Below are 57,671 nucleotides of genomic sequence, written 5' to 3'. Positions count from 1 at the left end.
CGAGCATTCACAGTGGCTTCAGAACATTTTTCCGATTTACGTCGTCCGACAATTCGCCGGGCCGGACTGGGCTCCAGCAACTATCGCCTTTGAAGCTCGCTACACGCCGACTCCGGCGTGCCAGTCATTCTGGCCAAATTCTCGATTCTTGTCGGGCCAAGAAGCATCATGGATCGACGTGCCTATTTCGTTCCTGGCCCTCCCCAATAGGGCGAACGAAAATCTTCCTTGTCCGAAGGACGAGAAGATCGAATTTGCCAATTATGACATCATCGAAACACTTAAGCTAATGCTGCCATCCTACCTGGACGAAGGACTTCCGATGCTCGCTGAAATCGCCGAAATGGCAGGCGTTAGTACGCGTAGCCTTCAACGCAACCTGTCGCGTGCCGGCATTACATATTCGGGCCTGCTGGATACCGTTCGATTTGAGAACGCTAGAACGCTCTTGCGAAACACGGACTTCAAGATCATCGAGGTTGCGTTCGCTTCAGGCTACACGGATCCCGCCCACTTTACCCGCGCCTTCCGCAGGATCGCCGGTGTTACGCCGCGGCAGTTTCGCGAGCAAAGGAGAACGTGAGAACGTCATCGCTCCCTCGATGCTGTGCGTTTCGAGCAACCTGTCCTTCCTGTGGGCTGCCGCCCTATCGCGAGCTTCGACAACGATCGATGGGCCGACAAACCAATATCGATCGGCCCCGTCTCACCATCCAATGATGATCATCTCTAGCGAAGGGGTTGGCCTTGGACGCGTGCCCGCGTAGCAGCGAAGGCTTTTCGGCTTTCAGATCAATCCTGATGGCAGGAGCGCGCGCGCTGTTGTTCCTCCCTGCCGGGACAGCCCTTGGCGCAGAGGACGACGCAATCAAACCGGCAGTGCCGACGATCTATCTCGACCTCAGGACGATCTACGCACAGGTACCGGCAGGATCGCTCGCGTTCGGCTTTGGACGTCCAACGCTGTTCAATACGCAGACGCTTGCGACCTCGGGCGGCCCGGCATTTCCGGCAGGCCTGCCAGCAGCAAAGTCCCTCAACATGGATTTTCCGCTGACGGTCGATGTCACCGAAAGCGTCTCGCTCTATGCCGGCGTCTCCGGCAGTTCGACGAACTTCGGAAACGCCGGCTTTTCGTCCTTTCAAATCACGAGCTGGAACATCGGCTTCCAAGCCGACCTTTATGAGCAGAACGGCGGGACCTTTCCTACCGTGACGCTGCAATCGACCGTCACACAGTCGATTCCCAATGGTCCGCTGGGCACAACCTCCTTCAACAACATTCTCGAATTTGACTATGCGCTCGATTCCGATGAGACCAGAGGCTTCCTCAGCGGCATCCAATACACGCGAACCGACGTCGACAGTACGCTGGGAAGGATCAACCCGAACACGATTGCCTATGTCGGCGGCTACTATCAATGGCCGAACAACTGGAAGTTTACCGGCCGCGTGGGCGTGCAATCCTTCGAAGGCGCGCAACTTCTGAACCTCGCGTCGATTCAGCCCTTTGCACAACCGATCGTGCGGCTCGATCTCGACCGCATGGATGATAATGATAACCGACTGTTTGGCATCACAGCCGAAATCATGTGGGTGCCGAACCCCGCCTATCAACTGACGTTCAGAACGCCTCTGTATGCCGTCAAAAACTAGCTGGCGCACGAGCAAGCAAGCACCGAGACCATCCGACGCGGGTGCGAGCGACCCGCTCCCGGCCGTGCTCCGACGACGGGTAGATCTACCCCGGGTCAGCTTGACCGTGTCCTCTGCGGCCATCACCGGGTCGGCCATCGGCCCGCCGGGATGCGGCACCAATCGGTGCAGTGACACGGCCAAACAGTCATGGCGTCGGCCGTCACCTCGAAAACCGAAGCGCGCCGGTGGCAACCGATCGTCCGGCTATCGCTGATCGTCGAACGGCTTGACCGAGTGGGCCGGCGCGCGCGCCGGCTGGATCGTCAGCCGATAGGCGATCAGGTTGGTGCCATCGAATGCCTCGAGCAAGTAGTCGCAAACGGGACAGTGATACTCACCCTTGGCGCCAGGTTCGGACCATAGCTCCAACCGCCGGAAACCTGCGCCACAGCACGCGCACGTTACATCCGCTTTCCGCACGTGGATCCTCTTGGCAGGGTTCCGCAGGACGTAAAAACACCAGGTGAACTCGGCAAAGAAACGATGGCTGTCGCCTGACTGAGGCGAAAGCAAATGTCATGGAACTCAGGTTCGCATTCTAGGCAAGATGCTTCGGCAGCAAAGTGCAGATTGTGCCTGGAGTGATTGATGACAGCTGCCTGACCTTTTTCGAACGCGCGCCCTGCTGCATTCCGTTGATCTACGTCAAGCTCGCGCGCCGAAATTGTCGCAGCTTCACGGCTCGCAAAATCGTCCGTGAGGGAGGACACGCCATGCTTCGTTGTATCCTCGCCGCTCTGGCGGCTCTGGTTCTCGTTGCAGTCTGCCTGATTCCTGATGACGCCTATGCTCGCCGTGGAGGTGGCGGCGGCTTCCGCGGTGGCGGAGGCGGTTTTCACGGCGGCGGAATGCGTGGCGGTGGCATGCATGTAGGTGGTGGAAGGGTTCATGGTGGAGGATATCGCGTTGCCGGCCGTCCAGGTGGCCGACCGATTGCAGGGCGTCCGGGCTATCCCGGTCGACCGATTGCGGGGCGCCCTGGCCGCCCGGTCGCCGGCTATCCCGGTTACGGCAGAGGCTACTATCGGCCAGGCTGGGGCTATGGTGCTGCTGCCGTCGGCGCAGCGGCCGCGGCCGGCGCGTATGGCGCCTATGGCTACTACGGCAACCAAGGCTGCTACTACAATGAATACGGGCAAATGATCTGCCCGCAGAACCAGTATCAGTATTGATCCGGCTGAGCAGCAGTCGATGGACATGCGGTTGCACCGCACGGGCTCGCTGTCGAGCTTCGGTCAGGCATCAGCATGTCCATGTTGAATGGATCGACCGCAAAGGAACGCCACGATCGCCATCGTGGCGGTCCCTTGAATTTGCGCTCCCGAGGAGACGACTAGATGGAGTACGACGCCTTCACCGACGCGAGCCTCAAGATGATGTACGAGGCTGTTCGCGGCGCGCTCGAAGCCGACGATGAGTTCGCGGCAAACGGTGAAGAGCCAAAATTCCGGGTCCGGTCGACAGCCGAATGGAAGCGGCATGCCAGCAATCTTGAGGCCGAGATTCTGAAACGGGGGCTCCAGATCGACATCATCGACTGGACGAAGGGCCAGGGCGAGCTGTCGCTCTAAACCTATCAGGGCTCCGCGGTGCCGGCACGATCACGCTCGCTCTTGGTCAAACCGGGCCGTGCGATCCCGGTGGCACCATGTACAGGGTCATGGCGAAAATCGCATAGATGAGCACGAGCAAGGCACCGACAAACCATGCCGACCGCCCGCTGTTGGTGATGAAGCAGGACGTTACGGAGGCGATCATGACCATCGTCACGGCCCCCGGCCAGAACTGCAAATCCATCGGCTTCGGACCGACGACGTAGCTCAGAAGCACCAGCGCAGGCGCGACAAACAAGGCGATTTGAGACGCGCTGCCGAGCGCGATGCTGACGCTCATATCGAGACGGTTCTTGCGTGCCGCGGAAAACGCGACCGCCATTTCTGCCGCGGCGCCGACCAGCGCGACGATGATGAAACCGACGAACGCCGGGCTCAATCCCAGCGTCTCGCCCGCTTTCTGCACCGAGCTCACGAATATTTCGCTGACCAGTGCGACCAGCACCGTGACCACGAGAAGGGTGCCTATTGCAAGTCCGATCGGCCAGCCGGCGCCGCCGGTTTCGCCATGCTCCTCGCTTGCAAACAGCTCCTTGTGTGTCTTGAGCGAGAACAGCAAGCCGAGTCCATAGACACATATCAGCAGCACAGCGAGGCCCGTACTGAGAGCCAGCGCCATCGCTTCGCCGCGCGCCGGATCGAGGTCGGCAACAGCCGAGGGCGCAAGCAACGCAATCGTTGCCATCAGCAGCAGCGCTGCGTACATCCTTCCGCCGGCCCGATTATATTCCTGAACGTGATGGCGGAGCCCACCGAGCAGGAATGATGCGCCGAGCATGAAGAGTGAATTGGTGACGATGGCACCGGCGATCGATGCCTTGACCAGCATGTACTCTCCGGCATGCAGCGCGGCGATCGCGATGATCAGCTCGGTCAGATTGCCCAAAGTTGCGTTGAGCAGGCCTCCGACTGCGTCGCCGGTCTTCTCTGCGACGCTCTCCGTCGCATGGCTGAGAAGGGCGGCCAACGGCACGATGGCCAGAACAGCGAGCACAAACAGGGTGGTGTGTGCGGAGGGAGCTGCTGTCTCGACCGCCAGCACGATCGGTACGAAGACCAGCATCCAGAGCAGTGGATTATGTCGAATTTCCTTGAGCAGAAGGTGCATGGTACCGCCCGGTCGAAACGAGGTCGAAAGCAGTTTCTGAACACCGCAGGCAGCGTAACCTTGATCTAGCTCAACAATCCGGCGCAACCGTCGCGCCAGTCACGGCCTTAGCCTTTCCCGAACGGTCAGAAGCGCGTCCATATTTGCCGGCTCCCTCCCCCTTTTGACCTAGATCAACCCGTGGCCGACCAGATTGCGGTTGTTCTCGCGGACATCCTTGATGAGCAGCTCAGGAGCTTACAATGACGAGGAACGCAGCTGTCGCAGCGATTGCATTTTTGGTGACGACCTCGTCTCTCGCTTTCGCAGCAGAGACATCCACGACGGTCGGAGCTGCGCAACCCAGCGCCGCCGACCTGAAGAGCCTGACGGATATGCGTGTCGGCATCGTCAAGGCCGCCTTGCAGCTGACACCCGATCAGGAGAAATACTGGCCGGCCATCGAGGATGCGATCCGTGCGCGAGCGAAAAACCGGCAGGCTCGGTTGGAGCGGATTGCCGAACTCCAGGAGAACGGACCGATGGAGGCCCTTGGTGGAAGCAATCCGGTCGAGATGATGCAACGCAGGGCAGACCGGCTGATTCAGCGCGGGACCGATCTCAAGAAACTCTCCGATGCCTGGGAGCCGCTCTACAAGACATTGAGCGATGATCAGAAGCGAAGGATGGCATTCGTGTCGTTCGCCGTCATGCGCGGCGTGCGAAACGCGATCGAGCAGCGTGGCGGTCCGGACGACGAGGACGAATAGGGCCAACCGGACCGCACGCGAACAGCCCCTTGCAGGTTTGTGCGTGAAATGATTGGACGCTCGAAAGGGCGAGCGTCGCGCGTATCCGCCAACGAAAACGCCGTACTGCAACCGTCCATTTATGTTGCGGGCGATTCCAGGTTGCGGCGCGCACAGGCGCTTCGCCGGAAAGCACCGCGTTCATCAACCCGGTCATTCCGGCGGCGGAAAGCGGTCGAAGGTCGGCAGCTCATGCGCATCCTCCATCCAGCGCAGCCGCTCCGCGACCTGGATATGCATCGTGGCCGGCACCCGATCGGGGTCGTCATAGGTGCCGCTCTGGATGTCGATGAACCCGGGCAGCATGTTGCCATTGGTATAGAAGAGTCCGCTGCCGCAGCTCGCGCAGAAATGCCGCCGGCCATGCTCCGAGGATCGGTAGATCCTGGGCTGCCCCTTGGTCACCTTGACCATACCCTCGGGAACCATCACCCAGCCGACCATCGGCGCGCCGGCGTGGCGCCGGCAATCGGTGCAGTGACACAGCGCATGGACGACCGGTTCGCCCGTCACCTCGTAACGGATCTCGCCGCAGTGACAGCCGCCGGTGACGTCAGCCATGTTTTCCTCCGCTCGATCAGTGGTTTGCCGAGTCGATAACGCTGCGAGCAGCAACGCTTCAATTGCGCATCTTGCCCTTGCGTCGAGCTGTCGCGCGGTCCCCTGCGCCCCCGATCATTCGGGTCTCACGAAATCGTCATCCTGCCCTCGGCCCCGCCAAAGCCCCGGGAATAAAGCCCCGGCCCCGCCGATCATCTTCCCGGAAACCCAATCCCTGGGCCCACGGGAGACCTGCCATGAGCGGACACGATCACGACCATCGCGATAAGGAAAAAGGCGTCAGCCGACGCAAGGTGCTGGAATGCATGACCTGGGCCGGCACCGGCGTGCTGTGGACCGTCACCGGCGGCGTGCCGCATTCGCTCGGCATCGTCGGCTCGGCCGCCGCTGCGGAAGCGGCGCCCGGCATGACCTTCATGCAGATCAGCGACAGCCATGTCGGCTTCGACAAGCCGGCCAACCCGAACGCCATCGGCACGCTGGAAGAGGCCATCAACAAGGTCCGGGCGATGCAGGTCAAGCCGTCCTTCATGATCCACACCGGCGACATCACGCATCTGTCGAAAGCGTCCGAATTCGATGACGCCGATCGCATCATCTCGCAGGCCAAGCTCGACGTGCACTACGTGCCGGGCGAGCACGATTTCATCGACGAGGAGGTCAAGCTCTACAAGGAGCGCTACGGCCGCGGCACCAAGGGTCCGGGCTACTATTCCTTCGACGCCGGCGGCGTGCATTTCATCGGCCTCGTCAACGTCGTCGACCTCAAGGGCGGCGGCCTCGGCAATCTCGGCAACGAGCAGCTCGAATGGCTGGAGAACGACCTCAAGGGCCGTTCGAAGTCGACGCCGATCGTGTTGTTCGCCCACATCCCGCTGTGGACGGTCTATCCGCAATGGGGCTGGGGCACCGAGGACGGCGCCCGCGCGCTGGAATACGTCAAGGGGTTCGGCTCGGTCACGGTGCTCAACGGCCACATCCATCAGGTGATGCAGAAGGTCGAGGGCAACGTCACCTTCCACACCGCGCGTTCGACCGCCTTCCCGCAGCCGGCGCCGGGCTCCGCCCCCTCGCCCGGCCCGATGAAGGTGGAGGATGCCAAGCTGCGCAGCATGCTCGGCGTCGCCAGCATCAACTTCAAGCAGAACAGCCAGCCGCTGGCGATCATCGACACGCCGCTGCAAGGCTAAGGGACAAGACCGATGAGTTCGATCAATCGACGCGACTTCGGGATTGCCGTGGTCGCGACCATGCTGCTGCCGGTCACGGCGGCCCGCGCCGAGGATACCGCGGTCCATATCGACAACTTCTCGTTCACCCCGCCCCAGCTTGACGTGAAGGTCGGCACCACCGTGACCTGGACCAACCGCGACGACATCCCGCACACCGTGGTGTGTGCGGGCAAGTTCCGCTCCAAGACCATGGATACCGACGGCACCTTCTCGTTCACCTTCACGGAGCCCGGCGAGTACAAGTATTTCTGCTCGCTGCATCCGCACATGACAGGCAGTGTCAAGGTTGGGTAACGTGACAACCCATACAATCACAACCATGCCCGGCCGGTGGCCCTCTGCCCCCGGCCGGACACGAGCCGTCTCTCGACATGCCGGGCAGAACACGATGGTTGTCAACGCGTCGCAAGACGATCCCGAAAAGGCGCGGCGCTTCCGCGAGGCCGCGCTGCCGTATCTTGACGACGCCTATACGCTGGCCCGCTATCTGCTGCGCGACGCCGCCGACGCCGAGGATGCGGTGCAGGAATGCTATCTGCGCGCCTACAAGCATTTCGACAGCTACCGCGGACCTGCGATGAAGCCGTGGCTGTTCGCGATCCTGCGCAATGTCTGCCGCGCAGAATATGCAAGGCGCAAGACCGCTCCAACCGCGGTCGAGGAGTTGCCCGAAGGCGGCGAGCAGACCCCGCTGTGGAATGAAGCCCCGGAGACCCCGGAAAAGCAGCTGCTGCGCCGCTTCGACGGCGAGACCGTGCGCAAGCTGGTCGCGGCGCTTGCCGAGCCGTTCCGCGAGACCTTCGTGCTCAGGGAAATCCAGAATCTTTCATACCGCGAGATCGCCGATGTCGCCGCCGTGCCGGTCGGCACCGTGATGTCCCGCCTCGCGCGCGCCCGCGCCATGCTGCGATCGGCCTGGCTTGCGGAACAGGAGCAAGCGAAATGACCTGCGAGGAAGCCGAAGTGCTGATCCACGCGCTGATCGACGGCGAACTCGACGCCGGCCATGCGCGCGAAGTGGAAGCCCATGTCGAGGGGTGCGCGCATTGTGCCGCGCTCATGAAGGAGTACCAGGAGATCCGCCAGGCGATCGCCGAGAGCGATTTGCGCTACAAGGCGCCGCTCGAGCTGCGCCGCAAGATCGAGAAGTCGCTGCCGCAACCACAAGCGCAGGCGGCGCCGACCCGGCGCTCGGTGCTGCGCGGCTTCGCGCTGGGCTCCGCGGTGTCGGCGATGGCAGCGACCGGCCTTGTCGCGATCGTGCTGCGCAACGATGACGAGCAGCGCATCGAGAACGAGGTGGTGTCGGCGCATCTGCGTTCGCTGCAGGCCGGCCACCTCACCGACGTGATCTCGACGGATCAGCACACGGTCAAGCCCTGGTTCAACGGCAAGCTCGACGTCTCGCCGCCGGTGATCGATCTCACCGCGCAGGGCTTCACGCTGATCGGCGGCCGGCTCGACTACGTCAACGCCCGCGAGATCGGCGCCGTGGTCTACAAGCGGCGCCAGCACGTCATCAACCTGTTCGTGGCGCAGACCGCGAACACCGACCGCAAGGCGGCGAAGATTTCGACGCTGCAGGGCTTCAACATCCGCCGCTGGAGCGACCGCGGCCTGAACTACTGGGCGGTCAGCGATCTCGGCGCCGACGAGCTGAGCGAGTTCGGCGACAAGTTCGAGGGCGCGATGCGCGCGAACAAGGAGGGGTGAGTCTTGTAGCCCGGATGCAGCGCAGCGTAATCCGGGGACGGTCTTACCCGCTTTGATAACCCGGATTTCGCTTCGCTTCATCCGGGCTACATCGTGAGGCCTACGCCGACTTGCGCACCGCGTTGTCGACCAGCGTCTTGCCGAGCGACCAGATCGCGCCGGGCACCTTGTGGCTGCCGGCGATCACGTCGTCGAACGACTTCTCGATCCAGGTGCAGTCCTCTTCGGTGATCGTGAGCGGCGGCAGCAGCTTGATGGTGTGGAGGCCGTGGCCGGCGACCTGGGTCAGGATCTTGTGATCCTTGAACAGCGGCACCGTGATCAGCTGGCAGAACAGGCCCTTGTTGGCGGTCTCCAGCAGATTCCACGACGCCTTGAGCCGCAGCGATTTCGGCGGACCGAACTCGACGCCGATCATCAGGCCCTTGCCGCGCACTTCCTTCATCAGTTCATAGCCGGGCACCATGCGCGTCAGCGCTAGACGGAGCTCGGCGCCGCGTTTGGCGGCGTTCTCGACGAGCTTCTCGGCCTTGATGACGTCGAGCGTGGCGATGCCGGCGGCCATCGCAAGATCGTTCTTGGCGAAGGTCGAGCCGTGCACGACCGCGCGATCCATCTGGTTGAAGATCTTGTCGAAGATGTTCTTGCGCGTCAGCAGCGCGCCGATCGGCACGTGACCGCCGGACAGCGCCTTCGCCAGCAGCACCATGTCGGGCTCGATGCCCCAATGCTCGATCGCGAGGAATTTTCCGGTGCGGCCGATGCCGGTCTGGATCTCGTCGGCGATGAACAGCGTGCCGTATTTGCGGCACAGCGCCAGCGCGCCGGGCAGGAACTCGTCGGTGGGCATGTTGACGCCCTTGCCCTGGATCGGTTCGACGATGAAGGCGCCGACCTGGCGCGACGACAGCGCCTTCTCCAGCGCCTCGAGATCGTTGAAGGGAATCGGGGTGCAGCCCGGCAGCAGCGGCTCGAATCCGCCGCGGAAATTCGAATCATCCGTCAGCGACAGCGCGCCGTAGGACAGGCCGTGGAACGAATGCCCGCAATAGACGATACCGGGGCGACCGGTCGCGCCGCGCGCGAACTTGATCGCAGCTTCGACGGTTTCGGCGCCGGAATTGGCGAAAAACACCTTGTCCAGATATGGAACATGTTCCAGAAGCCGTTCCGCGAGCACGCCGGCGAGCGTCGAGACATCGAGCTGCACGAGATTGGGCAGATCGGCGTCGAGCACGCTCTTCAGCGCCTGGCGCAGGGCCGGATGATTGCGGCCAATCGCAAAAACGCCAAATCCGCTCAATAGATCAAGGTAACGAGCCCCATGACGATCGAAGAGGTATTGGCCTTGCCCCTTCTGGAAGCCGACGTCGTAGCCGATGGTCTTGAGAACGCGAACGAGCTGCTCGTTGAGGTGACGCGTGTGCATGGCACCGCGCTGCCCCTCGCGCTCCACAAAAATCTCGGAAACGTCTAAATTGGAACTTACCATTCGTTACATACGTCGGTTGATGGCCATCTCGTCAACTTAAAACGCTCGCTAGCGGCGTTTTGACCCCCGCTCGGATCGTCCAGTTAAGCACAGGTTTGGACCATGTTGCACTGCCCAAGAACTTTCGCGCGTACAATAGCCTTTTCAGGTTTATTTTTGGCCACCGTATTATCACCGGCACTTGCAGCGGACCCGACCGGCGACTGGAAGGTCGCTGACGGTGTCGCCACCATCCGCGTCGCCCAGTGTAATGGCAACATGTGGGGTGCGGTGTCCTGGGAAAAAACCCCGGGCGGCAAGGATAAGAACAATCCTGATTCTGCAAAGCAGAGCAGGCCGACGCTCGGCATGCCGATCCTGATCGACATGAAGAAGAAGGCCGGCGCCGATGCGTGGGAAGGTCAGGTCTACAACGCCAAGGACGGCCAGCTCTACAGCTCGACCATCAAGCCCGTCGGCACCGATCAGCTCGAGATCCAGGGCTGCGTGCTCGGCTTCCTGTGTGGCGGCGAGACCTGGACCCGCGTCGGTCCGCCGATTCCGGTGAGCGCCGCCGGCAACCCGGCGGCGAAGGGCACCCAGCCCAAGTCAACAGCACCGCAGAAAACCACCGGCGCCGTGGCGCCGGCCACCAAGCCGGGTCAAAAGCAGGTCCCGGGCAACGCCAATGCGCAGGCTGACGCCGTGGGCGATATCTGCCTGCTTCCGGACATCGCGCGACCGACGCATTAGCGGAAGCCTGCGGGGAACACCGTCCGCTGACATCGCGGCTCGGCGGCGCCTGCCGCCAAGCCGGTCCGACAGCGAACCGCCAGCGCGTCAGGTGACGTCGTTGGCGATATCCTCCTCCTTGACCTCGCGCGGCTTGCCCATCAGCGCCGGCTGGAACAGCAACACCGCCGCGAGCGTGGTGACGAGCGAGAGCGCCAGCAGCTTGCCCATGCTCGCGGTGCCGGGATGGCTGGACAGCCACAGGCTGCCGAACGCGGTCGCCGTGGTCAGCGCGCTGAAAAAGATCGCGCGTGTCAGGCTCGACTGCAGCAGATTCGTCCTGCCCTGGCGCCACGCCGTGACATAGTAGATCTTGAACGCCACACCGACGCCGAGCAGCAGCGGCAGCGCGACGATGTTGGCGAAGTTGAGCGGCAGCCCGATCAAGACGCAGATCTCAAGCGTGACGATGCCGGCGACCAGAAGCGGCACCAGCGTCATCAGCACGTCGACGACGCGGCGCAGCGTGAGCCACAGCAGCAGACCGATCGTGACCAGCGCCAGGATGCCGGCGTGGATGAACGCCTTCACGATGACGTCGCCCGACTTCAGGATCGAGACCGGCCCGCCGATCGCGGTCGGCTCGGCGGCGAGCACGGCGTCGGCAAAGCGGCGGAGATTGTCGTTGTCGTTCGGATCGCCCTTCGGCTCCACCTCGACACGCATCAGGCCGTCCTTGGTCTTCCAGCTGTCGACGAGTTCCGGCGGCAGACTCTGCAGCGTGACGGTCTGGGCCTGCAGCGTATTGCGGAGCTGATCGAACACGATCTTCATCGGCGCGACGAAGACGTCCTGCGCCTTGTCGCGGGTCGCCTGGTTCGAACCGGCGAGCTTCTGCAGGGCGTCGGCGAGCCGGCGCGCGGCCACCGCGCCCGGCCCCTTGCCGTCGCCCGCGGTCTTGCGCAGGCTGTCGACCGAGCTCTTCAGCGACTCGACATTCTCCTGATCCGACGGCGCCGGATCGACCGAATCCGGATTGAGCGCGGGACCGAGCGTCTTGGCCGCCTGCGCGATCAGCTTCAGCTTGGCCGGCTGGTCGTCGGGCACGAAGCTGTCGAGCGACATCACGCGCGACACCTCCGGCAGCTTCTCGAGCTTGGCCTCGATCTTCTTGGCGTCGGCTTCCGAGCGCGTCATCACGTTGATGGCGTTGGCGCCGGTGTTCGGATCCTTCCGCAGGTCGAGGAAGGTCGCGATCGATTCCACCTTGGAATTGCGCAGATTGATCGGGTTGAAGTCGAACTTCATGTAGTGGAGCAGCGGCAGGCCCGCGACCGTGACCAGCAGCGTGCCGACGATGATCGGAACGCGATGCTTCTCCAGGAAGAGATCGAGCGGCGCCAGGAAGGCGTAGCCGACCGGCTCCTTCTCGCCGGGCGGATTGAGCAGATCGAGCAGCGCCGGCAGCACGGTGATGCTGGTGACGAACGCCACCAGCATGCCGGCGCCGGCGATCTTGCCGAGCTCCGAGATGCCCTTGTAGTCAGTCGGCAGGAAGCAGAGGAAACCGGCGGCGGTTGCCATCGCAGCGAGCGACAGCGGCACCGCGGAGCGGCGCGCCGCGTTTTCCAGCGCCAGCGTCAGATTGTCGTTCTTGAAGCGCTCGGAGCGGTAGCGAACGCTGAACTGGATGCCGAAGTCGACCCCGAGGCCGATGAACAGCACGGCGAAGGCGATCGAGAGCAGGTTCAGCGAGCCGACCATCATCAGGCCGACCGCCGTGGTGATGGCAAGCCCGATGAACAGGTTCACGAACACGGCGAAGATGATCTTGCTGGAATGCAGCGCCATCCAGAGGATGACCAGCACGATCACCACGGTGCCGATGCCGTTGGTGATCGCGCCGTCCTGCACGGTAGCGTATTCCTCGTTGGCGATCGGCACGGGTCCGGTCAGGCGAACGCGCGCGTGATATTCGGTCGGAAATTTCAGATCGGCCGCCGCCTGGCGGATCGCGTCGGTCGCGCCCTTGCCCGGCTCCAGCGCCGAATAGTCGATGATCGGCTTGATCTCGATGAAGGCGCGCTTGTCCGAATCGGTCAGCGGCTTGTCGCTGGTGAGCTCGCGCCAGGAGAAGGTCGCGTTGCCCTTGGCGAGGACGGTCTCGACCGTCTCGGAGATCAGGTTGAAGGGCGGCGCCGTATTGTCGAGCTTGACCTGCCCGCGCTTGACGCCGGCAAGGCCGGTCTCGAGCGCGCCGGTCAATCCGCGAATCGAGGGATCGCCGGCCATGATCTCGATCAACGGTGCGGCCGCTTCGAGCTGGCCCGCGACCTTGCCGACCTCTTCGGTCGGCAGGAACAAGAGGCCGTTCTTCTCGAAGAATTCGCCGGAGCCGAGCGCGGTGATCGCTTCGAAGTTCTTCTTGTCGGCCTGCAGCTTCGCGGTGAGCGCCTTCGCGGCCGAGCTGGTCAGCTCGGGCGTCGCTGCCTCGACCACCGCCAGGATCAGCCGCTCGCGATCAAACGCTTCCTCGAACTGGTTGTCGCGCTTGCGCCAATCCAGATCCGGCGAGATCAGCTTGTTGATGTCGGTGTTGATCGAGAAGTTGCGGGCCGTGTAGAAGCCGGCGCCGATCGACAGCAACACAGAGATAATCACAACCGGAAGGGCAAAACGCGTACAGGTCCTAACAACGGAGACGACAATATTTGTCAGCACTTCGTTTCTTTCTAATCTCGGGGAAGCATGGCCGAAAACGCCCGCTCTGTAGCGGAGTTCCCGGGACCGATCTAATGTTGTTTTGGTTATCTTCCTCGACGGGACGGCGAGGAGGTTCCAAAGCACAGGAACGGCCACGAATGGCCGGTATAAACCGCATGAGTGGGCGATAAAGTGACGAACAAGTGAGGGAGACGGACGGTCGCAGGAGGCAAAACCAACACTATATTACCTCCAATGCCCCCTCCTTCGTGATCCAGCCCCACTCGAAACGCTACCTTTTTGCCACAAATCCCTGTATTTCCATGCGCTTGGGGCACAGATCCCTTCCAGGAACTGTGATGGCGCGGACGTTGCAACTGACGTTGCGAGGTCCGACGTGTGGAGTGCGTTGCCGAAAAGGCCGCAGGGCATTGAACGAGATTGGTGCAATTTGCGTAACGGACGTCCGATGGAAGTGTTTCTTGCTCAGCCGCGCGGCTTTTGCGCGGGCGTCGTGCGCGCGATCGAGATCGTCGAACGCGCGCTCGAGAAGTATGGCCCGCCGGTCTATGTCCGCCACGAGATCGTGCATAACAAACACGTCGTCGAGAGCCTGAAGAAGAAGGGCGCGATCTTCGTCGAGGACCTCTCCGAAGTGCCGGCCAAGGCGGTGACCGTCTTCAGCGCCCATGGCGTTGCCAGGAGCGTCGAGGAGGAGGCGGAAGCCCGCGACCTGCCGGTACTCAATGCCACCTGCCCGCTCGTCACCAAGGTCCACAACCAGGGCAAGCGTTACATCTCGAAGGGCCGCGCCCTGATCCTGATCGGGCACGCCGGCCACCCCGAGGTCGAGGGAACCATGGGACAGGTTCCGGGGCCGGTTCTGCTGGTCCAGAGCGTCCAGGATGTGGCGGAACTGAGGCTGCCGAGCGATGCGCCGGTCGCCTACATCACCCAAACCACCCTGTCCGTGGACGACACCAGGGACATTATCGCGGCCCTTGAGGCAAAATTTACAGATATTCAAGGCCCGGACATCAGGGATATCTGCTATGCGACACAGAACCGCCAATCTGCGGTAAGGGACCTGAGCAAACTGGTGGACGTCATTTTGGTGGTGGGGGCCGCCAACAGTTCCAACTCGAACAGGCTTCGTGAAATCGGCACCGAGGTCGGCGTCGCGAGTTATCTCATTGCCGATGGGAGCGAACTCAATCCGGATTGGCTCAAGGATGCGAAGGCCGTCGGCATTACGGCGGGCGCTTCTGCGCCCGAAGTTTTGGTCGACGATGTGATCGAGGCCCTGCGCCGCATCGGACCTCTGTCGGTCTCGGTCGTTCCGGGCCGAGAAGAGAATATCGAATTCCGGCTGCCAGCCGAACTGACTGCGGGCTGATCTGAACCCACATCCCTTTGATAAGTGCAGAAAGAAATCGTCTAATGGCTATACCGTTCTTCAAGGAAATGCGTATCGGCGGTTATCTGATCAAGCAGAAGCTGCTTGGCCGCAAACGCTATCCGCTCGTGCTGATGCTGGAACCCTTGTTCCGTTGCAACCTCGCCTGCGTCGGCTGCGGCAAGATCGACTATCCCGATGCGATCCTCAATCGCCGCATGACGGCGCAGGAATGCTGGGATGCGGCCGATGAATGCGGCGCGCCGATGGTGGCGATTCCCGGCGGCGAGCCGCTGATCCACAAGGAGATCGGCGAGATCGTGCGCGGCCTCGTGGCGCGCAAGAAGTTCGTCTCGCTGTGCACCAATGCGCTGCTACTCGAGAAGAAGCTCGATCTGTTCGAGCCGTCGCCCTATTTGTTCTTCTCGGTGCATCTCGACGGCCTGAAGGATCACCACGACAAGGCGGTGTCGCAGAAGGGCGTGTTCGATCGCGCCGTCTCGGCGATCAAGGCGGCGAAGGCGCGCGGCTTCACGGTCAACGTCAACGCCACCATCTTCGACGGCCATCCGGCCGAGGAGATCGCCAAGTTCCTCGACTTCACCACCGAGCTCGGCGTCGGCGTCTCGATGTCGCCGGGTTACGCCTATGAGCGTGCGCCCGACCAGGAGCACTTCCTCAACCGCACCAAGACCAAGAAGCTGTTCCGCGACGTCTTTGCGCTCGGCAAGGGCAAGAAGTGGAACTTCATGCATTCCGGACTGTTCCTCGACTTCCTTGCCGGCAACCAGGAATACGAGTGCACGCCCTGGGGCATGCCGGCGCGCAACATCTTCGGCTGGCAGAAGCCCTGCTATCTGCTCGGTGAAGGCTACGCCAAGACCTTCAAGGAGCTGATGGACACCACCGACTGGGAGACCTACGGCACCGGCAAGTACGAGAAGTGCGCCGACTGTATGGCCCATTGCGGCTACGAGCCGACCGCGGCCACCGCTGCGATCAACAATCCGCTGAAGGCGATGTGGGTCGCGCTGCGCGGCATCAAGACCACGGGCCCGATGGCGCCCGAGATCGACATGTCGAAGCAGCGTCCGGCGCAGTACATCTTCGCCGAACAGGTGCAGAAGAAGCTCTCGGAGATCCGCCGCGACGAGGCTGCGGCCGCCGCCGCCAAGCAGCAAGCGAAGGCCTCGACCGCCGCCTGAAGCTCGATGTGAGCGAAAGCAGAAACATGAAAGCCCCGGTTCAGCGAACCGGGGCTTTTTCTTGGATCAGGATGCCGCCTGCTCTTCCAGTCTCGTGCGCTGAAGCAATTTCTCGATCTCGGCGGCGCGCGGCGGACTGAGTGTGCCACGCTCGATCCCGAGCGGGACATTGCGCAAAGCGAGTTCGCGATACAGCGCGCCGGATGGAGGAAAGCGCTCATCCAGCGCCCGGAGGTGCTTGAGGATCGTTCCGACGTCGCCGCGCGCCACGCAGCCGCCCATGCCATTGGCCAGTCCGCCGTCGAGAACAGCCGCGACCGTCCCGCGCAGCAGCGGCATCATCGCGCGCAACGCGTCGGCCTCACTGGCGCCAAAGCTCTTCCAGAACTCGACGCCTTCCTTGAGCAGCGCGATCAGGAACGGACCGACGTAATATGCCGACGCATGATAGAGCGCCCGCGCACCGGCCGGCAGCGCCAGCGGTTCGCACCCGATCCGGATCGCAAGCAATTCCAGGTCGCGCCCGAAGTCGCCCTCTGCCTCGATGCCGACGGTGCATCCGCGCAATCCCTCGAGCGCGACGTCGGGATTGGCAAACATCTGCATCGGATGAAATCCGCCGGTCGCGGCGCCTGCGGATTTCGCATGATCGAGCGCGGCCAGTTCGGTCGCGCCGCTGCAATGAACCACGCGGTGACGCGGCTCCCAGCGCAAATCGCGGCACACCGGCAGAATCGCGTCGTCGCTTACGGTGAGGAAAACCATGTCGCAGCTGTCGACGACATGCTGCGCGTCGGTCATCGGCCGCGCCGACGGGATGCGGGATCCGAGCCGCTGCGCGGCATCGGCACCGCGGTTGTAGAACGCCGCGACGTTCAGCCCCGCGCGGGCGAAGGCCGGCGCGAGCGTTTGCGCCACGCGGCCGGCGCCGATGAAGCCGATCCGCAACGCCGCCAGCGCCGTGCTCATTGCGCATAGCTCCCGTCGATGCGGTCGAGCCTGCGCCGCAGCGCCGGCCATTCCAGCAGGCCGTAACCGGCCTGCAGATTTTGCGCCGCTTCATTCAGCACCGGATTGGTGTCGCGCTCATTGTCCAGCGTGATCTCGGTGCCGGCAAAGCAGGTCACCGTGTTGCCGATCGCCATCTCGGTCGGCGCATGCAGCGGCCGGCCGCAGCCGAGCGCGTCGACCTGGATCCGACAGGCCTGCTCAAGCCAGTAGATCGCATTGAACGCCTGCGGAATCGTGTTGCCGCAAACCAGGAGGCCATGATTGCGCAACACCAGCACATTGTTGCGGCCGAGATCGGCGACAACCCGGTCGCATTCGTCGCGATCGATCGCCGGCCCCTCGAAATCGTGATAGCCGATCCGTCCGTGAAACCGCATCGCCGTCTGCGACAACGGCAGCAACCCCTCGGCAAGCGTGCTGACCGCGGTGCCGGCTCTGGTGTGAGTATGCAGGACGCAGTTCACGTCGGGCCGCGCGCGATGGATCGGGGCATGCAGATAGAAACCGGCGACGTTGACGTTGTAGCCGTGGTCGGGCTGCAGCAGGGTGCGGCCCTCGATGTCGATCTTGACGAGGCTCGACGCGGTGATTTCCTCGTAGAGCATGCCATAGGGATTGATCAGGTATTGATCGTGATGCCCCGGAACCTGTGCACTGATATGGTTGTAGATCAGGTCGGTCATTCCGTAGAGCGCGACCAGGCGGTAGCACGCCGCAAGATCGACGCGGGTCGCCCACTCCTGTTCTCCCACGACGGCCCTGATATCGTTGACGGCACAAACTTCGATCTGACGCATGTTACGGGGGCCCTTGGTGTCGGATGACGGAGGCGCGCTCGACGATACGGCTGAGGTCTTCCGATGATGGAAGCCCGCCGAATACATGCATCCCGTCCGCGCCAAGCCTGGATTTCACGAACAGATCGGCGGCAGCGGCGTCGCCATGCCGCAGCATCTCGGCAGCCTGCAACGCGTGTGCCATGCGGGTGACGAGCGCCCGCGCGTGCCCGTCGTCCGGATATTTTGCACGCAATCGATCGGCGAGATCGTCCGTGCTTCGGTCATAGACCGGATTGAGGCCCCTGCTCGCACGCAACTCGTCGACGAATGCGTCCCGGCAATTCGCATCGCGTTGCATGGCCCGCAAAACGTCCATGCACATCATGTTCGAGGTGCCTTCCCAGATCGAATTCAGCGGCGCTTCGCGATACAGCCGCGCCATCGGATTCTCCATGATGAAGCCGTTGCCGCCGTGCACCTGCAGGCATTCGTAGGTGAAGGCCGGCGCGCGCTGGCAATTCCAGAACTTCATCACGGGCGTCGCGACCCGCGCCAGCAATCGCTCGTGTTCGCTTGCTTGCAGGCCGTCGGTCGCACGTGCGACCCGAAATGCGCCGAGCATCGCCGCCTCGCTCTCGAGCGCGAGGTCGGCGAGCACGTTGCGCTGCATCGGGAGCTCGGACATCGGCTTGCCGAACGCGGTTCGCGTTTGCGCGTGGTTGAGGGCGAGGCTCAGCGCCTGGCGCATCAGCCCGGCGGAGCCGACCGCGAAATCCAGTCGCGTCAGATGGCCATGCGAAAGGATTTCCGCGATGCCGCGGCCCTCTTCGCCAACCAGGATCGACCACGTATCGTGGTACTCGATCTCGCTTGACGCGTTCGAGCGGTTACCGCACTTGTCCTTCAAGCGCTGAATGTGGATACGGTTGGCGCTGCCGTCGGGCAACAGGCGTGGCACGAACAGGCAACTGACGCCGGACTGGGTGCGCGCCAGCGTGTAGAATCCGTCGGCCACCGGCACCGAGAAGAACCATTTGTGGCCGGTGATCGCATAGATCTCGCCATGCGCGCCGCGCTCGACGAAGCGCGCGGTGGTCTGGGTCTCGCGCAGATCGGAGCCGCCCTGCTTTTCGGTCATGGCGTAACCGATGACCGCGGCGCGCTTGGCCTCGATCGGAAGCCGCCGCGGATCGTAGTCCGCCGCCAGCGTTCGCTCACGCCACAGATCGAATTGCGGCTTGCCGGAGAACCCGGCGATCGCGGCGTACGCCATCCCGGTGGGGCAGCCGACGCCGTTCTCGATCTGATTCCAGAGATAGCTCAGCGCCGCACGCGCCAGATGGCCGTGTGGTTCGCGCGTCGACCAGGCGAGGCTATGCACCTCGCTCCGGAACGCCAGCGCCATCAATTGATGCCAGGCAGGATGATATTCGACCCAATCATTGCGGTTGCCATACCGGTCATGGGTCAAGAGCTTCGGTTCGTGCTCGTTGGCCAGCCGTGCCGCCTCCTGCACGGATTCGCTGCCGGCATGGGCGCCGAGCGCTGAAAGCTTGTCTTTCGCCCACGGCGCGATCGATACGATCAGGCCACTCAGCGCGCGGTCGTCATCGAATGCATTGAAGCCGAGCACCGGCCGCGCGCCTGATTGCGCACTTCATGGGTCGCAAACGGAGCGGCTTTCGCTTCAGCGACGGCAACCGGCTGGACGCGCGCGTTTATGCGGAGACTCGCGATACAGGGATGAGTTCAGGCGTGGCGTGGCGAAACAGCATGCGCGCGGAAAGCCCTGCGATCGACTGTGCGATCGCCTTCGCCGCGTCGGAATCGGGGGCCGCTTCGGGCGCAAGGGGACCAACCAGCGCCTCCATGAAGGCGCCGGTCACGCAGGATGCCGCGACGTTCGCGTCGATCTCGACGAACTCACCGCCGGCGATACCGCGCCGAACCAGCCTTGCGATCTGATCGGCCAGGGCCGCCCGGTATTTCAGGCGCGCCGCGTCGATCTCGGGTTCACAGGGTTCGGCGATCAATGCGTAGGCCAGGCGGCGGCCGCGCATCGCTCTGACCGAGAAGGTGTAGATCGCGTCCACCAGACATTGGGACGCCGAGCCTTCCGCCTCGACGATCGCGGCGACCACAGCCACCTCGCGCTCAGACACCAGGCCGAGCACCTGCGCGTACAGGTCCGCCTTGGAGTCGAAGTAGCGATACACGCTGCCCGTGGCCACGCCGGCCCGTGAGGCGATCAGGGCGATCTGGGCGTCCTTCCAGCCACTCAGCGCCACGGCCTCCCTGGCGGCATCGAGAATGCGCGCTTTGGTTTCGACCAGTTGGTTGAGGCGAACGGCGGCGATTGCCATAGTGAACCTTAATTCATGAACAAAGGATCATGCTTCATTTTTGGACGGATCGCCGTGGCTGTCAAGTATATCGACCCGCCCTGCGACCGCAGGACCGTTCCGTGGGCGCCGGCACGCTGCCGGAAGGTCGTTAGAGGCTGCGGCGCGACGCAGGGGCGCGAGGAACAGGGATGCGGGGGTCTTACCGCATAGCCGACGCGCACGTCGCCGCTGGGCACGTGGAACCGGAACAGCGTGGCATCAAGCAAAACCTTCGGGCATCAAAGCAAAAGGCCCGATCGCGATGCGACCGGGCCTGTGAGTTGAGCTTGATGCGGCGAGAAACCCGGTCCCGGACCGGCGCAGCGGATCAGGCCGCCTTCGCTGTGATCAGAACGTCTTCCACCGGCATCAACACCTCGTTGCCGAGCAGGAAGCCGCGGCAGCTGCGCAGCGAGCGCAGCGCGCGGTTAAAGTCGATACCGGTCGACACCAGCGCGCGCAGCGTCCGTGGATTGCGGGCGATGCCGCGCAGCACCTTGCGCAGGTCGATGTCGCCGTTCGGCTTCACCGCGGACTTCGCAAGTTCCGGTAGCGCCCGGTGCGCGGGATCGCTGATTACGCGCAGCGCGGCGAACGGAATGCCGGCTTTGGCGGCATAGGCCGCCGCGATATGGCTCTCCATGTCGACCGCTGCTGCGCCCGTCATCGAGCGCAGAGCGCCTAAAGCGCGGGATCCGTGGATTGCGGGCGATGCCGCGCAGCACCTTGCGCAGGTCGATGTCGCCGTTCGGCTTCACCGCGGACTTCGCAAGTTCCGGTAGCGCCCGGTGCGCGGGATCGCTGATTACGCGCAGCGCGGCGAACGGAATGCCGGCTTTGGCGGCATAGGCCGCCGCGATATGGCTCTCCATGTCGACCGCTGCTGCGCCCGTCATCGAGCGCAGAGCGGCCTTGCAGGCCTTCGCCGCGATCACCTCTTCCACGCCGGCGAGACCGCCGCGGACGATCCTGCGGCGCTTCAGCGCGGCGCTGGCGATCATCTCTTCGTTCAGCGCGGATGCGGCCAGGAAGCGGGTATCGCCCGACATCACCTCGGTCGCGACCACGACGTCGCCGGACTTGAGCGACGGGTCGAGCCCGCCGGCCACGCCGAACGAAATCACGCCACGGAAGGTGGTCGGATCCAGCGTCGCCAGCAACTCACGCAGCTGCTGCGGATCGCTCGAACTGCAGATTACGATCATGCCGGGGCCTGCCGCGATGCGGGCCTCCTGCACCAATCCAGTCACAATCAATACCGGCCGAGGATCAATTCTACTGCCCACGGTCTCGGCGGCCCCCGCCTCAACAATCACATCCCGACCCCTACCACCCTGCTATTGGTGCTTCTCAAATTTCGATACCGCGCCAGCGCCCAGAGCGGAAAGAACTTCGAGTAGCCATGATATCGCAAGTAAAATACCCGCGGAAACCCCGTAGCTGTGTATCGCTGCTCGTCCCACAGCCCTTTTTCCGTCTGTGTTGCCTTTAGGTACTCCACCCCCCGCGCAACAGCGGGATTTTCAACCTCTCCGGCCGCCATCAATCCAAGCAAAGCCCATGCCGTTTGCGAGGAGGTCGAAGGCGCAATTTCATAACCCTTGTAATCCAGCCGGTAACTGACGGCGTCCTCGCCCCAGCCGCCGTCCTGATTCTGGACTGACACCAGCCAGTCGACCGCTTTCCGAATCATCGGGTCGTTGCGATCGACCCCTGCGACATTTAGCGCCGAGAGCACCGACCAGGTGCCGTAGATGTAGTTCAGGCCCCAGCGGCCGTACCAGGAGCCCTCGGCAAGCTGGGTGCGGCGCAGATAGGCGACGCCGTCAGCCATCGCCTTGTTGCTCTCGGCGGTCTCGCCGAGCTGGCCCAGCATCGAGATGCAGCGCGCGGTGACATCCTCGGTCGGCGGATCGAGCAATGCGCCGTGATCGGAGAACGGGATGTTGTTGAGGTAATATTCGAGGTTGTTGACGTCGAACGCGGCCCAGCCGCCGTCGCGGCTCTGCAGCCCCTCGATCCACTCGCGGCCGCGCGCGATGGCCTCGTCATATTCCCTGGTTCCGGTGTGGCGCCGCACGCGGTCCATCGCCATCACGACCACCGCGGTGTCGTCGAGATCGGGATAATGGTCGTTGTTGTACTGGAACGCCCAGCCGCCCGGGCGGACGTCCGGCGCCTTGACCGCCCAATCGCCCTTCAGCTCCAGCACCTGGCGCGGCTTCAGCCAGTCGAGGCCCTGCTTGGCCTTGGCCAGGGTGTCGTCGCCGCCCGCCTCCTGCAGCGCATGACTGGCCAGCGCGGTGTCCCACACCGGCGAGACGCAGGGCTGGCAATAGGCCTCGTGTTCGCTAATCACGAGCAGCTTGTCGATGCCGCGGCGGGTGATGGCGCGCGGCGGGAAATTCTCGTCCTTGCCGAGCGCCTCGTACATCATGACGATGTTGGCCATCGGCGGATAAATCGCGCCCATGCCGTCTTCGCCGTTCAGCCGCTCTTCAGTGAAGGCGAGCGCGGCATCGATCGCGCGCTGGCGCAGACTCTTCGGAAACATCGGCTCGATCACCCGCAGCACGGCGTCGAGCGAGCGGAACAGATAGAACCAGCTCGCGCTCTGATGCGGCGCCTTCGGCGCCATGCGGACCGATTTCGGATCCTCCAGGAACAGCTCGTCGATGCCGACGCCTTTCGGATTCTTCGCACGCGGCTTCAGCGCTGCAAGCACCATCAGCGGCACCATGGTGGTGCGCGCCCAGTAGGAGATCTTGTTGATGTGGAACGGCGACCACATCGGCAGCAGCATGATCTCGATCGGCAGCACCGGCGTCGCGCGCCAGGTCACGACGCCATAGAGCGCAAGCAGGAAGCGCGTGAACACGTTGCTGCCCGAAGCACCGCCGCGCGAACGGATCGCCTCGCGCGCCCGCACCATGTGCGGCGCGTCGACGGAATCGCCGATCATCTTCAGCGCGAAGTAGGACTTCACGCTGGCGCTCATGTCGAACGGGCCGTCATGCACCAGCGGCCAGCCGCCATGCGCGCCCTGGACGCGGCGCAGATAGTTGCCGATCTTGGCCTCCAGCCTGGCATCGATCGACTCGGCCAGATAGTGACGCAGCAGGATGTACTCGGCCGGAATGGTGCTGTCGGCCTCGAGCTCGAATATCCAGTGCCCGTCGGACTGGCGATAGCCGAGCAGCGCTTCGGTTGCCTTGGAGATGCTCTTCTCCAGCGCGACCGGGTCGACTGCAACGCTGTGATCTCTCGCAAGCATTTCGCTCGATATCCTCTTCATCGCGGGCCGGCTGATCGAAAGCCGCGGCCGCTCCAGAGCATGATCCGATTGCTTCGGATCACGTTCTTGTCCTTCTGTTTGGTCGCGTTTTCTTCACGCGAACCGGTAACCACTTCGCTCGAAAACGCGCCAACAGGTCGAATCTAACGTCTGGCCAGAACCAGATCGGCGGCGCGATCCCCCGATCGCACCGATCCCTCGATGGTTGCCGGCAACCCGGTAGCAGTCCAGTCGCCGGCAAGGAACAGGTTTTTTTGCGCCGTCGCGGGCCCCGGACGCAGGGCATTCTGTTCCGGCGTTGCCTCAAATGTGGCACGGCGCTCGCGCACGATCTGCCACGGCGGCAGGTCGCCGGAAACCCCCGACGCCTCGCAGATGTCCTGCCAGATCGCCTGCGCAAGCTCCTCGCGCGGCATGTCGACCAGGCGGTCGCCGTTGCTGATCGTCACCGATAGCCGTTGCGGGAACGCGAACAGCCACTCCACGAGGCCGCCGACCACGCCGAGAATGGGCGCGGCATCGCGCGGCGGATCGACACGGAAATGCGCGTTCACGATGGCGCGGAATTTGGTCGGGGTTTTCAGGCCGGGCAGCAGGGATGCCGCAGCGCGCGGCGGCACGGCGAGCACGACCGCATCGCCGGCTCCCAGCGCGATCTTGTCGCCATTGCCAAAGTCGAGCTCGCTGATGCGATCACCCGACATGCCGAGCGCACGCAATTCGTGACTGAACTGGACGCTGTGGCCCCCCTCCTGCAGCAGCTTCACGGCCGGCTCGATCAGGACCGAGCTCAGGCCGTCGCGCGCGATCAGCGGACGGCAGGCCTGCCCGCCAGCGAGCAGCGTCTCGCGCACGATGGCGCCGGCGAGCCCGGCCGAGCCCTCCGGCGGATCGACGTTCAGCGCGGCCAGCAGCAGCGGCTGCACCAGGCGCTCATACAGCGTGCCCTTGCAGGGAATGGTGTTACCGACCAGCGCCCCGGTGCCGGCCCAGGCCAGCGGCGCCAAGGCGAGATAGTCGCGCAGGCTAGTGTCCGGGACGCGGCGCGCCTCGTCGAACACCCACAGCGGCAGGCGGGAATCGCCGAGGTCGAGCTGCCAGCGCTGGCCGCTGGCAAGATCGACGAACGGAAACTGCGCGCGCGCGGGCCCGACGAGGCCGGCCTCGGTGCCGATCGCGCGCGCATAGCTCAGCGCATGGCGGTTGCCCGACAGCAGCAGATGGTTGCCATTGTCGATGGTGAGATTGGTGGCGGCGTCGAAATAAGAGCGGCAGCGGCCGCCGGCCTGCTGCGTCGCCTCATGGACGAACACCTTGTAGCCGCCATTGGCGAGGCGCACGGCTGCGGAGAGGCCGGAAATGCCGGCACCGATGATATGAACGGTCTTTTGCATCAGATGATCGCGTAACGAAGAAGGATGCCGATCTTGGCGGCCTTGGACACACGTACCGGCGCACGCGGGGCAGTGAAGCCGCGCGCGATCAGGAGATCGAGGATTGCGCGGTAGTATTTCGACATGATCCGCGGCGCGCGCACGGCGCGGCGCGAATTGCGCTTCATGATCTCGTCGGATTTCTGGAAATGCATCTTGGCCCGCTCGGCCAGCGGCGCGCACACCTTCGGCAGCGCGCGGTCGGCTGTGACGCGGACCGGGTCGTTATTGGTGATGCCGGCGTGCCAGAGCCATTCGCGCGGCAGATAGAGCCGGCCGAGACCGGCATCCTCGTCGATATCGCGCAGGATATTGGTGAGTTGCAGCGCGCGGCCGAGGTGGTGCGCGAGCTGGATGCCATCGTCCTCGGGCAGGCCGAATACGCGCACCGACAATCGGCCGACCGCGCTCGCGACGCGATCGCAATACAAATCGAGCGTCGCAAGATCCGGCGCGCGGATATCCTGCGGCACGTCCATTTCCATGCCGTCGACGATCGCGACGAAATCCTCGCGCTTCAGGCCGAAGGTCTTCACCGAACCGACATAGTCCTTCAGGCGCTCCGGCGGACGTCCCTCATAGAGCGCGTCGATATCGTCGCGCCACTGCTGCAGCGCGGCCAGCCGCTCCGGCCGCGGGCCGTCGGAATCGGCGATGTCGTCGACCTGCCGGCAGAAGCTGTAGATCTGGAACATCGCCTCGCGCTGAGCGTGCGGCAGGATGCGCATCGCGGCATAGAACGAGCTGCCCGACGCGGTGCTTCCGTAATTTGCGTTGGCCGCCGCCTCAGCGCTCATGCGCCTGCCGCCGTCTTGGAGACCGTACGCCGTCCGGTCGCACGCTGCGCGGTCTCGCCGGCGACGCCGCCGAGACTCTGCAGCAGCAGTTCAACCTTGCTCAGATGCACGCGCTCGCTGAGCGGATCGCGCACCTTCAGCATGTTGACGATCTTGTCGGCGAACGCCTGGATCACGGAAATCTCAAGCCCCAGCCTGAAATCCTTCACTTCGGCGGCGAGCGACTTGCTCTGGTCGAGCAGCGCTTCGGTGCGCACCGCGAGCGCCTGCAGGCATTCGAGCAGGGCCGGCTGCGACTTCGCCTCGCCGAGCATCTCGACGGTCGCGCCCGCAGCGGCCAGGGCATCGCGCGGCAAGTAGACACGGTTCAGGTTGCGGTAGTCCTTGCCGCAGTCCTGCAGATGGTTGTTGATCTGCAGCCCGGCGCAGAGCGCGTCCGACGCCGCCCAGGTCGAGGTATCCTCGCCGTGCACGTCGAGCATGAACCGCCCGACCGGCATCGCCGAGTATCGGCAATAATCGATTACATCGTCCCAATTCTCGTAACGCAGCTTGGTGACGTCGAGGCGGAACGCCACCAGCACATCGAGCGCGTGCCGCGGCGGCATGCCGCGCTCGGCGAAGGCGCGGCGCAGATTGACCGCTTCCTTCTGGGTGTCGCCATTGCCAAGCAGTTCGGCCTCCATGAGGTCGAGGTAGCGCAGCTTCTCCTCGGCGGGCAGCGTGGCGTGATCGGCGATATCGTCGGCGGTGCGGACGAAATTATAAAAGGCCAGGATCAGGGCACGATGCCGCGGATGAATGATCCACGACGCGACCGGAAAATTCTCGTCGCGGTGGGTCTTTCCGGATCGCAGGTCGCTCGCGGTGGTCATGGGAAATTTGGGCTACACTGGTCATGGCACGACGCAGGCGCGAAAGGTCAGCGCATGCGGGGGGATTTGCGAGCCCCATATAGGGGAATACGCCACCAAAACCAATGCTGTCTGTGACCACCAGCATACGAAGCCCGTGGCCGGCACGCATGCCGAGCACGGGCCTTGCGGCGATCCATGGGACCTGAAGCGGCCTTACTGGCCGTGGGTCTTCAGCACCTGGTCGCAGGCGGCGCTGATCTTGCTGCGGTTCTGCTGCAGGCAGGCGAGAATGGTGAAATCGCCCTGATCGATCACGGCGCGGCAGTGACGCTGCACGTCGCGCGTGCAGGCCTTCTGTTCATCGGGTGTCCCGCGCGTCTGCTGGGCGAAGGCGCTGGAGGAGAGCGGGATCGACAACAGGGCAAGAGCCAAGAGAAATTTACGCATCGTATTCCTTCATTTCCGACAGCAGAAAATCTGTTCCCGAAAAGCGCTTCGGCGTGGCCGGGACGGATTTTGGGGATTGCAGACGCCACGTAACGCGGCAACGGATTGACGACAAGCACCGTTAAATGCGGCTAAATTTGCGGCGCTGTAAACCCCTACATAAGTTATTGATTCACAATGACGATTCGTGCCATCACTTTGTCGCGTTCGGCTATTGCGGATAGCAGTTGCGCAAAGCTACATGCCGTCACGAAGCCGACGGTTTCTGATTCTGTTCGATGACAATATGGGCGCCGTGCGCCGTTTCTGTCGTTTGAACCTAACATTCTTCGGTGACACTAAACCTTCGATGCGGCGAGACGCTTTCTTGCGTAGGAAGCGTTGATTTTGATGGGAAAATTCACAATGAAACTGTTTGGTTCCAGCCTTTATGGTCAGGCTCTCAGGGCTGTGGGCGTCGGCGCCGCACTGATGCTCTCTGCCTCCGCCGTCCACGCCCAGGCCAGCGGGCCGTTTGCCGGATTTGCCGGCTCGTGGACCGGAACGGGCACGGTGGCGCTGTCCAACGGCACGACTGAACGGATTCGTTGCAAGGCGGATTACAAGGTCGCGCCGTCGGGCATGAGCCTGAAACAATCCCTGCATTGCGCCAGCGACAGCTACAAGTTCGACCTCTCCAGCGACGTCACCAGCCAGGGCGACCGGATCTCCGGCAACTGGAGCGAGGCGAGCCGCAACATCTTCGGCAACCTGCAGGGCACCGCGGGCGGCGGGCGGATCGACGTGTTCGTCGAGGCGTCCGGCTTTGCCGCGAACCTGAACCTGCAGACCAACGGCTCCAAGCAGGTCGTGCAGATCGACTCCAAGGGCGAGATCCGCGGCGTCTCGATCACGATGACGAAGAGCTGACGCTCCCGGCCGATTGCGCCCACAAGACACAAAGGCCCGGTTCCGAACGCTTCGGAACCGGGCCTTTTTGCTGCAGCTTTTTGATTGCTCGTCGATCAGGCCTTTTCGATCGGCGCGGGCTGGCCGCCCCTGCCGCGGAGCTTTTGCGACAAGTTGATCAGGAACATCGAGGTCGGCCGCAGGATGAAGAGGTCCGCGACCAGGGCTGCGACCATCGAGAACGCGCTGAGCCAGCCGAACAGTCGCAGCGACGGCAGGTCGGAGAACACGGTGACGACGAGGCCGCAGGCCAGCACCACCGTGGTCAGGATCAGCGCAGGACCGACCAGCACGGTGGCGCGCTCCACCGCAAGTTCCGGCGTGACACCCGGCTTGGTCTCGAGCCGCAGGCGATTGAGGAAGTGGATGGTGGCGCTGAGGCCGAGCCCGAACGACACCGTCAAAGCCACCACGCTGGCGAATTGCAGCCCCTCCCCGAGCAGCCACAGCACGGTGCCGGACAGCACCACCGGGAAGATGCCCGGCAGGATGCAGGAGAACATCACCACGATCGAGCGGAATGCGAGCCCGATGAAGATCGCGACCAGCAGGAATTCGATGGTGAGGCCGTGGTTGAGCTTCTCGATCATGCTGGCGCTGTTGCGTGCGGCAATCACCGAGAGACCCGTAACCGCGATCTCGTAGCCGGGATGCTCGGCGCGCACCTTGTCTAGCGAATGATCGAGTTTGTTCACCACCGGAAGCAACTGGCTCGAGTCCACATCCGGGACGCGGCCCGACACCACGACAGCATCCTGATTCTTGTCGATGAACCGGCGCACCAAGTGTTCGGGGATCAGGTCGACATATTCCTTCAGCGTCGCGACATCATTGCTGCCGGCCTTTTCGGCGAGCCAGCGCCGCAAGGTCTCCAGCGACCAGACGTTGCCGACGCCGGCAGAGTCCTCGACCATCGCATGGACATCGGCAATCGTCTTCAAGGTCTCCGGCGAGTATAGCGATTGCCCCTTGGGGAATTCGATCAGCACATCGACCGGATTGGCGCCGGTCAACTTGGCGTCGAGCCGGCTCGACGCCGCCACCGCCTGCCGCTTGTCCGGCACCTGATCGGCGAGCCGGTAGCGCGGCTCGAGATTGGCGTAGATGATGCCGAGACCGCCGACCACGATCAGCGCCAGCAGGCTGAACAGCCCGGGACGGCCGACCATGCGCACCGCGATCCAGTAGCAGAAATTGCGCAGCGCCTGCACACCGGCATCCGCGCTCTGGAACTTGACCGCAAAGATCTTCTCGTTGCGCACGAACAGGACGCCGAACACCGGCACCAGCGACAGCACCGCGATCAGCGCGATGATGGTCGCCGCAAGCCCGGCCTCGCCGAACTTGCGGATCAGGTCGGAATCCGAAAACTGCAGCGCGATGAAGGAAATTCCGGCCGTGCCGTGCGTCAGCACGCAGGCCGGTCCGACCACCAGCACCGCATTCTTGAACGCGGTGAACTTGTCTTGCCCCGCGATCAGCCGGTCGCGCGCCGCGAATGTCAGCTGCATCGAGTCGGAGAAGCTGATCACCATGATGAGCGGCGTCATCACGTTGAGGAACATGTTGAGATTGAAATTGGCCCAGCCGAGGCCGCCGAGCGCGAGCAGGATCGCGATCATCGGCGGGAACGCGGCCGCCACCATGAAGGATATCTTGCGGAAGAAGATGATGGCGATGATGCAGCCGGCGAGGATGCCGAGGATGTTGTAGGTCAGGCCGTCGCGCTCGACCGCATTGCGGATCTCGAGCTGCATGACCGGCACGCCGGACAGCTGCGCGTTGAGCCCGCTGCCGCCGAGGTCGTCGGCCATGATCTTCCTGATGTCGCCGACCACCTTGCTGAGCTTGTTGCTGCCGACCACTTCGGGCTCGAGCGACAGCACGATCAGCGCGAGCGTGCCGTCCTCCGACAGCAGCTTGCCGCGGATGATCTCGTTGCTTTTGACCGTCTCGACGAATTTGTCGTAGGCCGCGCCCTCGGGCAGATCGTTCGGGAACAACGCCGCCGGCAGCTTGCCTCGCTCCGGCGCCTGGCGCGCGGAGAACAGCGACACCAGGCCGCGCACGCCCTCGACGAGTTGCAGATCCGTGACCATGTCACGCAGCTTGCCGAGATTCTCGCGCTCGAGCAGCGTCTTGCCTTCGACCACGACGAGCACGTCGAACTCGGTCGCCGGGAAGCGCTTGGTCACCGCCTCATATTGCTTGTAGTCCTTGGAGTCGGAGCGGAACAGCTGCGACAGCGAGTCGTCGATCTTGATCCGGTGCACGCCGAACACGGCGCCGATCAGCAACAGAAAGAGGACGATGCAGGACAGGATCGGCGCCCGCATCGGGATCAGGCCGAGACGCTCGATCCCGAACGCGATGCTGAGGCCCGACCGCGGCTCTTCGATCTTCTCGACGTGGACCTGACTTTCGGAATTCTTTTCGAGCATGCCCTGTCCAGTTCTGAAAACGGCTCAATCTGTCTAGCTTGGGTCTAGGGGCGCGAATGAGGCGGGTGAGCGCAACTGATCGGCGCTAGTCCTTGAAAACACGCGAATATTGACCGGCGCCGGTTTTACCTGCCCGCCCCTTTGCTCGCAAGCGCGAGGGGCTGACCAAATCTGCAGGGAACCGCCGATCATCGCCATTAAGTATCTGATTTGTCACACCCTGGTAGCGCATTCCTGGACGATCCACCGCCGCTTTCATCTTTCAACGCGACCCCTGTGATCTGGCGTGCCAGGCCCTCGCGCACAAGCCACGAAATCCTGAAAGCGGCTTCCGCATAGCTCAGCCCGGCATGGTGGATGTTGGAGATGCAGTTGCGGTCGGCGTCGGTGAGGCCGATTCGCGGCGCGAAGGTGAGATAGGCGCCAAGGCTGTCGGGGGCGGACAGCCCGGGCCGTTCGCCGATCAGCATCACCAGCATGCGCGCGCCGATGATGGCGCCGATCTCGTCACCGAGCGCGACCCGCGCGCCGGACGCTGCGATCACCGCGCCGACGTCGATGTTGTCGGCCGCAAGCCGCGGCACGAGATGCCGGATCAGTTCGACGGCATGCACGTTGACCGCCGTCGGCGACAGGCCGTCACCGATCACGACGGCGCAGGGGCATGCGGTGATGCCGCTGCTCTCGAGCGACCGCCGCGACGCAGAATCCAGCATGCGCCCGAGATCGGGCCGCCGCAGGTAGTCGGGCCGGCTGTGCGCCTGGCTCGACACCTCAAGCGGGGTGATGCCGAGGCCGGCAAGACCGGCCGCAATCCCGCTGACGTCGAAGGCGGCGTGGACGGCGTCGCGGGCGCGGGCATGGTCGAGCGTGAAGGAGAGCAGCGCATTGGTCGGCAGGCTGGCCCCGGACCGGCCAAGACCGACGCGCGCCGGCGTGAGCTCGCGCAGATCGGCAAGCGAAGGGGACAAGGGCACCGGCGGTGTCGTCATGCTGTTATTCGGCGGGGACGGAAGCCTCGCGCAGCCGGATCGAGTAGTTCGAGGCGTTCTGCCGGCCGCTGGAGGCTGCACGCGCAAAGGTGATCAGGTGATGCGCAACCAGCGTCGCCGAGATCAACCCCTCGATGTCGCCGCGCTTGAGCCGGCCGAGCGCAAACTTCCAGAACACGCGCTTGTAGTCGCCGAGCACGCCGACCTTCCAGAAGATGTTGCGGAGCATGATCAGGCCGCGCCGGATGTTGGCCCAGCTCTTCATTTCCGGGCTGACCGGCACCTTGATGCGATTGGCATAGGTGTAATTGCATTGATGCAGATAGCGCGCGAACAGCTTCTTCGGCTCGTAGGCAACTTCCATGCATTTGCGCCAGGAACTGACCACGTCCTCATAGGGCAGCAGGAACTCGACATTGGAGTCGCGGCCCTCGTCGTCGATCAGACGCCCGGCTTTTTCGAGCCGATCCCACAATGGCGTCTTCGGCAGCGCCTGCAGCAGGTTGATGGTGAGCAGCGGAATCCGCGACTCCTCGACGAAGGAGAGCAACGCATCGCCGGTCTGGGGCTTGTCGGTATCGAGCCCCATGATGATGCCGGAGACGACCTCCATGCCGAACGAGTTGATAGTGCGCACACCCTCGAGGATCGGAACCATCATGTTCTGATCCTTGTGCATGGCCTTCAGCGCGTCGGGATCGGGCGTCTCGATGCCGACGAAGATCGTCACGAAGTAGGCCTCGCGCATCTTCTCCAGGATCTCGGGGCGCTTGGCGATGTTGAGCGTCGCCTCGCAGGCGAGGCGCGTGACATATCCGGTGCGCTTCTGCCACTCGATCAGGTGGGGCAACAGCTCGCTCGCCGCCTTGCGGTTGCCGATGAAATTGTCGTCGACGAAATACACGGTGTCGGTGGCACCACACGCGCGCAGCTTGTCGAGCTCGGCGATGATCTGTTGCGGCGACTTCAGGCGCGGATTGCGGCCATAGAGCCCGGGGATGTCGCAGAACTCGCACTGATAGGGGCAGCCCGAGGAGAACTGGATGCTGCCGAGGAAATACTTCTTGGTTTCGGCGAGCTCATAGGCCGGCAGCGGGAAATCCGTCATCGGCAGACGGTCGATGGTTTTAAGCACCACCTGCTCGTCGGGACGGCTGGTATCATCAGCCAGACGCTTGATCAGCTCATTGGTCGCATCGCCGAGCTCGCCGACATGGAGGTAGTCGAATGAGGGATAGTAGTCCGGGCAAGCGCTGACCGACGGGCCGCCGATCGCGACCACCAGGTCATGGTCATGCGCGCGATGGCAGATGTCGTTCATCTGCTGGCGCTGGATGTGCATACCGCTGACGAACACGGCATCCGCCCACGCGAAATCCTCCGCCGTCGCCGGACGCAGATTCTCGTCGACGAAACGGACCGGCCAGTTCTCGGGAAGGTATGCGGCGATCAGCAGCAGGCCCTGCGGCGGCATGAACGCCTTGACGCCGTCAGTGAGGGGGTAGGCGTGCTCGAAGGTCCCAAACGACGACGTATAGCGCGGAAAAACGCAGAGGATACGTCGTACTGTCTCTATGCCCTCAGCTCTCATCAAACGACCCCGAAGCACCGGCAAATCTAACCACGGCGCGGAACGCTGGGCCAGAAATTCTTCAACATTGTGGCACTACCTAACGTCATAACGACGAGATAGTTGCTCTGCAGAATTTCGCTATCCCCCTCAGGTCAACAGCCTGGCAGCGAGGTCGGGCAGCCGCTCCGCATCGGCCACGAGGCGGAAGTCCTGCCCGGCCAGGCCGACGCGCGCGAGCCAGTCGTCGAATTCGGGAGCCCGCTTCAGGCCGAACAGGTCGCGGACATAGAGCGCATCGTGAAACGATGTCGACTGATAGTTCAGCATGACGTCATCCGCGCCCGGCACGCCCATGATGAAGTTCACGCCGGCGGCCGCGAGCAGCGTCAGGAGATTGTCCATATCGTCCTGATCCGCCTCGGCGTGGTTGGTGTAGCAGACGTCGATCCCGAGCGGCAGGCCGAGCAGCTTGCCGCAGAAGTGATCCTCGAGCCCGGCGCGGATGATTTCCTTGCCGTCATAGAGGTACTCAGGACCAATGAAGCCGACCACGCTGTTGACGAGCAGCGGATCGAACGCGCGCGCCACCGCATAGGCCCGCGCCTCACACGTCTGCTGGTCGACCTGGTGATGGGCATTGGCCGACAGCGCCGAGCCCTGCCCGGTCTCGAAATACATCACATTGTCACCGACCGTGCCGCGGCGCAGCGACAGCCCGGCTTCCCGGGCCTCCCGCAGGAGCGAGAGGTCGACGCCGAAACTGCGATTGGCCGCCTCGGTGCCGGCGATCGACTGGAACACGAGATCGACCGGCAGCCCCTGCCCGATCAGTCCGAGCGTGGTCGTGACATGGGTCAGCACGCAGCCCTGCGTCGGAATTTCGAATCGCGTGATGATGTCGTCCAGGAGCCGCAGCAGCCTGCCGATGACATTCGGGTCGTCGCTCGCTGGATTGATGCCGATGCAGGCATCGCCCGCTCCCAGCAGCAGCCCGTCGAGAATCGAGGCGGTGATGCCCTTGGGATCGTCGAAAGGATGGTTCGGCTGCAGCCGCGTGCTCATTCGCCCGCGCAAACCGATGGTGTTGCGGAAGCGGGTCGTCACCTCGCATTTCTTCGCGACCAAGATCAGATCCTGGTTGCGCATCAGCTTCGACACCGCCGCAACCATCTCTGGCGTGATGCCGCGCGAGATCTTCTTGATCGCTTCCCCGCTGGCGGCATCCGACAGCAGCCAGTCGCGGAATCCGCCGACGGTGAGCGACGACACCGGCAGAAAGCCGGCAACGTCGTGGCTGTCGAGGATCAGGCGGGTGACTTCGTCAGCCTCATAGGGGATGACAGGCTCATCGAGGAATTGCTTGAGCGGAACATTGGCCAGCGCAAGCCGCGCTGCGATCATCTCCTCCGCGCTGTCGGCGGCGATGCCGGCCAGGCGGTCGCCTGAACGCGGCGGCGAGGCCTTGGCAAGCAGGATGCGCAGATCGTCGAATGCGTAATTGGTGGCGTCGATGGTGTGACGATAGAGCATGGGGGTTCGTCGCGGGCTGGGGCAGCGCAATCTAGCACCTCTTTGCGAAAGGCGTGCCATCGGCTTCGCCCCGCGTGCTGGCGCCGTTGCCGGTAACGGCGGCGCACCCTCGGCACGGCCGCAAGCCGCGAGCGCCCGGCAGACTCAAAGCGGCCCATAAGGCATTGGGATTATTTACAGATTTTAACGGTTGTGGCTGCACAAATCTCGCGCGTTAAGAAATTGTCCATGAAAATTTTGCATAAGCTTTAATCGGCCGAAGGTACTCCCCGGCCTCTTGGAGTGCCCCGCAATGCCCGCCCCCGTCACATTCCCCATCTCCATGTCCCGGCCTCCAATGGCATCCCGATTCTCGCTTGCTGCCAGGCTGTACTCGACGTTTGCGCTGATTGCGGCGCTGACCGCGGCCATCACCTTCCTGTCCGAATACAATGCGCGGCGTAATGCCGAGCTGACCGAGGCCGTCGACCTCGCAAGCCGTGCCGCACTCAATGTCGAGCGGGTCAATTCACTGGTCTACGCCGTGGTGATGGAATCCCGCGGCATCTACATGTCGACCGATCCGGCAGCGGTGAAGAAATACGGCGACGGGCTGCTGGCGTTCAACGAACGCATTCTCGGCGTGGTCAAGAACTGGGAAACGCTGGTGCAGGCCGACGACGCCGCCCAGTTCGCGGTGTTCAAGAAGCGCATCGAGCAGTTCATCGATTTCCGCAAAGAGCTGGTACGCCGCGGCATCGAGATCGGCGCCGCGGCCGGACGGGAGTGGGGCGACAACGACGCCAACCGCGACGTGCGCACCGCGTTGAACAAGGATCTCGAGGCGCTCTCCAAGGTCTATGCCGAGCGCAGCAAGAAGCTGGCGCGGGAGACCGACACCAACCGCACGATGGCACTGGTGCTGACCGGCCTCGGCGCCGCGGCCCTGATTGTGGTGGTACTCGGCGTGCTGATCATCGCCCGCTCGGTGGCCCGGCCGCTGTCGCAGATCACCACGACGATCAAGCGCGTCGCCGAGGGCACCGACCATGTCGAAGTACCGCATGTCGGGCGCAGCGACGAGATCGGCGCACTGGCACGCGCCATCAAGGTCTTCCAGGACGCGATGGACCGCAATCGCAGCCTGAACGCGCAGGTCGTACAGGAGTCCGAGGCGCGCGACGCGCGCGGCCGGCATATCGAGACCTTCGTCGAAGCGTTCCGTGGCACGATCGGCGAGGTGCTCCGCGCGGTGCATGACAACGCTGCGACGATGCGCCAAACCGCTCAGACCATCGCAACCGTCGCGTCGGACGCCAGCGGCCGCGCGGTGGCTGCGGCAGGCGCCACCGAACAGGCTTCGAGCAACGTCTCCGCGGTGGCGGGCGCGGCCGAAGAACTCTCCGCCTCGGTCGAGGAGATCGGCCGCCAGGTCAAGCAGTCGTCCGGCGCCGTCGATCAGGCCGGTGCGCGCACCGACCGCTCGATCACCGAGATCGAGGGCCTTGCCGCCACCACCCAGCGCATCGACGGGGTGCTGAGCCTGATCCAGGCGATCGCCGAGCAGACCAACCTGCTCGCCCTCAACGCCACCATCGAAGCCGCCCGCGCCGGCGATGCCGGCCGTGGCTTCGCCGTCGTCGCGCACGAGGTCAAGGCGCTGGCCGGCCAGACCGCGAAGGCAACCGCCGAGATCAGCGAGAATGTGGGCCTGATCCAGGCCTCGACCCGCAACTCGGTGGCCGCCGTGCGCGAGATCGGCCAGGCGGTACGCGAGATCAGCAACGTCACCGCGAACATCGCGAGCGCGATCGGCCAGCAGGACGCGGCGACGCGCGAAATCTCCGCCAATGCACAGATGGCCGCCCAGGGCAACGAGACCCTGGTTACCAATGTCGGCTCGCTCCGCGACGATATGGACCAGACCAGCAAGGCGGCGGAATCGGTGCTCGCGGCCTCAAACGATCTGACCGCAACCGCCGAGACGCTGTCGCGCGAGGTCGAGCAGTTCTTCCGCAACCTGCGCAGCGACGCGGCCGACGGCCTGCAGCGGACCGGAACCTGAGCCGATCCCGCGACGTTGCGAGGCCCTACGACAGGGCCCCGGCAATCTGGATGGTTAAGACTCTCCCAATGCACGGACGCAAATTGCGTCCGCTTCAGGTCGCATTTCTCAATTTGATGCCTCCATAGAAAGCGTCACTGCGCGGGAAAGTGGAAGTGAGCAATGAACGGGCTTTTGCCAAGGCCGAAGGCGGTGCCGACCAAACGGCTCCTTGCGCTCGGGATCGGCCTCGTTCTCTGCTTTTCGGCGATCTGCGCATCCATTCTCTGGGAGATGGCGGGCAAGGACTATCGGCATGCGAAGGAAGGCGCGACCAACCTCGTCGCCTCCATCGCCAGCGAGATCGACCGCAACATCGACCTCTACGACCTCTCGCTCCAGGCGGTCGCCGACGGCGTCAAGCTGCCGGAGCTCGGCAAGATCAGCCCGGAGCTTCGCCAGGTCGTGCTGTTCGACCGCGCCGCCACAGCCAAGGATCTCGGCTCGATCCTCGTGCTGAATGCGGCGGGGGACGTCACGCTCGATTCCAGGACGTTGACGCCGCGGGCCGCAAATTTCGCCGATCGAGACTTCTTCCGGGCGCATCAGACGCGAGCGGACAGCGGCCTGTTCATCAGTGCTCCGTGGATTACTTCTGATGGCGAATATCTGATCAGCCTCAGCCGCCGCATCAACAATGACGACGGCTCCTTTGCCGGCGTGGTCGCGGGCAGCATGCGGCTCAGCTATTTCCACAATCTGTTTCGCAAGCTGAACTTCGGCTTCGGCGACAGCATGGCGCTGTTCAACAGCGATGGCGTCATACTGATGCGCGCCCCGTTCGACATCAGCAAGATCGGGCAAAGCATCAAGGACTCTCTGGTCTTCAAGCAGTTTCCGGCACACCAGTCCGGCTCCTACATCACGAAATCGATCGTCGATCATGTCAGCCGGCTCTATGTTTTCCAGGCGGTCGGACACAATCGCCTGCTCATCGCCGAGGGTCTCGCGCTCGACGGCATCTATGCCGACTGGTGGCAGCAGCTCTGGCTGATCGGCAGCGTGGTTGCAGCGCTCTGCGGCTTCTCGATCGTCCTGATGTTCTACCTGGTGGCCGCTCTCAAACGGCGCGCCGCCGCGGAAGACCGGCTCGCGCACCTCGCGAGCACCGATGCACTGACAGGCCTCGCCAACCGCCGCCGCCTCGACGATACCCTTGACGTCGAATGGCGCCGTGGCATGCGCGCAAAGGCGCCGGTCTCGCTTCTGATGATCGACGTCGATCATTTCAAGATCTACAACGACACCTACGGGCATCAGGCCGGCGACGCCGTGCTCACCACCGTGGGACGGTGCATCGCAAGCAGCGCCAACCGTGCAACCGATCTCGGCGCCCGCTATGGCGGCGAGGAGTTTTCAGTGTTGCTGCCCGGCATCGGCAAGACGGGCGCCCTGGAAATTGCCGAACGGATTCGTGCCAAGCTGGCGGCTGCGCGGGAATCCGAGCCTGAGTTGCCGACCGTCAGCATCGGATTGTCGTGCCTCGTCCCGGACCACGAGCGCACGTCGCGCGATCTGCTCAAGGCCGCAGACCTCGCGCTCTATCAAGCCAAGCGTGAAGGCCGCGACCGCGTCATCGTCAGCCCGATCGGGTGGGACAAATCGGGCAAGCGGCACGTCGCCTGATCGCGATCGCATTGGCGCGGTCGAGCGCGCCGCGCGCCCATCCCGGCTCACTCCACCGGCAGCACGTCGACCGCAACGGCGAGCTTTTGCTTGCGCGCGCCGACGATGACGCCGTCGACCGGCGAGACGTCGGCAAAGTCGCGGCCGATGGCGAGAATGATGTGGTCGCTCCCGACCATCAGATCGTTGGTCGGGTCGAACCCGACCCAGCCAAGCGCGCTGCCGCACCAGACCGAGACCCAGGCATGGGTGGCGTCCGCGCCCTGCAGCCGCGGCTGGCCCGGCGGCGGAATGGTGCGCAAATAGCCGCTGACATAGGCCGCGGGCAGGCCGAGGCCACGCAGCCCTGCGATCATCACATGGGCGAAGTCCTGGCACACGCCGTGGCGCTTCTCGAACACGTCGCGAAGCGGCGTTGAGATCACGGTCGCCTTGGGATCGTATTTGAAGTCGTTGCGGATGCGGCGCATCAGGTCGGCCGCACAGGCAAGGATGCCGCCACCAGGCAAAAAGCTCGCAGAGGCGTAGGCCGTCACCGGCCGCAGCACCGGCACCAGCGCGCTGGCAAAAACGTAGCCGACCGGCGAGGCCGCATCGAGGCTCAACGCCTCGAACGCGTTGTCACGCACGTCCTCCCAGGGCGGGCTGGCGGCGTCGCGCGCCGGCGGCTGCCGCGCCACCGAGACCCGCGAGCGGGCATCGATGCGCAGACTGCGATGCGCCGTCTCGATCAGGACGCTTTCCGTGAGCGTGCCGAAGAAGTCGCGCCTTGTGGTGCGTTCCGCGGGCTTCGGACGGATCTCGACCGAATGCGAGATCAGCTGCTGCCCGTCGCCGCTGATCGGCTCCAGCCGCAGCGAGCAGCGCGCGAAGCTGACCTGGGTCTCGTAGCTGTAGGTCGTGACGTGACGGATGTCGTAGATCACGCCAGCCCCGTGAGCTTCTCCGGCCGGCTGGCATTCGGTCCGTGCGGGAAGTAATGCAGCCCAATCGAGTCGGCGAGGTTGAGCAGATCCTGCTCCAGCGCGAACAGGGTCTTGACGTCGAGGCTCGAGGCTTCGGCCGTTGTGAGCATCGCCTCGACCGCGACGGCAAGACGCTGCGGCCGCTCGATCAGGCCATGCTCCTTCAGGCTCGGCAGCGCGGCGATATGCTCGTTCAGCGCCGCGACCTGGAATGCGACCGAGCGCGGATTGTAGGGGTCGAGCACCGCCAGATCGCGTACCGGTGCGAGCAGCGGCTGCACTAGATAGCGCGAGCGATAGGTGATCTGGCAGTCGACCAGCGTGAGCAGAACGTCGAGATCCTCGTCGCCGGCTTCGTCATAGGCGAACTGACGGGCAAAGCGCGTGGTGTTGACGGCGCGCTCGGCGCGGCGGCCCATCTCGAGGAAACGCCAGCCGGCGGCGCGGTTCATGTTTTCCTGTGCAAGGCCGGCGAAGCTTGCGAGCTCCTGCAGGGTCAGCTCCGCGGCGCTGACGACGCCGTCATCGTCATGAACCTCGATGGCGAGCCGATCGGCCATCTCGGTGATGACCTGCCAGGCGTCCGGCGACAGCCGCTCGCGGAGCGAAGTCGCCGTGCGCTGCGCCGATCGCACCAGCGACAGCGCCGAGCCGAATTTCTCCTCGCTCTGCAGCGCTTCGAGCGCGACCCTGGCGAGATTGGCGCGCGCGGTCTGCGAGGCCGCGCCCCAGGCGACCAGCATGCGCTGGATGCGCTCGGCCGAATGCATCGCCGGCGCCGCGCCGTTCGAATTCGCGCGCGCGGGATCGCGCAGCGGCGTGCACAGGGCGCGGATCAGCCGGATGGTGGCCTCGGCGCGCTCCAGATAGCGGCCGAGCCAGAACAGATTGTCGGCGGCACGGCTCGGCAGCACGCCCGCAATGCGGCGGATGCGGACGGTGTCGCCCGCCGGCAGCAAGGTCGAGGTCGCAACGGCCCTGTCGGAGACCACCCAGACGTCGGCGGACACCGCGCCATCGCCCATCGACACCGCGCGCGCATCGGCCCGATCGGCAATCCGGCAGAAGCCGCCGGGCAGCACGGTCCAGCCGTTCGGCGTCGCCGCCGCAAACACCCGCAACACGAATGGACGCGGCGCGATGCGGCCGTTCTCCCATACCGGCGTGGTCGACAGCCGCACCAGCTCCTGACCGACATAGTCGATGCCGCGATGGCTGATCGCATCCTTCAGGCGGTCACGGTCCGCGGCCGACAATTCGCCCGGGAGCACCGGCCCGTTGCCGGGAAAATCCGCAACGCCGCGGCCATAGGCGCCTTCGATCGCGAACTCGTCGAGCCGCGACAGCACATGCTCGCGCGCGGATTTCTGGCCGCACCACCAGGTCGCGATGTGCGGCATCATCAGGTCTTCAGAGAGCAGGCGCCGGCAGAGATTGGGCAGGAAGCCGAGCAGTGCCCTCGCCTCCATCACGCCGGAGCCCGGCACGTTAGCGACCACGACGCCGCCCTTGCGCAGGACCTCGACGAGCCCGGGCACGCCGAGATAGGAGGACGCGTCGAGCTCGAGCGGATCGAGCATGTTGGAATCGACCCGGCGCAGCAGCACGTCGAGCCGCTTCAATCCGGCAACGGTGCGGATGTGGATGCGGTCGCCGGAGACCGCGAGATCGTCGCCCTCGACCAAGAGGAAGCCGAGATAGCGCGCCAGCGTGGCGTGCTCGAAATAGGTCTCGCTGAACGCGCCGGGCGTCAGCAGGCCGATCCGCGGCTCGTCGCGGTCAGCGCTGGCGCGCAGTGATTCGCGGAACGCCTCGAAGAACGGCGCGACCCGCTCGACATTCATCGACTTGTAGAGATTGGAAAAGGCGCGCGACAGCACCAGGCGGTTTTCCAGCGCATAGCCCGCGCCCGACGGCGCCTGCGTGCGATCGCCGAGCACCCACCAGCGGCCGTCGGGCCCACGGCCGATGTCGGCGGCATAAAGATGCAGATAGCGGCCCCCCGGCGGCTTGATGCCGCTGACCGCGCGCAGATACTCGCTGCTGCCGGCAATCGCCGCCGCGGGGATGGCGCCGTCGGCAACAAGGCGGCCCTCGCCGTAGAGATCGGCCAGCACCATCTCCAGAAGCTGCGCGCGTTGCGCGACGCCGGCGGCGAGCTGCCGCCAGTCGGCCGCATCGATGATCAGCGGCAGATGGCTGAGCGGCCAGATCCGGTCGGAAGTGTCGCCCGGCGCGCGATAGGTGACGCCGGCCTCATGCAGATGGCGGTCGGCGGAGGCGAAGCGGCGCTCAATATCGGCCGGCGACAGCGCGGCAAAGGCGTCGAAGAAGCGCGCCCAGGCCGGCCGCGGCGCGCTGTTGTCGGCAATATACTCGTCGGGAATGCCGGGCAGCCGGACATAGTCGCGGGTCCACTGCGCCATCCGGCGCTGACCGGGACGGGCCCTGCTCTCCTGACTGCTGCCTTGACTATTGCCTTGGCCACCCGATGCGGTCATTCCACTTCCCCTTGACACAATTAGTGCAGGAGCGGCGTCCGCAAGTCGAGGGTCAAGGGAAACTCAATTGTGCGTTCCTCCGGCGGCGTCTCGATCTTGCCGGGGGTGTGGCCGTGCTCCTGGAAGCGCGCCAGCCGCCGCGCCTCGGCCTCGTAGGAATTGACCGGCTTGGTCTCGTAGTTGCGGCCACCGGGATGGGCAACATGATAGACGCAGCCGCCGAGCGAGCGGCCGTTCCAGGTATCAATCAAGTCAAACGTCAGCGGCGCATGCACGGGAATGGTCGGATGCAGGCCGGAGGCCGGCTGCCAGGCCTTGAAGCGGACGCCGGCGACGGCCTCGCCGGCACGGCCGGTCTCGGTCATCGGCATCCGCCTGCCGTTGCAGGTGATGACGTGGCGGCCCTCGACGAATCCGGTCGCCTTCACCTGCAGCCGCTCGACCGACGAATCGACGTAGCGCACGGTGCCGCCCGAGGTGCCCTCCTCGCCCAGCACATGCCAGGGTTCGAGCGCCTGGCGCAGCTCGAGACCCACGCCGCCATGATGAACGCGGCCGAAGGCGGGGAAGCGGAATTCAAGCTGCGCCTGGTACCATTCCGGCTCGACGTCGTAGCCGGATTGCTTGAGCTCGGCGAGCACGCCGAGAAAATCCTCCCAGAGGAAGTGCGGCAGCATGAAGCGGTCATGCAACGCGGTGCCCCAGCGTACGAACTTGCCCTGCTGCGGCTGGCGCCAGAGCTTTGCGATCAGCGCGCGGATCAACAGCTGCTGCGCCAGCGACATCCGCGGATCTGGCGGCATCTCGAGCGCACGGAATTCGACGAGGCCAAGCCGGCCGGTCGGGCCGTCGGGCGAATAGAGCTTGTCGATGCAGATCTCGGCGCGATGGGTGTTGCCGGTGATGTCGACCAGGATGTGCCGGAACAGGCGATCGACCAGCCACAACGGCGCATCCATGCCCGGCGGCGGCACGTGCGACAGCGCGATCTCGAGCTCATAGAGCCCATCATGCCGCGCCTCGTCGATGCGCGGCGCCTGGCTGGTCGGACCGATGAACATGCCGGAGAACAGATAGGACAGCGACGGATGCCGCTGCCAGTACAGCACGAGGCTCTTCAACAGGTCAGGCCGGCGCAGGAACGGTGAATCCTCCGGCTTGCTGCCGCCGACCACGATGTGGTTGCCGCCGCCGGTGCCGGTGTGGCGGCCGTCGATCAGGAAACGGTTGGCCCCTAACCGCGTCTTCGCGGAGTCATCATAGAGGCCGAGCGTGATGTCGACGGCCTCGCGCCAGCTCTGTGCCGGCTGCACATTGATCTCGATCACGCCGGGGTCCGGCGTCACCTTGATCACCTCGATGCGCGGATCGAAAGGCGGCGCGTAACCCTCGACGTGCACCTGCAGCTGCAGCTCCTCGGCGGCGGCTTCGATCGCTGCGATCAGGTCGAGATAATCCTCGACCTTTTCGACCGGCGGCATGAAGGCGCACAGCACGCCGTCGCGAACCTCGATCGACATCGCGGTGCGCACCGGCAGCGGCTCGGGAATCTCCTTCAATGCTTGCTGCAGCTCGTCAGCAAGCGCGGCGTGCGGCGCCATCGGATCGCGCTCTACGACGTAGGGATAATCGTCCGGCGGGACATATTCGAGCGATGAAATCGGAAGCCGCAAGCCCAGCGGCGAGTCGCCGGGTGACAGGAACAGATGGCTGCGCCGGATCTTCCAACGCTCGCTGCGCCAACGCGCCGGCACGCGATCGCCGAGCGGGCTCCAGCGCTGGATCGGCAGCACGTAGCCTTTCGGCGTGGTCAGCCCCTCGTCGAACACCCGCGCAAGGCGCGCGCGCTCTTCCGGATCGGTCAGTTTGGAATTCGCAGGGGTCACATTGGCCGGCAGGCCGGCCTCACGCTGCAGCCAGAATGCTGGGTCCTCGTAAGCAGGTATGACATAGTCAACGCCCAGACCGAGCTTGCTTGCGGTCGCCTCGACGAAACGCTGGGCTTCCGCGATCTCGGCCTTGCGCGAATTCTCGATGCCAGCGATCAGCTCGGCATTCTTCCAGATCGGCTTGCCGTCCTTGCGCCAGTAGAGACCGAAGGCCCAGCGGGGCAGGCTCTCGCCGGGATACCATTTGCCCTGGCCGTAATGCAGCAGGCCGCCGGAGGCGAACCGCGTGCGCAGCTTGCGGATCAACTCATCGGCGAGCGCGCGCTTGGTCGGGCCGACCGCGGCGACGTTCCACTCCGGCGATTCCAGATCGTCGACCGAAACGAAGGTCGGCTCGCCGCCCGTGGTCAGGCGCACATCGTCTTTCCTCAGATCGGCATCGACCTGCTCGCCGAGCCGGTCGAGCCGCGCCCAGGAGTCATCGGAGAATGGTTTGGTAATGCGCGGCGCCTCGCCGATCCGCCTGACGCTCATCTCGAAGCCGAACTCGACATTGGCAACGCCCGCGCTGCCGGTCACCGGCGCGGCCGAACGGTAGTGCGGCGTGGCGCAGACCGGGATGTGGCCCTCGCCCGTCAGCATGCCGGAGGTGACGTCGAAACCGATCCACCCCGCGCCCGGCAGATAGACCTCGGCCCAGGCATGCAGGTCGGTGAAATCGCTCTCGACCTCGCGCGGCCCTTCGAGCGGATCGATGTCCGGCCGCAGCTGAATGAGATAGCCGGAGACGAAACGCGCGGCGAGCCCGAGATGGCGGAGCGTCTGGATCAACAGCCACGCCGAGTCGCGGCAGGAGCCGGAGCCCGCGGCCAGCGTCTCCTCCGGCGTCTGGATGCCGGCCTCCATGCGGATCACGTAGCTGATCTTCTTTTGCAGCTGCGCGTTCAGCTCGACCAGGAAGTTGACGGTACTGTCGGCCTGGCGCGGAATCTCCTTCAGGTAAGCCGCGAGCAGTGGCCCGGGCTCATCGGTCTCGAGATAGGGCGCGAGCTCGATGTTGAGATCGCCGGGATATTCAAATGGAAAGCCGTTGGCAAAGGGCTCTACGAAGAAGTCGAACGGATTGACCACCGTCATGTCAGCGGTGAAATCGACCTCGACCTTGAGCTCGGTGGTCTTCTCCGGAAAGACGTAGCGCGCCAGCCAGTTGCCCTGTGGGTCCTGCTGCCAGTTCACGAAGTGATTGGCGGGCGTGACCTTGAGCGAATAGCTTGTGATCGGCGTGCGCGTATGCGGCGCGGGCCGGAGCCGAATGGTCTGAGGCCCGAGATCGATCGGCCGGTCGTATGTGTAGTGCGTGACGTGATGCAGTGCGACGGATATCGACACGGACCGAGGACTCCAGCAGCTTTTTTGAGCAGAACACTGGTTCCGGTCGACATCAAGCACTAACAACGGGCACGGGGTGCCCAAGGTAAGGGCGTGATCCGTAGCCCGGATGGAGCGAAAGCGAAATCCGGGATCTTCTCCGCAGAAAGAATCCCGGATTGCGCGGAGCCTGTCATCGGGCGCGCATTCGCGCGACCCGTTGGCTTCATCCGGGCTACGCGATTGCTAGCGGCCGATCGCGCCGGATACCTGCGAGGCGAGCTGCTCTGCGAGCATATGATAGCCCTCGGGCGTCAAATGCACACCGTCGGACTGATGGGGAAGTCCGCCCAGCATCCCGTTCGGGAGCATGATCACCGCGATGCCACGGGCGCGCTGAGGCGACTTTGAACATCCGCAGTCCGGTCAGGGCTGCCCTTGCGTCGATCATTGCCGCCTGGCTGCAAGATAACCGCGCGGATCCCATTCGGGACGGCGCGGTCCAAGCGTTGCAGCATCCCTTCCGTGGTGTCGCCGTTGATGCCGGCGTTCACGACACGGACATTCAGTCCCTTCGCCCGCAAGATCGCTTCAAGCTGCGCGGGATAGGCCTGATTGCGCGCCACGCCCTTGCCATAGGTATTGCTCGCGCCAAGCGCCACGATGGTTGCGGCGTCGGCCAAACCGGCGCCGAGGCTCAAGGCGGCGAGAATACGAGGCATCCAACAATTCCCAACGGACGCGCGCGCATGCTTCCTCCGTCCAATCCGTAGCTCGGATGGAACGTAGCGTAGTCCGGGAAGCTTCATTCGCCAACGTGCTTCCTTGTCGTCCCTGCGAAAGCAGGGACTCATAACCAACGGCCGTGGTGATGCGGAAGGTGTCTCCCACCGCCTTTAATCGATAGATCACGCGGGTATGGGTCCCGGCCTTCGCCGGGACGACAGCGAGAATGCGGCGTGGATTGTAGCTCCTAAGCCTGTAGCCCGGATGGAGCCAACGGGTCGCGCGAATGCGCGCCCGATGACAGGGTCCGCGCAACCCGGGAAGGCTGTTCGGTAAAGGTTGTCGTCCCTGCGAAAGCAGGGACCCATACCGCGTGATCCTATTGATGAAAGACAGTGGCAGACACCTTTCACATAACCACAGCCAGTGGTTATGGGTCCCTGCTTTCGCAGGGACGACACTGGAGTACAGGCTACATCGTAGCCTCTCACTTACATCGTCGCGCCGAGCACCCACGGCGCGAATTCAGCGCCGCCGAAGTCAAAACTCTCGCTCTTGGTCGGCTGGCCCGAGGCGGTCTTGAGGATGAGGTCGAAGATGCGCTGGCCGCATTCCTGCACGCTCTCCTCACCGTCGAGGATGGTGCCGCAATTGACGTCCATGTCGTCTTCCATCCGCTTGTACATCGGCGTGTTGGTCGCGAGCTTGATCGACGGCGCGGGCTTGCAGCCGAACACGCTGCCGCGGCCGGTGGTGAAGCAGACGAGGTTGGCGCCGCCGGCGACCTGCCCGGTCGCGGCGACCGGGTCGTAGCCGGGCGTGTCCATGAACACAAAGCCCTTCTTGGTGACGGGCTCGGCGTAGTTGAGGACGTCGACGAGATTGGTGCTGCCGGCCTTGGCCATCGCGCCAAGCGACTTCTCCAGGATGGTGGTGAGGCCGCCGGCCTTGTTGCCGGGGCTCGGATTGGCGTTCATCTCGGCGCCCTCACGCTGGGTGTACTCCTCCCACCAGCGCATCAGGCCGACCAGCTTCTCGCCGACCTCGCGGCTGACGGCGCGGCGAGTCAGCAGATGCTCGGCGCCATAGGTCTCCGGCGTCTCCGAGAGGATCACGGTGCCGCCGTGACGGACCAAGAGGTCGCTCGCCGCGCCGAGCGCCGGATTGGCCGACACGCCGGAATAGCCATCCGAGCCGCCGCATTGCAGCGCCACGGTGAGCTCGCTCGCCGGCACCGCCTCGCGCTTGACCTTGTTGGCATCGGCGAGCGCTTCCTTCACGAAGGCAACGCCGGCTTCCACCGTCTTGCGGGTGCCGCCGACCTCCTGGATGTCCATCGCGCGCAGCCGGCCCGCAAGCTTCTGCTCCTGCATCAGGCCGCCGATCTGGTTCACCTCGCAGCCGAGGCCGAGCACGATGACGTTGGAGAAATTGACGTGACGCGCATAGCCGCCGAGCGTGCGGCGGAGCAGCGCCAAGGGCTCGTCCTGGGTCATGCCGCAGCCGGTCTTGTGGGTCAGCGCGACGACACCGTCGACATTCGGGAAATCGGCGAGCGGATTGTCGCCGGTGAACGGGTTCTTCTTGAACATGTCGGCCACGATGCCGGCGACATGGGCGCTGCAATTCACCGAGGTGAGGATGCCGATATAGTTACGGGTGGCGACGCGGCCGTCAGCGCGGCGGATGCCTTCGAACGTCGCCGGCAGATCGAAGTTCGGCACCGGCTTGACGTCGACGCCATAGGCATAGTCCTTGGCGAAATCGCCCATGCCGCAGTTCTGGGTATGCACGTGCTGGCCGGGCGCGATCGCCTGGGTCGCAAAGCCGATGATCTGGCCGTAGCGCCTGATCGGCTCGCCTTGCGCGATCGGCTTGATCGCGACCTTGTGGCCGGCCGGAATGCGATCGACCGTCGTGACGCCCTCGGTCACCTCAAGCCCCGGCGGCAGGCTCGCGCGCGCGATCAGGACGCTGTCGTCGGCGTGCAGGCGGATCACTTGTGCCGAGGCCATGGGAGTTCTCCTTCGTCTTTTCTTCACCTCTCCCCGTCCTTTACGGGGAGAGGTCGGATCGCGTCGGCGATCCGGGTGAGGGGCGAGGCACAATGTCACTTACAACGATGGTGCTCGCCGGATAGAGGCCCCTCACCCCAACCCTCTAAGAGCCAGCTTCGCTGGTCTCGACCCCGTGAAGAACGGGAAGAGAGAGAGGATCAGCTTACGCCTTGCCGCCGGACTTCTCGCGGGTCGCGTTGACCTGCATCTTGGCGTAGACCTGCATCAGGCCGACCTCGTTCGACAGCGTCACGAGCTTGAAGCCCATGTTGATCGCGCGCACCGCGCCGTCGGCGCCCGAGCAGTGGATTCCCGGATTGAGGCCGCGCTTGCCGCACTCCTTGATGATCTTCTCATAGATCTTGAGGATCTCCGGCTCGTCGCGATCGAGCTTCGGCACCAGGCCGTAAGAGAAGCCAAGATCGGACGGGCCGATATAGACGCCGTCGATGCCTTCGACATCGAGGATCGCCTCCATGTTCTCGACCGCGGTCTTGGTCTCCATCATCGGCAGCAGCACGATCTCGTCGTTGGCGGTCTGCTGATAGGTGCCGGCCGAGCCGTACATGCCGGCGCGGATCGGGCCGTTGGAGCGTACGCCCTTCGGCGGATACTTGGCGTAGGAGACGAGGTTCTTGGCTTCCTGCGGTGTGTTGACCATAGGGCAGATCACGCCATAGGCGCCGCCGTCCAGCACCTTGCCGATGATGCCAGGCTCGTTCCAGGGCACGCGGACCATCGGAGTGACCGGATGGGCGTGCATCGACTGGAAGCATTGCACCATCGACTGATAGTCCTGCACACCATGCTGCATGTCGACGGTGACGCTGTCGAAGCCACACTGCGCGATCACCTCGGCTGAAAACCCGGAGGGAATCGCGAGCCACGCGTTCACCACCGCCTTGCCGGATGCCCAGACTTGCTTGACCTTGTTTGCCATTGATCGCGTTTCCCTTTGCGGTTTATTGGGGGACGAGCCTTCAGCTGGTCGCCCGCTGGATAGAAACTTCGCTGACGCCGACTTCGCGCGCGGTATTCACTATCGCCGCCCAGGTGTCGTCAGGCAAGGGGATGCCGTTCCTGGTGCGATCGGCACGGGTTTTCCGCTCGGGATCGCCAGGAACCAGCACGGAATCTGTTCCTGCGATCGGCTTAGTGGCGCGGATGAAATCAGTGTAGCGGGTGATTTCGCCATCGAAGAAATTACTGGTGTCGATCACTTTGGGGTCGATGTAGAACGCCATCATGCCGTTGGCGAAGCGCCGGTCCGACGACGTCGCACCGGTGCCGGTCAGCGCGCCGCCGAGCAGTTCGCAGATGAAGGCGAGACCCGAGCCCTTGTGATCGCCGAAGGCGCGGATCGCGCCAGTTCCCTTGGTGTGGTCGCGCGGTCCGTCCGGCGTGTACGGACCATACAGCACGTGCGGATCCTCGCTCAGCGTGCCGTCGGCATCGACGAGCGCGCCGATCGGCAGCTTCTTGCCGCCGCGGCTTGCCACCAGGCACTTGCCCTCGGCGACAACCGAGGTCGCAAAATCGAGCACGATCGGATCCTGGCCCTGACGCGGAATGCCGACGCAATACGGCGCCGTGGACAGGCGCTTCTCGACGCCGCCGTAAGGCGCGACCAGCAACGAGCCCGCCGCGGTCACGAAATGAATTGAAACAAGACCTTCAGCGGCGGCCATCTCGGCCCAGTCGCCGACGCGGCCGAGATGGCCGGAGTTGCGCAGCGCGACCGCGGCGAGCCCCGCCTTCTTGCACTTCTCGATGCCGAGCTTGACCGCAACCGGCGTGACGGTCTGGCCATAACCGAACTTGCCGTCGACCACCGCGAGCGACGGCGTGTTGACCACCACCTCGGGAGTCTGGTTCGGCACGATCGAGCCCATCTTCTTCCACCTGACATAAACAGGCACGCGGATCACCCCGTGGCTGTCGTGACCTGTAAGATTCGCGGTCGTCAGATAGGTCGCGATGCGCTTGGCCTCTTCCGGAGAGGACTCCGAATGGGAAAACACCTCGGACACGAAGTTGATGAGGTTATCGACCTTGATGGTGACCATGAAAAACCAGCTCGCTCAGTAAAGCACGGGACGTTGTCAGGCGTGGGTCTTGGCGTGGCCGCCGAGATAGGCCGCGGCGATGGCTTCATTGCCCCACAATTCGTCGGGCTTGCCGCCCAGCACGATCCGTCCTGTTTCCAGGACGAAGCCGTGATCGGCAACCGAGAGTCCCATGCGCGCATTTTGCTCGACGAGCAAGACCGTGGTGTCCTTCCTGATCTGCGAAATAATGCGGAACACCGACTGCACGATGACGGGCGCCAGCCCGAGCGACGGTTCGTCGAGCAGCAGCAGCCGCGGCTTGGCCATCAGGCCGCGCGCCACCGCGACCATCTGCAGCTGGCCGCCAGACAGCGTCCAGCCGAGCGCGTTGGAAAAGGCGCGGATGTCCGGGAACAGGTCGAACATCGCGTCGGCCTCGCGCGAGATCTGCGACGCCGACACCTTCCGGTTCGACGCGCCGAGCATGATGTTCTCTTTCACGGTGAGACCCGGAAACACGCGGCGGCCTTCCGGCACATGCGAGATGCCGAGTCGGACGATCGCTTCCGGCCCGAGGCCCGCGATCGAGTGGCCGTCGAACATAATGTCGCCGGAGGCGGGCTTGGCGAGGCCTGAGATCGCGCGCAACGTGGTCGACTTGCCGGCGCCGTTGGCGCCGAGCAGCGTGACCACCTGCCCCTGCTCCACGGCGATGGTGACGCCGCGCAGCGCCTCGATCTCGCCGTAGCGGACCACGAGATTGCGGATTTCGAGCAGCGGCATCATTCGCTCCCGAGATAGGCGGAGACGACGTCGGGATGGCGCAGCACCGCCATGGACTCGCCGTCCGCGATGCGGCGCCCGAAGTTCAGCACGGTGATGTGCTGGGCGGCTTCCGACACCAGCGTCATGTCGTGATCGATGATCAAGATGGTGAGGCCCTGCGCCGCGATGCGCTTCAGCAGCTCATGCAGCTCGAGCTTCTCGGTCGAGTTGAGACCGGCGGCCGGCTCGTCGAGCAGCAGCAGCGTCGGGTTCGACGCCAGCGCCCGCGCGATCTCGATCAGGCGCTGGTGGCCATAGGAGAAGCTCGAGATCAACTCGTTGGCGCGGTTGCCGAGCCCGACGAAGGTCAGCGCCTCCATCGCGCGCTCGGTCAGCGCATCCTCGCCTTTCCCGATCATGGTGTTGCCGGGACGCTCGGCCCCGATCTCGACATTCTCCAGCGCCGTCATCGAACGGAACAGGCGGATGTTCTGGAAGGTACGTCCGAGACCCGCCGCGGTGCGCTGATGCGGCGCCATGTTGGTGATGTCGGTGCCGTCGAGCACGATCCTGCCCGCGGTCGCCTTGTAGAGACCGGACAGCACGTTCAGCGTCGTGGTCTTGCCGGAGCCGTTCGGTCCGATCAGCGCATGCACGCTGCCGCGCTTCACCGCGATATCGACGCCGTCGACCGCCTTGAGGCCGCCGAAATGCTTCGAGAGCCCGGTCACTTCGAGCACGATGTCGCCGCCAGACGTCGCGGGCTTGAGCTGCAAGGCCGCCGCGGCCGGCGGCGCCTTGGTGTGCGCACGCCAGCGCGTGAATGCGTCCGACACAAAACCCCAGATACCGTCGGGCATGAAGCGGATGATCAGGATCACGAACAGGCCGTAGATCGCCAGATAAAGTCCCGGCACGCTCTTCAGGAAGCGCAGCCATTCCGGGATCAGGATCAAGAGGCCCGTGCCGATCACCGAGCCGATCGGCGAGGCCACGCCGCCGAGCAGCGACATGGTCAGGAACACGATCGATTCCGCGAACGAGAACTGGTCCGGGCTGACATAGGCGAAGCCGCCGGCGAACAGGCCACCGGCCAGACCGCCGAGCAACGCGCACAGCCCGAACGCGTAGATCTTGGTGCGGAACACGTCGATGCCGTTGACGCCGGCCGCAAGCTCGTTGTCGCGCACCGCGCGCATGGCGCGGCCGAGCTTGGTATCAGGGAGATGCCAGACCAGGTAACCGACGATCGCGAGCATCGCGACGCAGAACGCCAGATAGCTCTGCGAGGACTGGAACAGCTCGGGCCGACGAATATTGGCGACGCCGTCCGGCCCGTGGGTCACGCCGATGGCGTTGATCATCACCAGCGTCACGATCTGCTGGAACGAGATCGTCACCATCGCAAGGTAGTGTCCGCCGAGCCGCAGCGTCGACATGCCGAGGAAGGCACCGGCAATCAATGTGATCGCGCAGGCGCCGACCAGGCAGAGCCAGAAGTTCAGGTGCAGGTCGGCGGTGCCGAGCCCGACCGCATAGGCGCCGAAGCCGAAGAAGGCGGCCTGCGCAAGGTTGATCTGGCCGCACAGGCCGAGCACGACCGACAGCCCGAACACCGCGATCGAGAAGGTCGTGGCCTGCAGCAGGATGTTGAGGATGTAACCGTCGAACCGCATGCCGGCGGCGAGCGCCACCAGCACCGCGGCGCCGATGAAATACGGCAGATGGCGGATGATCAGCGGCTTCGAGCGCACGGCCGGCGCGGGGATCATGTTGTCGGTGGCGCTCATGCTTTCTCCGCGACACGTTCGCCGAAGATGCCCTGCGGCCGGAACACCAGGAAAGCGATCAGCACCAGGAAGGCGAAGCCGTCCTTGTACGGCACTGAAATATAGGCGGCGCCGAACGTCTCGATGACGCCGAGCGCCAGACCGCCGACGATGGCGCCTGCGACATCACCGAAGCCGCCGATGATGGTCGCGGCAAACGCCTTCAGCGCAATCGTCGAACCCATCTGGATCGAGACGAACAGCACCGGCGCCACCAGGATGCCGGCGAGACCGCCGAGCACGGCCGAATAGATGAAGGTGATCATGATCATGGTGGAAACGGAAATGCCGAGCAGCGAGGCCATTTCCTTGTCCTGCGAGGTCGCCTGCAGCTTCTTGCCGAGCAGCGTCTTCTCGAAGAACCAGAAATTGAACAGCACCAAGAGGATCGTGACGGCGATGATCAGAAGATACTGGCTGTCGAGATAGACCGGACCAAGCTGAATGCCGGGCGTATCGAACCAGCCCTGCAGCACCTGCGGCTGCGGGCCATAGATCGCGAGCACCGAGTTCGACAGCAGGATCGAGGCGCCAATGGTGGCGATGATCACGGGCAGATAGGTGCGATTGCGCAGCGGATAATAGACGCCGAGATTGAAGATGACGCCGAACAACGCCATGCCAGCGAGCGCGATCAGGAACGACAGCCAGTAAGGCCAGCCGAGATCGACCGAGAACACCACCATCAGATAGGCGGCGACCATCGAGAACTCGCCTTGCGCGAAGTTCACCACGTTGGTGGCGCGGAAGATCAGCACGAAACCAAGCGCGACCAGCGCGTAGACCGCGCCGATGCCGATTCCGGTAAAGAGCAGTTGGAGGACGAGATCCATGACGAGCGCTCGATCTGAGATTTGTATCGCGGACGAACGGCCTCTCCGAGATGGCCCGGAGAGGCCGAACCGCTATCAATCGTTGAAGTCGATATGCTTGTCGTAGACGATCTTGCCCTTGTCGTTCTTCACGACGTTGTAGCCGTGCAGACCGTCGCCGTTCTTGTCGAAATTGTATTCACCCTCGGCGCCGGCGAATTTCTGCGTCGCAAGGATGGCGTCGCGGACCTTGTTCGGATCGGTCGAGCCCGCCTTGTTGATCGCCGCCGACAGGATGGTGATCGCATCATAGGGCCAGGCGCTCTGGTTGTCGGGCGCGGTCTTGTAGGCATCGCGATAGGCCTTGCCGAACGCCTTCGCGGCATCGCTCGAGTCCTCGGCGAAGTCGGCGACGCCGTAGGTGTTGAACAGCGCGGGACCGGCGAGCTTGGTCGAGGAGACCGCCACCACCGAGGGCGAGCCGACCCAGGGAATATTTACGCCGAGCTGACGCAGCTGCCGGGCAAAGATGCCGAGATCGTTCTCAAAGGTGAAGTAGGTGCCGAGCACGTCAGCGCCGGACTGCTTCACGGCCAGCACGACCGGCGTGAAGTCCTGGCTCTGGTTGGCATAACCCTGGTCGAGCACCGGCGGCGCGCCGAGCTTGGTCAGCGCTTCGGTGAGCGCCTTGCCCCCCGCAGTGCCGAAGGCGTCGGTGGAATGGACGATCGCCCATTTCTTCTTGCCGAGCGTGTTGACGCCGAAGTCGGCGATCACGCGGCCGGAGTAATTGTCGTTCGGGCGGAAGCGGAACAGCCAGGGATTGCCGGAATGGGTGAGGTCGGGATTGGTGCCGCCGATCATCACCGGCTTGCCGACCTTGATCACGTCGGGCGCCATCGCCTGCACCTGAGTCGAACGGATCGAGCCAAGGAAGGCGACGATGTCGGATTGAGCGGCGAGCTTGGAGAACGCCAGCACGATGCCCGGATTGGTGGTCTGATCGTCCTCGATGACGAGCTCGACCTGCTTGCCGAGCACGCCGCCGGCCTTGTTGACCGCAGCCAGCGCCAGCTTGGCGCCGTTCTGGGCCCACAGCCCCTGCTCCGCCGCCGGTCCGGTCACCGGCACGCACATGCCGATCTTGATCGTCGCACCCTGCGCCCAAGCGCTGCGCATTAGCGCGGGTGCAGCGAGACCTGCCGCCAAGCCGGCGGAAAACTCACGCCTCGTCAGTTTCATTCAATCCTCCCTGTGGTGCGCCGAGCTTGCATGTCGGCTGCGTTGAAACGAGCTGACGCGTCAATCTGCTGCCCTATCCGCAGCCATTGAACGGCGCGGCGAACAAACATCAGCACCGCTGCAGCGCACAAGACGTGCAACGACGACCATCGATCTGGCGTTTGACGTAGCTAACCATGATTGCACATTGCACGCAATAGCCAAAAGTTCGCTGGCAGCGGTGCGTAAATGCCTGCTACCAACGACCGTGGCGCGATCACGTGTTAGTGTGACCGGCGGGCAGTCATCGATGTCGATTCCAAGAGCGAAATCGCAGACCAGACGGAAGCAGCCGGCCTACGCGCTGATCAAGAGCGCATTGGCAAAGCACATCCGCGCCGGTGACGTGCCACCTGGCACGGTTCTTTCCGAATCGGCGATCGCGACCTTGTTCGGCTCCAGCCGCTCTCCGGTGCGGCAGGCTTTCGAACAGCTCGAGCATATCGGCCTGGTGCGCCGGTTCGACGGTCGCGGCGTCATCGCCGGCAAGCGCAAGGTCGACCCTCGGCGCGTCCCGATCACGCCGGAAATGTTTGGGCTGACCGACGGCCCCGTCGACGCCGTGCGCAGCGACGCCTGGGATACTCTCTACTACAAGCTCGAACGTGAGATCATTTACCGGTCGCTGTTCGGACGCTTCCGCGTCAGCGAGCTCGCATTGGCGCGGCATTTCCGGGTGGGGCGCACGGTGGCGCGCAACCTGCTGTTACGTGCGCAGGCGATCGGCATCCTCGAGAAAGGCGCCAAGGCGCACTGGTACGTGGTGCCGTTGGACGAGGACCGCCTCCGCGACATCTTCGAGGTGCGCGCAACGCTCGAGCCGCTGCTCCTTAAATCCGCGACGGCAACGATTCCTGCCGCCCTGCTCGACCGGATGGCGGAGCGGCTGCGCGAGGGAATCCAGTATCGCGACCGCGTCGGCGTCGGCGAACTCGATGAGATCGAAGGCGACCTCCATATCCGCTGCCTGGGTTACGGCGCCAATCGCGAGATGATCGAAGCCCTCAAGCGCACCCACTGCGCGTTCGTGATCGGCAAGCACATTCAGGTCGCCCTGACCGCGCCGCAGATCGATTCCTTCATGGACGAGCATCTGGTGATCATCGAGGCTTTGCGCACGCGTGACGGCGACGCGGCGGCAGCCATCTTGCGCCGCCATATCGAATGGTCCCACTCGAAGGTCGCGGGCTGGATTGCCGAATTCCGCGCCATCAACGTGATTTCGCGCGTACCCTACATGACCTGAGCGCGAATGCCGCGCATCATCGCAACTACTCGTCAGCCTCGACCTCGGCGTCATCGGCCGAGCCCATTCCGGCCAGGCTCGCTTCGAGCGCGCCCAGCATCTCCTGCAATTCGGCAAGCTTGCGCGCCCCGAAGCGCCGGGTGATCTCGGCATAGATCGTCTCCGACGTCGGCGCCACCGCCTCGATCAGCTTCAACCCCTTGGCGGAGATCGAGACCACCGCGCGCCGCGCGTCGTTCTCAGCCGCCTTGCGCTCGATCAACGCGCGGCCCTCGAGATCGCGAAGGATTCGCGACAGGCTCGGGCCGAGCAGAAACGCCATGCGGGCGAGCTCGGTGACCTCGATCTCGTCGACCGCGGTGAGCGCGCGCAGGATCCGCCATTGCTGCTCGGTCAGCCCGTGATTGCGCAGCGACGGTCGGAATTGCCGCATCACCGCCTCGCGCGCGCGGAGCAGCGACATCGGCAGCGAGCGCGAGAACTCGCGCATCGGGGTCCGTCGCGCCGCCGCGTCGTCGCCCTGCCCCGGCCGAATGTCGTTCGAATTTTTGCGCGCCATTACCTAATCCTGCGCAACGAAATTTTGCGTTGCAACATGCCTTGATTCAGTTTGCGGGAATTCACTTAACATGTTAATCATCTCCCGACATCCACTTTTGTGTAGCACGCATGGCCCTCTCCAAGGACGATATCCGCGCTGCCGCCGAACGGCTCGACGGCGCGGAAAAGACCCGTAAGCAAATCCGCCAGCTCTCTCTGGAATACCCCCGCATCACCCTCGAAGACGCCTACGCGATTCAGAAGGCCTGGGTCGAGATGAAGGTGGCGCAGGGCCGCGTCGTCAAGGGCCACAAGATCGGCCTGACCTCGAAGGCGATGCAGAGCGCGCTCAATATCGACGAGCCCGATTCCGGAATCCTGCTCGACGACATGTTCTTCGCCGATGGCGGCCTGGTGCCAAGCGACCGCTTCATCGCCACCCGCGTCGAGGCCGAGCTTGCCTTCGTGATGAAGCATCGTCTGGCCGGGCCGAACTGCACGCTGTTCGATGTGCTGAACGCCACCGATTTCGTGGTACCGGCGCTGGAGATCCTGGATACCAGGGTCGAGCGCGTCGATCCCGAGACCAAGACGACGCGGAAGATCTTCGACACCATCGCCGACAACGCCGCCAATGCCGGTATCGTGCTCGGCGGCCGGCCGATCCGCCCGTTGGAAGCCGACCTGCGCTGGATCGGCGCGCTGTGCTTCCGAAATGGCCAGCTCGAGGAAACCGGTCTGGCTGCCGGCGTGTTGAATCATCCGGCGACCGCGGTGGCGTGGCTCGCCAACAAGATCGCGCCGAACGGACTGGCGCTCGAGGTCGGCCAGGTCGTGCTGGCGGGCTCCTTCATCCGTCCGATCGAGACCCGCAAGGGCGACACCATCCAGGCCGACTACGGACCGTACGGTTCCGTAAGCTGCTACTTCGCCTGACGCCTTCAGCAGGAGCGCTGCATGCCGCATTTCACGCTTGAATACTCCGCCAATCTCGACGATCTCGTCGACATGGGCGCGACGGTCGAACTGGTCCGCAGGGCCGCGGTCGAGACCGGCATCTTCCCGCTCGGCGGCATCCGCGTCCGCGCCGTCAGATGCGAGCATTATGCGATCGCCGACGGCCGCAAGAATTACGGCTTCCTCGACATGGTGCTGCGGCTCGGCGAAGGCCGTGATCTCGCCACCCGCAAGAAGGCCGGCGAGCACATCTTCAAGGCGCTGTCGGCCC

48 protein-coding genes and 1 pseudogene (2 of these 49 running past the window's edge) are annotated in these 57,671 nt (G+C 64.1%); 18 read left to right on the top strand and 31 right to left on the bottom strand.

The window, feature by feature from the left end; all coding sequences use genetic code 11:
* The 4 genes from ACVWYP_RS18825 to ACVWYP_RS18810 form a co-directional block, all read left to right on the top strand.
* Positions 1 to 583, top strand: partial view of a helix-turn-helix domain-containing protein gene (locus tag ACVWYP_RS18825; RefSeq protein ID WP_304499358.1) — the 3' portion only. The gene continues 416 nt to the left of window position 1, outside the view; only the last 583 of its 999 coding nucleotides appear in the window; its start codon lies beyond the left edge, outside the window; its stop codon occupies positions 581 to 583.
* Between the two features lie 218 nt (positions 584 to 801).
* Positions 802 to 1,656, top strand: a complete 855-nt coding sequence (locus ACVWYP_RS18820; RefSeq protein WP_304499357.1) for a hypothetical protein — start codon at positions 802 to 804, stop codon at positions 1,654 to 1,656.
* A gap of 755 nt (positions 1,657 to 2,411) precedes the next feature.
* Positions 2,412 to 2,870 (top strand): hypothetical protein, encoded by a 459-nt coding sequence (locus tag ACVWYP_RS18815; protein ID WP_080686636.1) that lies wholly within the window; start codon positions 2,412 to 2,414, stop codon positions 2,868 to 2,870.
* A gap of 165 nt (positions 2,871 to 3,035) precedes the next feature.
* Positions 3,036 to 3,269, top strand: a complete 234-nt coding sequence (locus ACVWYP_RS18810) for a hypothetical protein (protein ID WP_304499356.1) — start codon at positions 3,036 to 3,038, stop codon at positions 3,267 to 3,269.
* 46 nt (positions 3,270 to 3,315) lie between these two features.
* Here ACVWYP_RS18810 and cax read toward each other — a convergent pair whose 3' ends face one another.
* A complete protein-coding gene (gene cax / locus ACVWYP_RS18805; RefSeq protein WP_304499355.1) occupies positions 3,316 to 4,419 on the bottom strand; it encodes a calcium/proton exchanger in 1,104 nt (367 codons plus the stop codon).
* 374 nt (positions 4,420 to 4,793) lie between these two features.
* On the opposite strand from cax, the gene ACVWYP_RS18800 reads away from it, so the two are divergent.
* Complete coding sequence (locus tag ACVWYP_RS18800) at positions 4,794 to 5,168, top strand: Spy/CpxP family protein refolding chaperone (RefSeq protein ID WP_411782445.1); 375 nt, start codon at positions 4,794 to 4,796, stop codon at positions 5,166 to 5,168.
* Between the two features lie 192 nt (positions 5,169 to 5,360).
* On the opposite strand, the gene ACVWYP_RS18795 is transcribed toward ACVWYP_RS18800, so the two are convergent.
* Positions 5,361 to 5,768 carry a GFA family protein gene (locus ACVWYP_RS18795; protein WP_304499354.1) on the bottom strand — a complete coding sequence of 136 codons (408 nt, stop codon included), beginning with the start codon at positions 5,766 to 5,768 and terminating at the stop codon, positions 5,361 to 5,363.
* Between the two features lie 236 nt (positions 5,769 to 6,004).
* Between ACVWYP_RS18795 and ACVWYP_RS18790 the strand changes: the two genes are divergently transcribed.
* From ACVWYP_RS18790 to ACVWYP_RS18775, 4 genes are all read left to right on the top strand, one after another.
* The gene (locus tag ACVWYP_RS18790; RefSeq protein WP_304499353.1) at positions 6,005 to 6,958 is read left to right on the top strand and encodes a metallophosphoesterase family protein; all 954 of its coding nucleotides are present in this window, start codon (positions 6,005 to 6,007) and stop codon (positions 6,956 to 6,958) included.
* A 12-nt stretch (positions 6,959 to 6,970) separates the two neighbouring features.
* Positions 6,971 to 7,294, top strand: a complete 324-nt coding sequence (locus ACVWYP_RS18785; protein ID WP_028338682.1) for a cupredoxin domain-containing protein — start codon at positions 6,971 to 6,973, stop codon at positions 7,292 to 7,294.
* Between the two features lie 94 nt (positions 7,295 to 7,388).
* A complete protein-coding gene (locus ACVWYP_RS18780; RefSeq protein WP_018270594.1) occupies positions 7,389 to 7,946 on the top strand; it encodes a sigma-70 family RNA polymerase sigma factor in 558 nt (185 codons plus the stop codon).
* Complete coding sequence (locus ACVWYP_RS18775) at positions 7,943 to 8,713, top strand: anti-sigma factor family protein (RefSeq protein WP_304499352.1); 771 nt, start codon at positions 7,943 to 7,945, stop codon at positions 8,711 to 8,713. Before ACVWYP_RS18780 ends, ACVWYP_RS18775 begins: the two co-directional genes overlap by 4 nt.
* 100 nt (positions 8,714 to 8,813) lie before the next feature.
* On the opposite strand, the gene hpnO is transcribed toward ACVWYP_RS18775, so the two are convergent.
* Positions 8,814 to 10,205 (bottom strand): aminobacteriohopanetriol synthase HpnO, encoded by a 1,392-nt coding sequence (gene hpnO, locus ACVWYP_RS18770; RefSeq protein WP_304499351.1) that lies wholly within the window; start codon positions 10,203 to 10,205, stop codon positions 8,814 to 8,816.
* A gap of 102 nt (positions 10,206 to 10,307) precedes the next feature.
* On the opposite strand from hpnO, the gene ACVWYP_RS18765 reads away from it, so the two are divergent.
* Positions 10,308 to 10,937, top strand: coding sequence for a DUF2147 domain-containing protein (locus ACVWYP_RS18765; RefSeq protein ID WP_051447710.1), 630 nt, complete (start codon positions 10,308 to 10,310; stop codon positions 10,935 to 10,937).
* Positions 10,938 to 11,024: 87 nt separating this feature from the next.
* Here ACVWYP_RS18765 and hpnN read toward each other — a convergent pair whose 3' ends face one another.
* Entirely contained in the window at positions 11,025 to 13,637 is a 2,613-nt protein-coding gene (gene hpnN / locus ACVWYP_RS18760) for a hopanoid transporter HpnN (protein ID WP_304499350.1), read from the bottom strand.
* A gap of 451 nt (positions 13,638 to 14,088) precedes the next feature.
* Between hpnN and ispH the strand changes: the two genes are divergently transcribed.
* Positions 14,089 to 15,015, top strand: a complete 927-nt coding sequence (ispH, locus tag ACVWYP_RS18755; RefSeq protein WP_304499349.1) for a 4-hydroxy-3-methylbut-2-enyl diphosphate reductase — start codon at positions 14,089 to 14,091, stop codon at positions 15,013 to 15,015.
* 44 nt (positions 15,016 to 15,059) lie between these two features.
* Complete coding sequence (gene hpnH, locus ACVWYP_RS18750; protein WP_304499348.1) at positions 15,060 to 16,220, top strand: adenosyl-hopene transferase HpnH; 1,161 nt, start codon at positions 15,060 to 15,062, stop codon at positions 16,218 to 16,220.
* Positions 16,221 to 16,286: 66 nt separating this feature from the next.
* Here the strand turns inward: hpnH and ACVWYP_RS18745 are convergent, their stop codons facing one another.
* From ACVWYP_RS18745 to ACVWYP_RS18695, 11 genes and pseudogenes are all read right to left on the bottom strand, one after another.
* On the bottom strand, positions 16,287 to 17,189 hold the full coding sequence (locus ACVWYP_RS18745; protein ID WP_304499347.1) for a Rossmann-like and DUF2520 domain-containing protein: 903 nt from the start codon (positions 17,187 to 17,189) through the stop codon (positions 16,287 to 16,289).
* On the bottom strand, positions 17,186 to 18,028 hold the full coding sequence (locus ACVWYP_RS18740) for a class II aldolase/adducin family protein (RefSeq protein WP_016845397.1): 843 nt from the start codon (positions 18,026 to 18,028) through the stop codon (positions 17,186 to 17,188). The genes ACVWYP_RS18745 and ACVWYP_RS18740 overlap by 4 nt, the downstream gene beginning before the upstream one ends.
* Before the next feature lies 1 nt (position 18,029).
* Positions 18,030 to 19,643, bottom strand: coding sequence for an acyl-CoA dehydrogenase family protein (locus ACVWYP_RS18735; protein WP_456684126.1), 1,614 nt, complete (start codon positions 19,641 to 19,643; stop codon positions 18,030 to 18,032).
* Between the two features lie 85 nt (positions 19,644 to 19,728).
* Complete coding sequence (locus ACVWYP_RS18730) at positions 19,729 to 20,373, bottom strand: TetR/AcrR family transcriptional regulator (protein WP_304499345.1); 645 nt, start codon at positions 20,371 to 20,373, stop codon at positions 19,729 to 19,731.
* A 349-nt stretch (positions 20,374 to 20,722) separates the two neighbouring features.
* Entirely contained in the window at positions 20,723 to 20,845 is a 123-nt protein-coding gene (locus tag ACVWYP_RS18725) for a hypothetical protein (RefSeq protein ID WP_456684320.1), read from the bottom strand.
* A gap of 247 nt (positions 20,846 to 21,092) precedes the next feature.
* A pseudogene (locus tag ACVWYP_RS18720) lies at positions 21,093 to 21,710 on the bottom strand (phosphorylase); the annotation flags it as partial.
* On the bottom strand, positions 21,707 to 23,668 hold the full coding sequence (gene shc / locus ACVWYP_RS18715) for a squalene--hopene cyclase (RefSeq protein WP_453946093.1): 1,962 nt from the start codon (positions 23,666 to 23,668) through the stop codon (positions 21,707 to 21,709). The pseudogene ACVWYP_RS18720 and the gene shc, both read right to left, overlap by 4 nt.
* 164 nt (positions 23,669 to 23,832) lie before the next feature.
* The gene (gene hpnE, locus ACVWYP_RS18710) at positions 23,833 to 25,083 is read right to left on the bottom strand and encodes a hydroxysqualene dehydroxylase HpnE (RefSeq protein ID WP_304499344.1); all 1,251 of its coding nucleotides are present in this window, start codon (positions 25,081 to 25,083) and stop codon (positions 23,833 to 23,835) included.
* A complete protein-coding gene (gene hpnD, locus ACVWYP_RS18705; protein WP_304499343.1) occupies positions 25,083 to 25,919 on the bottom strand; it encodes a presqualene diphosphate synthase HpnD in 837 nt (278 codons plus the stop codon). The genes hpnE and hpnD overlap by 1 nt, the downstream gene beginning before the upstream one ends.
* Positions 25,916 to 26,794, bottom strand: a complete 879-nt coding sequence (gene hpnC / locus ACVWYP_RS18700) for a squalene synthase HpnC (RefSeq protein WP_304499342.1) — start codon at positions 26,792 to 26,794, stop codon at positions 25,916 to 25,918. Before hpnC ends, hpnD begins: the two co-directional genes overlap by 4 nt.
* Before the next feature lie 195 nt (positions 26,795 to 26,989).
* The gene (locus tag ACVWYP_RS18695) at positions 26,990 to 27,223 is read right to left on the bottom strand and encodes a hypothetical protein (RefSeq protein WP_028331722.1); all 234 of its coding nucleotides are present in this window, start codon (positions 27,221 to 27,223) and stop codon (positions 26,990 to 26,992) included.
* Between the two features lie 405 nt (positions 27,224 to 27,628).
* Between ACVWYP_RS18695 and ACVWYP_RS18690 the strand changes: the two genes are divergently transcribed.
* Complete coding sequence (locus ACVWYP_RS18690; RefSeq protein WP_026192497.1) at positions 27,629 to 28,132, top strand: hypothetical protein; 504 nt, start codon at positions 27,629 to 27,631, stop codon at positions 28,130 to 28,132.
* Between the two features lie 95 nt (positions 28,133 to 28,227).
* Here ACVWYP_RS18690 and ACVWYP_RS18685 read toward each other — a convergent pair whose 3' ends face one another.
* The 4 genes from ACVWYP_RS18685 to ACVWYP_RS18670 all read right to left on the bottom strand — a co-directional run bounded on the left by ACVWYP_RS18685 (position 28,228) and on the right by ACVWYP_RS18670 (position 34,707).
* Positions 28,228 to 30,612 carry an efflux RND transporter permease subunit gene (locus tag ACVWYP_RS18685; protein WP_304499341.1) on the bottom strand — a complete coding sequence of 795 codons (2,385 nt, stop codon included), beginning with the start codon at positions 30,610 to 30,612 and terminating at the stop codon, positions 28,228 to 28,230.
* A 197-nt stretch (positions 30,613 to 30,809) separates the two neighbouring features.
* On the bottom strand, positions 30,810 to 31,604 hold the full coding sequence (gene eutC, locus ACVWYP_RS18680; RefSeq protein WP_304499340.1) for an ethanolamine ammonia-lyase subunit EutC: 795 nt from the start codon (positions 31,602 to 31,604) through the stop codon (positions 30,810 to 30,812).
* Positions 31,605 to 31,608: 4 nt separating this feature from the next.
* Positions 31,609 to 33,195, bottom strand: coding sequence for a B12-binding domain-containing radical SAM protein (locus ACVWYP_RS18675; protein WP_304499339.1), 1,587 nt, complete (start codon positions 33,193 to 33,195; stop codon positions 31,609 to 31,611).
* A gap of 129 nt (positions 33,196 to 33,324) precedes the next feature.
* On the bottom strand, positions 33,325 to 34,707 hold the full coding sequence (locus tag ACVWYP_RS18670) for an ethanolamine ammonia-lyase subunit EutB (RefSeq protein ID WP_304499338.1): 1,383 nt from the start codon (positions 34,705 to 34,707) through the stop codon (positions 33,325 to 33,327).
* Positions 34,708 to 35,044: 337 nt separating this feature from the next.
* Here ACVWYP_RS18670 and ACVWYP_RS18665 point away from each other — a divergent pair, with 337 nt between their 5' ends.
* Both ACVWYP_RS18665 and ACVWYP_RS18660 read left to right on the top strand, forming a co-directional pair.
* Positions 35,045 to 36,751 carry a methyl-accepting chemotaxis protein gene (locus ACVWYP_RS18665; protein ID WP_028338702.1) on the top strand — a complete coding sequence of 569 codons (1,707 nt, stop codon included), beginning with the start codon at positions 35,045 to 35,047 and terminating at the stop codon, positions 36,749 to 36,751.
* A 162-nt stretch (positions 36,752 to 36,913) separates the two neighbouring features.
* The gene (locus ACVWYP_RS18660) at positions 36,914 to 38,416 is read left to right on the top strand and encodes a sensor domain-containing diguanylate cyclase (RefSeq protein ID WP_304499337.1); all 1,503 of its coding nucleotides are present in this window, start codon (positions 36,914 to 36,916) and stop codon (positions 38,414 to 38,416) included.
* A 47-nt stretch (positions 38,417 to 38,463) separates the two neighbouring features.
* Here the strand turns inward: ACVWYP_RS18660 and ACVWYP_RS18655 are convergent, their stop codons facing one another.
* The 11 genes from ACVWYP_RS18655 to ACVWYP_RS18605 form a co-directional block, all read right to left on the bottom strand.
* Positions 38,464 to 39,342 (bottom strand): transglutaminase family protein, encoded by an 879-nt coding sequence (locus ACVWYP_RS18655; RefSeq protein WP_304499336.1) that lies wholly within the window; start codon positions 39,340 to 39,342, stop codon positions 38,464 to 38,466.
* Complete coding sequence (locus ACVWYP_RS18650; RefSeq protein ID WP_304499335.1) at positions 39,339 to 41,882, bottom strand: circularly permuted type 2 ATP-grasp protein; 2,544 nt, start codon at positions 41,880 to 41,882, stop codon at positions 39,339 to 39,341. The genes ACVWYP_RS18655 and ACVWYP_RS18650 overlap by 4 nt, the downstream gene beginning before the upstream one ends.
* A 20-nt stretch (positions 41,883 to 41,902) precedes the next feature.
* A complete protein-coding gene (locus ACVWYP_RS18645) occupies positions 41,903 to 45,160 on the bottom strand; it encodes a transglutaminase family protein (RefSeq protein ID WP_304499334.1) in 3,258 nt (1,085 codons plus the stop codon).
* A gap of 353 nt (positions 45,161 to 45,513) precedes the next feature.
* Complete coding sequence (locus ACVWYP_RS18640) at positions 45,514 to 45,861, bottom strand: GDSL-type esterase/lipase family protein (RefSeq protein WP_369525570.1); 348 nt, start codon at positions 45,859 to 45,861, stop codon at positions 45,514 to 45,516.
* 495 nt (positions 45,862 to 46,356) lie between these two features.
* On the bottom strand, positions 46,357 to 47,880 hold the full coding sequence (locus tag ACVWYP_RS18635) for a UxaA family hydrolase (RefSeq protein ID WP_304499333.1): 1,524 nt from the start codon (positions 47,878 to 47,880) through the stop codon (positions 46,357 to 46,359).
* Between the two features lie 205 nt (positions 47,881 to 48,085).
* A complete protein-coding gene (locus tag ACVWYP_RS18630; protein WP_028338709.1) occupies positions 48,086 to 48,862 on the bottom strand; it encodes an HpcH/HpaI aldolase family protein in 777 nt (258 codons plus the stop codon).
* Between the two features lie 40 nt (positions 48,863 to 48,902).
* Entirely contained in the window at positions 48,903 to 49,988 is a 1,086-nt protein-coding gene (locus tag ACVWYP_RS18625) for a malate/lactate/ureidoglycolate dehydrogenase (RefSeq protein WP_304499332.1), read from the bottom strand.
* A 36-nt stretch (positions 49,989 to 50,024) separates the two neighbouring features.
* Positions 50,025 to 50,753 carry an ABC transporter ATP-binding protein gene (locus ACVWYP_RS18620; protein WP_028338711.1) on the bottom strand — a complete coding sequence of 243 codons (729 nt, stop codon included), beginning with the start codon at positions 50,751 to 50,753 and terminating at the stop codon, positions 50,025 to 50,027.
* Positions 50,753 to 52,525 (bottom strand): branched-chain amino acid ABC transporter ATP-binding protein/permease, encoded by a 1,773-nt coding sequence (locus ACVWYP_RS18615; protein WP_038386404.1) that lies wholly within the window; start codon positions 52,523 to 52,525, stop codon positions 50,753 to 50,755. The genes ACVWYP_RS18620 and ACVWYP_RS18615 overlap by 1 nt, the downstream gene beginning before the upstream one ends.
* Complete coding sequence (locus ACVWYP_RS18610; protein WP_028338713.1) at positions 52,522 to 53,397, bottom strand: branched-chain amino acid ABC transporter permease; 876 nt, start codon at positions 53,395 to 53,397, stop codon at positions 52,522 to 52,524. Before ACVWYP_RS18610 ends, ACVWYP_RS18615 begins: the two co-directional genes overlap by 4 nt.
* A 75-nt stretch (positions 53,398 to 53,472) precedes the next feature.
* A complete protein-coding gene (locus ACVWYP_RS18605) occupies positions 53,473 to 54,618 on the bottom strand; it encodes an ABC transporter substrate-binding protein (RefSeq protein WP_028338714.1) in 1,146 nt (381 codons plus the stop codon).
* A gap of 289 nt (positions 54,619 to 54,907) precedes the next feature.
* Here ACVWYP_RS18605 and ACVWYP_RS18600 point away from each other — a divergent pair, with 289 nt between their 5' ends.
* Entirely contained in the window at positions 54,908 to 55,903 is a 996-nt protein-coding gene (locus ACVWYP_RS18600; RefSeq protein WP_304499331.1) for a GntR family transcriptional regulator, read from the top strand.
* A gap of 25 nt (positions 55,904 to 55,928) precedes the next feature.
* On the opposite strand, the gene hpaR is transcribed toward ACVWYP_RS18600, so the two are convergent.
* A complete protein-coding gene (gene hpaR / locus ACVWYP_RS18595; RefSeq protein ID WP_092083320.1) occupies positions 55,929 to 56,462 on the bottom strand; it encodes a homoprotocatechuate degradation operon regulator HpaR in 534 nt (177 codons plus the stop codon).
* 110 nt (positions 56,463 to 56,572) lie between these two features.
* On the opposite strand from hpaR, the gene hpaH reads away from it, so the two are divergent.
* Positions 56,573 to 57,379, top strand: a complete 807-nt coding sequence (gene hpaH, locus ACVWYP_RS18590; protein WP_304499330.1) for a 2-oxo-hept-4-ene-1,7-dioate hydratase — start codon at positions 56,573 to 56,575, stop codon at positions 57,377 to 57,379.
* Positions 57,380 to 57,400: 21 nt separating this feature from the next.
* Positions 57,401 to 57,671, top strand: partial view of a 5-carboxymethyl-2-hydroxymuconate Delta-isomerase gene (locus ACVWYP_RS18585; RefSeq protein ID WP_304499329.1) — the 5' portion only. The gene runs 128 nt beyond the window's last position; the window shows 271 of its 399 coding nt (coding positions 1–271); the start codon lies at positions 57,401 to 57,403; its stop codon lies off the right edge, out of view.

The sequence above is a fragment of the Bradyrhizobium sp. USDA 3262 genome (assembly GCF_054060035.1).
This window is presented reverse-complemented; position numbering and strand designations above follow the sequence as displayed.

Coding starts and splice junctions, on each gene's coding strand:
- ACVWYP_RS18685 (WP_304499341.1), bottom strand. CDS start 30,612: ATGCTCGAAAAGAATTCCGAAAGTCAGGTCCACGTCGAGAAGATCGAA.
- cax (WP_304499355.1), bottom strand. CDS start 4,419: ATGCACCTTCTGCTCAAGGAAATTCGACATAATCCACTGCTCTGGATG.
- ACVWYP_RS18610 (WP_028338713.1), bottom strand. CDS start 53,397: ATGGATCTCGTCCTCCAACTGCTCTTTACCGGAATCGGCATCGGCGCG.
- ACVWYP_RS18665 (WP_028338702.1), top strand. CDS start 35,045: ATGGCATCCCGATTCTCGCTTGCTGCCAGGCTGTACTCGACGTTTGCG.
- hpnE (WP_304499344.1), bottom strand. CDS start 25,083: ATGCAAAAGACCGTTCATATCATCGGTGCCGGCATTTCCGGCCTCTCC.
- ACVWYP_RS18745 (WP_304499347.1), bottom strand. CDS start 17,189: ATGAGCACGGCGCTGGCGGCGTTGCGGATCGGCTTCATCGGCGCCGGC.
- hpaH (WP_304499330.1), top strand. CDS start 56,573: ATGGCCCTCTCCAAGGACGATATCCGCGCTGCCGCCGAACGGCTCGAC.
- ACVWYP_RS18780 (WP_018270594.1), top strand. CDS start 7,389: ATGGTTGTCAACGCGTCGCAAGACGATCCCGAAAAGGCGCGGCGCTTC.
- ACVWYP_RS18800 (WP_411782445.1), top strand. CDS start 4,794: ATGCGTGTCGGCATCGTCAAGGCCGCCTTGCAGCTGACACCCGATCAG.
- ACVWYP_RS18620 (WP_028338711.1), bottom strand. CDS start 50,753: ATGCCGCTGCTCGAAATCCGCAATCTCGTGGTCCGCTACGGCGAGATC.
- hpnC (WP_304499342.1), bottom strand. CDS start 26,794: ATGACCACCGCGAGCGACCTGCGATCCGGAAAGACCCACCGCGACGAG.
- ACVWYP_RS18640 (WP_369525570.1), bottom strand. CDS start 45,861: ATGCCTCGTATTCTCGCCGCCTTGAGCCTCGGCGCCGGTTTGGCCGAC.
- ACVWYP_RS18785 (WP_028338682.1), top strand. CDS start 6,971: ATGAGTTCGATCAATCGACGCGACTTCGGGATTGCCGTGGTCGCGACC.
- ACVWYP_RS18605 (WP_028338714.1), bottom strand. CDS start 54,618: ATGAAACTGACGAGGCGTGAGTTTTCCGCCGGCTTGGCGGCAGGTCTC.
- ACVWYP_RS18765 (WP_051447710.1), top strand. CDS start 10,308: ATGTTGCACTGCCCAAGAACTTTCGCGCGTACAATAGCCTTTTCAGGT.
- ACVWYP_RS18810 (WP_304499356.1), top strand. CDS start 3,036: ATGGAGTACGACGCCTTCACCGACGCGAGCCTCAAGATGATGTACGAG.
- ACVWYP_RS18690 (WP_026192497.1), top strand. CDS start 27,629: ATGAAACTGTTTGGTTCCAGCCTTTATGGTCAGGCTCTCAGGGCTGTG.
- ACVWYP_RS18670 (WP_304499338.1), bottom strand. CDS start 34,707: ATGCTCTATCGTCACACCATCGACGCCACCAATTACGCATTCGACGAT.
- ACVWYP_RS18630 (WP_028338709.1), bottom strand. CDS start 48,862: ATGGCAAACAAGGTCAAGCAAGTCTGGGCATCCGGCAAGGCGGTGGTG.
- ACVWYP_RS18820 (WP_304499357.1), top strand. CDS start 802: ATGGCAGGAGCGCGCGCGCTGTTGTTCCTCCCTGCCGGGACAGCCCTT.
- hpnH (WP_304499348.1), top strand. CDS start 15,060: ATGGCTATACCGTTCTTCAAGGAAATGCGTATCGGCGGTTATCTGATC.
- ACVWYP_RS18790 (WP_304499353.1), top strand. CDS start 6,005: ATGAGCGGACACGATCACGACCATCGCGATAAGGAAAAAGGCGTCAGC.
- ACVWYP_RS18660 (WP_304499337.1), top strand. CDS start 36,914: ATGAACGGGCTTTTGCCAAGGCCGAAGGCGGTGCCGACCAAACGGCTC.
- ACVWYP_RS18625 (WP_304499332.1), bottom strand. CDS start 49,988: ATGGTCACCATCAAGGTCGATAACCTCATCAACTTCGTGTCCGAGGTG.
- hpnD (WP_304499343.1), bottom strand. CDS start 25,919: ATGAGCGCTGAGGCGGCGGCCAACGCAAATTACGGAAGCACCGCGTCG.
- ispH (WP_304499349.1), top strand. CDS start 14,089: ATGGAAGTGTTTCTTGCTCAGCCGCGCGGCTTTTGCGCGGGCGTCGTG.
- ACVWYP_RS18695 (WP_028331722.1), bottom strand. CDS start 27,223: ATGCGTAAATTTCTCTTGGCTCTTGCCCTGTTGTCGATCCCGCTCTCC.
- ACVWYP_RS18650 (WP_304499335.1), bottom strand. CDS start 41,882: ATGACCGCATCGGGTGGCCAAGGCAATAGTCAAGGCAGCAGTCAGGAG.
- ACVWYP_RS18795 (WP_304499354.1), bottom strand. CDS start 5,768: ATGGCTGACGTCACCGGCGGCTGTCACTGCGGCGAGATCCGTTACGAG.
- ACVWYP_RS18730 (WP_304499345.1), bottom strand. CDS start 20,373: ATGGCAATCGCCGCCGTTCGCCTCAACCAACTGGTCGAAACCAAAGCG.
- ACVWYP_RS18775 (WP_304499352.1), top strand. CDS start 7,943: ATGACCTGCGAGGAAGCCGAAGTGCTGATCCACGCGCTGATCGACGGC.
- eutC (WP_304499340.1), bottom strand. CDS start 31,604: ATGACGACACCGCCGGTGCCCTTGTCCCCTTCGCTTGCCGATCTGCGC.
- ACVWYP_RS18600 (WP_304499331.1), top strand. CDS start 54,908: ATGTCGATTCCAAGAGCGAAATCGCAGACCAGACGGAAGCAGCCGGCC.
- ACVWYP_RS18675 (WP_304499339.1), bottom strand. CDS start 33,195: ATGAGAGCTGAGGGCATAGAGACAGTACGACGTATCCTCTGCGTTTTT.
- hpnO (WP_304499351.1), bottom strand. CDS start 10,205: ATGGTAAGTTCCAATTTAGACGTTTCCGAGATTTTTGTGGAGCGCGAG.
- ACVWYP_RS18615 (WP_038386404.1), bottom strand. CDS start 52,525: ATGAGCGCCACCGACAACATGATCCCCGCGCCGGCCGTGCGCTCGAAG.
- shc (WP_453946093.1), bottom strand. CDS start 23,668: ATGCTTGCGAGAGATCACAGCGTTGCAGTCGACCCGGTCGCGCTGGAG.
- ACVWYP_RS18815 (WP_080686636.1), top strand. CDS start 2,412: ATGCTTCGTTGTATCCTCGCCGCTCTGGCGGCTCTGGTTCTCGTTGCA.
- ACVWYP_RS18635 (WP_304499333.1), bottom strand. CDS start 47,880: ATGGCCTCGGCACAAGTGATCCGCCTGCACGCCGACGACAGCGTCCTG.
- hpaR (WP_092083320.1), bottom strand. CDS start 56,462: ATGGCGCGCAAAAATTCGAACGACATTCGGCCGGGGCAGGGCGACGAC.
- ACVWYP_RS18740 (WP_016845397.1), bottom strand. CDS start 18,028: ATGCGTCAGATCGAAGTTTGTGCCGTCAACGATATCAGGGCCGTCGTG.